Genomic DNA, 57,671 nt, shown 5'->3' with positions numbered 1-57,671 from the left:
CGCCCTTGCGTGCTTTCCACAGCAATGGGGTGACCACGGTTTCGGTCGGGCCGTAGCCGTTGAACAGATAGGTCGGCTTGAGTGCGCGCCAGGCCAGGTCGTAGCTGGCCTGGGCCACGGCATCGCCACCGAAGCAGTACACACGAACCTTGGGCGGATTACCGTCACGCTCGGCATGCTCGGCCAACTGTTGCAGGTACACCGGCGGGAACACCGCCATGGTCACGCTGTGGCGGTGCATTTGCTGGTAGGTGTATTCCGGCAGCCACAGGCTGTCATCGCGGATCAACACACTGGCGCCGTTGATCAGCGGGTGCATCCAGCCTTCGTGGGAGCCGTCGAAGGCGAACGACATGAAGTGCAGTTCGCAATCGGCGGGCGAGGTTTCATAACGCTCGCCGGTAGCGATGATATGAGCCACCAACGGACCGTGGGACACCGCCACGCCCTTGGGCAGGCCGGTGGAGCCGGAGGTGTAGATCACGTAGGCCAGGTTGTCGCCGTCCAGCTGCACCTGAGGGTCAGTGTCGCTGAACCCTGCCCACTCCTCGGTGCGATCAATCGCCAGGCTGTCCAGGCCATCTGGAATCGGCAGTTGCTGCAAGGCACGGGTGTGAGTCAACAACAACTGGGCACGGCTGTCCTGCATCATGTACAGCAGGCGGTCACGCGGGTATTCGATATCCAGCGGCACATACACGCCACCGGCCTTCATCACCGCAAGAAACGCCACCATGCTTTCGGCACTGCGCGGCATGGCAATCGCCACCCGCACTTCCGGGCCGATACCACGGGCGATCAGCGCATGGGCCAGGCGGTTGGCCTGGCGGTCCAGTTCACCGTAGGTCAGGGTTTGCGCGTCGAATTTAACGGCGACTGCATCCGGGTTTTCCCGGGCACGGTCGGCCACCAACTGGTGAACCAGGCGCCCGGCCGAGAAGCCGGCATCGGCCTGGTTCCACAGCCGCAGGATGTGTTGTTGTTCATCCTCGCCCAGCAAGTTGAGTTGGCTGATGGGCTGCTGTTGATCGGCAACCATCGCCTGTAGCAGGTTCTGCCAATGTCGCGCCATGCGCTCGATGGTGGAGGCATTGAACAGATCGGTGGCATAACCCAGGGTGGCCCAGATACCGTCAGTGCCTTCATGCACGTCCAGGTCCAGGTCGAAGTGCGCGGTCTGGCTTGTCCATTCCATGCCTTCGACACGCAAGGTGGACAGTTGATGCTCGGTTGCGCCCAGGCGTGCTTCGGTTTGATGGTTGAACATCACCTGGAACAGCGGGTTGAGGCTCAGGCTGCGCTCGGGTTGCAGTGCCTCCACCAGTTGCTCGAACGGCAGGTCCTGATGGTCCTGGGCTTCCAGCGCACGGCGGCGGGCCTGCTGCAACAGTTGCAGCACTGAGGTCTGCTCGTCGATATCAGCCTTGAGCACCTGGGTATTGACGAAAAAGCCCAGCAACCGCTCGGTTTCGACTCGGTTGCGGTTGGCGATAGGCACGCCCACGCGCACGTCTTCCTGGCCGCTGTAGCGATGCATCAACGCCTGGAACGAGGCCAGCAACAGCATGAACATCGTCACGCCTTCACGTTGTGCAAGGCCTTTGAGGTCGGCGACCAGGGCCGGCGGCAGCTCTACAAACAGGCGCGCACCGCGATGGCTTTGCTCAGCCGGGCGCTGGTGGTCGAACGGCAGTTCGAGCACCGGTTGCTCGCCACCGAGCAACGCCTGCCAGTAGCCCAGTTGCCGGTCCTTCTCGCCGGCGTCCATCCACTCGCGCTGCCAACGGGCGTAATCAGCGTACTGGATCGGCAAGGCCGGCAACTGCACCTCCTGGCCCTGACTATAGGCGCTGTACAGTTGCACCAGCTCATCGACCATGATCTGCATCGACCAACCGTCCGAGACGATATGGTGCTGGACCAGCACCAACACATGCTCGTCGTCGCTCAGGCGCAACAGCGTAGCCCGCAGCAACGGCCCCGCTTGCAGGTCGAACGGCCGGGCGATCTCGGCTTCGACCTGCGCCTTGACCTGCGCTTCATCGCTCTGACGCAATGCAATCTCGACACGCGCCTGCGGCAGGATCACCTGCACGGTCTGCTCATCGCCCTGATGCAGATGGGTGCGCAGGCTTTCATGGCGCGCCACCAACGCATCGAAACTGCGCTGCAGCGCGTTCAGGTCCAAACGGCCCTTGAGGCGCAAAGCGCTGGGCACGTGGTAGGCGGTGCTTTCGGGGTCGAGCAACCAGAGGAACCACTGGCGTTCCTGGGCGTAGGACAACACCAACGGCAGCTCGCGAGACGCGGGAACTAACGCCGGCGCCGTCGAACCGCCGCGCTTGCCCTCGGTGTGCAGCGCGGCCACAAATCCCTGCAGGCGCGGTTGTTCGAACAGCACACGCAAGGGCAGCTCGATCCCCAGGTTATGCCGCAGGCGTGAAGCCACTTGCATGGCCAGCAACGAATGCCCGCCGAGTTCAAAGAAATGGTCGTTCAAACCGATACGCTCGGCGCCGAGAGTCTCCGACCAGATCGCCGCGACCTGCTGCTCCAGCGCACTGATGGGGGCCACCCAGTCCTCTGTCGCCTGAGCCGCTTCCGGGCGTGGCAGGGCATGCCGGTCCAGCTTGCCGTTGGGGCTCAGCGGCAGGCGCTCCAGGAACATGAAATGCGCCGGCACCATGTAGTCCGGTAGCTCATCGCGCAACACAGCACGAATACGCTCACGCAAGCCAGGCTGCTCGGCTTCGGGCAGTGGGCTGACGAGGTAGGCGATCAGTTGCTGGTCGGCAGCGATCACCAACGCTTCGCGCACGTCGTCCTGTGCCAGCAGGCGCGATTCGATCTCGCCCAGCTCGATACGGAAGCCACGTACCTTGACCTGGTGGTCGATGCGGCCGATGTACTCGATCACGCCATCGGCGCGGTAACGGGCCAGGTCGCCGGTACGGTACAAACGCCCTCCCCCGAGCGGGTCGAAGGGGTCGGGGATAAACCGTTCGGCGGTCAGCGCGGCGCGGTTGAAGTAACCCCGTGCCAGCAGCGGCCCGCCGATCACCAATTCACCCGCCACGCCCACGGGCACCGGGTTCAGGCCGGCATCCAGCAGGTAAATCGCACGCCCGTCCAGCACGCGACCAATCGGCATCATTTGCGTAACGGTCTCGCGGCCATCCACGTATCCGGCGCAATCCTGAGCGGTTACCGTGACGGTCGCTTCGGTGGGGCCATAGGTGTTGAGCAGGCGCACGTGGCCCAGCCCGGCATCACGCCAGGAGGCCAGCCCTTCCGGTGGCATCGCCTCACCACCGGCATGCACCTGGCGCAGGCGGCCGTAATCACGCACACCGCGCTCGGCAAAGTCACGGGCGATCAAGTGCCAATAGGCGGTGGTCAGGTCAACCACCGAAATGTCATGTTCGATGAGTTGCGCATAGAAGGTGTCGCTGTCCCACAACTCACCGCCGCGCACCACCACGGCAGCACCGCAGCACAGCGCCGGATACAGCTGTTCGACAAACCCGTCGAAGTTGAACGTACCGAACTGCAACACACGGTCAGCCGCAGTCAGTTCGAACAGCTCGATAAACACCTCGACATGCCGTGCCAGTGAGGCCTGATCGATACCGACGCCCTTGGGCCGCCCGGTGGAGCCGGAGGTGAACATCAGGTAAGCCAGGTTCGCAGGGAACGCCCGTACCTCGGGATTGCTGCCCGGGTACTCAGCCAGCCAATCCGCACCCTCTTCCAGGCAAATCAACGCCAGGCCCGGGCTGATCGGCAAGCGTTCCAGCAGCGGCTGCTGGGTCAGCAACAGTTGCAGGCCGCTGTCTTCGATCATGCATTGCAAGCGGTCCTGGGGGTACTGCGGGTCCAACGGGACATAGGCGCCACCGGCCTTGAGCACCGCCAGCAGCGCAACGATCATCTCCAGCGAACGGTCCACGGCCACGCCCACCAAACTGTCGGCGCCCACGCCCTGCTCGATCAGTGCATGGGCCAGGCGGTTGGCGCGCAGGTTGAGGTCGGCATAGGTCATGCGCCGCTGATCCATGATCAAGGCGATGGCCTGGGGCTGGCTGGCCACCTGTTGTTCGAACTTCTGCAGCACGCTGCCGTGGGCGGCACGCGACGGTTGCGGCGGGTTCCACGCGTACAGCATCTGCGCTTGTTCATCGCTGCCCAGGATCGGCAAGTCGGCGACATATTGCTGGGCATTGCCCGCCACACGCTTGAGCAAGTTCTGCCAATGGGCGGCGAAGCGCTGCAGGGTGCTCGCGTCGAACAGTGCGGTGGCGTAAGTCAGCGAAGCCAGCAGCCCTTCACCAGACTCTTCGGTGTCCAGGCTCAGGTCGAAATGCGCCGTGTGACTGTCCCACGTCAACCCTTCCACACGCAGGCCAGGCAGTTGCTGGCCATCGCGATGAGCTTGCGCAGCCGACTGGTGGTTGAACATCACCTGGAACAATGGGTTATGGCTCAGGCTGCGCTCAGGTTGCAGGGCCTCGACCAACTGCTCGAAGGGCAGATCCTGGTGGGCCTGCGCGCCTAGTGCCTGTTCCTTGACCTGTTGCAGCAGTTGGGCAAAGGTCATATGCCCGTCAATCTCGGCCTTGAGCACCTGGGTATTGACGAAAAAGCCGATCAACTGCTCGGTTTCCAGACGGTTGCGGTTGGCGATCGGCACGCCAACGCGGATATCCGACTGGCCGGTGTAGCGGTACAACAGTGCCTGGAAGGACGCGAGCAAAACCATGAACATGGTCACACCTTCGCGCTGCGCCAAGGCGCGCAAGCTCTCGACCACCGAAGGTTGCAGCATCAAGTCCAGGCGTGCGCCTTGATAGCTCTGCATGGCCGGGCGCGGACGATCCAGCGGCAGCTCCAGCACAGGCTGCACATCACCCAGACGGTCGCGCCAGTAAGCCAGCTGGCGCTCCTTTTCACCCGCCTCCATCCAGCCACGCTGCCATTGGGCATAGTCGGCGTACTGAATCGGCAACGGTGCAAGGGCGGGCTCAAGGCCCTGGCTGTAGCCGGCATACAAGCTCACTAGCTCATCGACCATCACTTGCATCGACCACGCATCCGAGACGATATGGTGCTGCACCATGACCAACACATGCTCGCGTTCGCTCAGTTGCAGCAGCTTGATGCGCAGCAATGGCCCGGACTGCAGGTCGAATGGCCTGGCGATTTCGTCTTCTACCATCGCCTGCAACCGGGCCGGCTCAGTCGAGCCAAGCACTTGATAGTCGATGACCGGCGCGGCTTGCTCGATCACACGCTGGACAGTCTGGTGCGTGTCGGCAAAAAACACCGTACGCAGCGTTTCATGGCGCTGCACCAGAGTATCGAAGGCCCTTTGCAGGGCGTTGCGATCTAGCGCACCCACCAGGCGCAACGCGGCCGGAATGTGATAAGCCGCACTGTCCGGCTCAAGCTGCCAGAGGAACCACTGGCGCTCTTGAGCATAGGAAAGCAGCAAGGGTTGTTCGCGGTCAGCCAAGCTAATGTGCGCAACATCGGCGCCCTTTTCACCCAGCGCCTGTACAAACGCCCCCAACACCGGTTGTTCAAACAGGCTCTTGAGCGCTACGTCGATCGCCAATGCCTGGCGTACCCGCGACACGACACGTGTCGCCAGCAAGGAGTGACCGCCCAGCTCGAAGAAATGATCTTCAAGGCCAACCTGTGGCACCCCCAACACTTCGGCCCAGATCGCGGCCACTTGTTGCGCCTTCTCGCCGACCGGTGCCACATAGCGTTTTTGCAGCAGGCTGGCGTCCGGCTTCGGCAGCGCCTTGCGGTCCAGCTTGCCGTTGGGCGTCAACGGCAGGCGCGCCAGGAACAGCATATACGCCGGCACCATATAGTCCGGCAACACCGCGCGCAGCGCGGTCTTGAACGTCTCGCGCAGGGTGCCCTGGTCGGTTTCCGATGCCACGGCGTGCGTCACCAGATACGCCAGGAGCTGGTCATTCTCGGCCACCACCACCGCTTCACGGACAGCGCTCTGCTCACGCAGGCACGCCTCAATTTCCCCCAACTCGATACGGAACCCGCGCACCTTGACCTGATGGTCGACGCGGCCGATGTACTCGACCACGCCATCCACGCGATAACGCGCCAGGTCGCCGGTGCGGTACAGCCGCTCACCGTTGCGTACAAAGGGGTTGGGTACGAAGCGCTCGGCGGTGAGCGCCGCCCGACCGTGATAACCCCGGGCCAGGCCGACACCGCCGATCAGCAGTTCGCCGCTGACGCCGACCGGGGTCGGAGCGAGTTCGGCATTGAGGATAAACAGCGATGTGTTGGCAATTGGGCGACCGACAAACGGCAACGGTTCAGCCAGTGGGTGGGCCGCCGACCAGATGGTGGTTTCCGTCGGGCCGTACAGGTTCCACACCGTGCCCTGCTGGGCCAGCATGCGCTCGGCCAGGTCGGCCGGCAGCGCTTCGCCGCCGCACAGGCACTTGATCCCGTGCAGCACGGCGCGGCGCTCGCTGTCGAGCAGCATGCGCCAAGTCGAGGGCGTGGCTTGCACGACCGTGATCGCCTGTTCATGCAGCAGGCTCAGGATGGCTTCGGGGTCCTGGGTAACAGGCTTGTCCGCCACCACGACCGTGCCGCCCACCGCCAGGGGGACATACAGTTCAAGGGCGAAAATATCGAAGGAGAAGGTGGTCAACGACAGCAACCGCGCCTTGGCGTCGATGCTCAACGTGTCGGCCATGCCCTGGGTAAAGCTGCTCAGGGCGCCATGGCGCACCATCACACCCTTGGGCTTGCCGGTGGAACCGGAGGTGTAGATCACATACGCCAGGTGCTCATCGGTCAGCGCGACCTGCGGGTTGTCACTGCTGTAACGGGCGTCCTCCTCTTCACTGACGAACAGCACCTGTTGATCGGCTGCCAGCGGCAGGCGCTCGTGCAGGTCGCCGGCGGTCAACAGCACACGTGCGCGGCTGTCTTCGAGCATGAACGCCAGCCGGTCGGCCGGAAACTGGGGGTCGAGCGGCACATAGGCGCCGCCCGCCTTGAGGGTCGCCAGCAACGCCAGCACCATGTCCACCGAACGCTCCAGCGCCAAGGCCACCAGCACATCCATCCCGACACCGGCCGCCCGCAGGCGATGGGCCAGGCGGTTGGCGCGCAGGTTCAGTTCTGCGTAGCTCAGTGACTGGCCATTGCAGACCAGCGCTGTCGCATCCGGACGAGCCTGTGCCTGGGCTTCCAGCAGGCGGTGCACCCCGACATCCCGGGGGAACGCCTGGTGTGTGTGGTTCCAGGTGTGCACCAGTTGCTGCCACTGCGCATCGTCCAGCAACGGCAGTTCGCCGACGCGGACGTTGCAATCCTGCACTACCTGTTGCAACAAACGGTGCCAATGCGCGAGGAAACGCTCCAGCCCCGGCGCATCAAACAGATCGGTAGCGTAAGTCAACGACGCCTGGATGCCCTCGGCCGATTCCTGGGTGTCAAGGTTGAGGTCGAACTGCGAGGTCTTGCTTTCCCATTCCAGCCCCTGCACGTGCAGGCCAGTGACGCTGCCGCCGCTGCGCTGAGTGTCGGTCTGGTGATTGAACATCACCTGGAACAACGGGTTGTAGCTCAGGCTGCGTTCCGGCTGCAGCGCTTCCACCAGTTGCTCGAAGGGCAAGTCTTGGTGCGCCTGGGCTTCTACCGCGCGCTGGCGGGTTTGTTGCAGCAGTTCGCGGAAAGTCATTTGGCCGTCGATATCGGCCTTGAGAATCTGCGTATTGACGAAAAAGCCGATCAGGCCCTCGGTTTCCACCCGGTTACGATTGGCCACCGGCACCCCGATGCGGATGTCACCCTGGCCGCTGTAGCGATGCAACACGGCCTGGAACGACGCCAGCAGCAACATGAACACCGTCACGCCTTCGCGCTGCGCCAGGCCCTTGAGGCCCGCCACCAGCGACGCTTCGAGCGTCAGGTCGAGCCGCGCACCCCGGTAGCTCTGCACCGCCGGTCGCGGTCGGTCCATCGGCATTTCCAGTACCGGTTGCTCACCCCCGAGCATGCCGGTCCAGTAACCCAATTGGCGCTCGCGCTCCCCCGCCTCCATCCAGCTGCGTTGCCACAGCGCATAGTCGGCGTATTGAATCGGCAAGGCCGGCAATTGCAGGTCCTGGCCCTGCACATGGGCCGCGTAGAGCTGGACCAGTTCGTCGACCATCACCTGCATCGACCAGCCATCAGACACGATGTGATGCTGGACCAGCACCAGCACATGTTCCTCAGGCGCCAGGCGCAGCAGCTTGACTCGCAACAGCGGGCCTTGCTGCAAGTCAAACGGCTGGGCAATCTCCGCTTCCACCAGGTCCTTGAGCTGCGACTCCCGGGCGTCGACCACGGCGATCTGCACCCGCGCCTGCTCGGCAATCACCTGCAAGGCACTGTCGCCGTCCTCCTGCAAATGCGTGCGCAGGCTTTCATGGCGCATCACCAGCGCATCAAAGCTGCGCTGCAATGCGGCCACGTCCAAGGGACCGCTCAGGCGTAGCGCCCTGGGCACGTGATAAGCGGTGCTCTGCGGCTCCAGTTGCCACAGAAACCACTGCCGCTCCTGGGCATAAGAGAGTCGAAGAGGCTCACCGTCCTGACGCTTGAAAACCGGGGCAATCTCAAACAGGTTGATGCCTTGCTGCTTGAGCATTACCGCCAACGCTTTCTTTTGTTGCGCCGAAAGTGACCCTACCGACTCGATTAATGCTTGCACGCCACGCCCCTCAGGAAATCAATTTATCCAAATCTTCTGCTGATAGACGTTTGAGGGCCTCCAAGGATTTAGCCAATGCGTCCTGCACCGGTGAATTATTTGTCTGTTGGGCCGCCACATAGGCACTGAAGTCGGCCAGGGTCGGGGTGGTGAAGATCGATTTGACGTCGAATTCGGCGTGCAATTGCTCGCGCAGGCGCACCACCACCTGGGTCGCCAGCAGGGAATGCCCGCCCAGTTCGAAGAAGTTGTCGTTTAGCCCCACCCGCTCAACGTCCAGCACCTCGGCCCAGATCGCGGCGATCTGTTGCTCCAGTTCGCTGTGCGGGGCCCGGTATTCGCGGGCTTGCAGGTGAGCGTCGACCTTCGGCAGGGCCTTGCGGTCCAGCTTGCCGTTGGGGCTCAAGGGCATCTGCTCCAGCAACATCCACTGGGCCGGGACCATGTAGTCCGGCAACTGTTGCGCCAGATGGGCGCTCAGCACATCGCGCCAGTCATCGCCGGCGCCTTGCAGGACCAGGTAGCCCACCAGGTATTTACCTTCCACCGCCAGCACGGCGGTTTCGCGGACCCAGTCGTGTTCCAGCAGGCGCGCTTCGATTTCACCCAGCTCGATGCGCAGGCCGCGCAGTTTGACCTGATGGTCGATGCGCCCGGCGTATTCGATCACGCCGTCAGGGCGATAACGGGCCAGGTCACCGGTGCGGTACAGGCGCTCGCCCTTGATGAAGGGATGAGCGACAAAACGTTCGGCGGTCAGCGCCGGGCGGCGGTGGTAACCACGCGCAAGACCGACGCCGCCCAGGTACAGCTCGCCCAACACACCCACCGGCACCGGCTCGAAGTTGCTGTCGAGGAGGTAGCATCCGAGGTTGGCAATCGGGCGTCCAATCGGCACGGCATCGCGGCCTTCATCGGCGCAGGTCCAGTGGGTCACGTCGATAGCCGCTTCGGTCGGGCCGTACAGGTTATAGAGTCCGGCCTGCGGCAGCTTGGCGAAGACTTGCTGCTGGGCATCCACCGGCAGCGCCTCGCCGCTGCAAACGATGCGTTGCAGGCTTTGGCAGGTGGACACATCAGGATCCTGAAGGAACGCCTGCAACATCGACGGCACAAAATGCAGCGTGGTGATCTGTTGCTGATTGATCAGGCTGATCAACTTGGCTGGATCCCGATGATCACCCGGCGCTGCCACCACCAGGCGCGCGCCGGTCATCAGCGGCCAGAAGAACTCCCACACCGATACGTCGAAGCTGAACGGGGTCTTTTGCAGCACCGTGTCGCTGACCTCCAGCCCATAGGCTTCCTGCATCCAGTGCAGACGGTTGGCCAGGGCTGAATGCCGGTTACCGGCGCCTTTGGGTTGGCCGGTGGAACCCGAGGTGTAGATCACGTAGGCGAGGTTTTCGCCATCCAGCGCGATGCCTGGGTTGGCGTCGCTGTAGGCTTCAAAGGTCGACTCACCCAGCACCAGGGTTTCCAGCCCCTGAGGGATCGGCAACTGTTCACGCAAGTGCGCCTGAGTCAGCAGCAGTTTCACGCCACTGTCGTCCAGCATGTAGGCCAGGCGCTCACGCGGGTATTCCGGGTCGAGCGGCACATAGGCGCCACCGGCCTTGAGCACCGCCAGCAGGCCCACCACCATTTCAATGGAGCGCTCCACGGCCAGGCCCACCAGCACGTCCGGGCCTACCCCGGCTTCCATCAGGCGATGGGCCAGGCGGTTGGCGCGACGGTTCAGTTCGATATAGCTCAAGCGCTGCCCGGCAAACACCAGCGCCGCGGCATGCGGCGTGCGCGCCACCTGTTCTTCGATCAACTGATGCACGCCCTGCTGCAACGTGTAGTCCCGCGCCGTGGCGTTCCAATCCTGAAGCACCTGCTGACGTTCAGCCGTATCGAGCATCGCCAGGTCGCCCAGACGTTGCTGGCCACCCTCAAGCATGGCGTGCAGCAGATTGACCAGGTGACGTCCATAGGTGTGTACCGTGCTTGCATCGAAATGCGCACGCGCAAAGCTGAACTGCACCGACAACGTATCGCCGACGTCCACCAGCACCGTCAGCGGGAAGTTGGTCTGTTCGCGGGATTCCGGCAGGCCAAAACGGATACCGCTGCCACCGCTTTGTTCCAGGGCCTTGGACACCGGGTAGTTCTCGAACACCAGGATATTGTCGAACAGGGCTTCACCGCCCTGCCCGGCCCAGCGCTGAATGTCGTACAGCCCGGTGTGTTCATGCTCGCGCAGGGCCAGGTTGCGGTCCTGTAACGCTTGCAACCAGACCGCCACGCTCTGCTGGTCATCTACGGCGCTGATCACTGGCAAGGTATTGATGAACAGCCCGATCTGCTGCTCCACCCCCACAAGCTCCGCCGGGCGCCCGGCCACCGTGGCGCCGAAGGCCACCACCGACTGCCCGCTATGGCGCTGCAACAGGATCAGCCATGCGGCCTGGATAAGCGTGTTGAGCGTCACTTTGTTGTGGCGTGCAAAGGCCTCGAGACGTTCAGTCTGAGCGCGATCCAGGCTCAGTGGGTGCTCGCCGTGCCCGTCTGCCGCCAGCGGCTGGCTGTTGCCCAGGCGAGTGGGTGCTTGCAGCGTGCCCAACTGTTCGCGCCAGAAGGTTTCGGTGGCAGCGGCATCACGCTGCTGCAACCAGCCGATGTAGTCGCGATAGCGCCCCGCCGCTGGCGGCACCGCCACGCCAGCGTAGCGTTGCAGCACTTCGCCGAACAGGCGCGAGTTGCTCCAGCCGTCCATCAGGATGTGATGGTTCGTGTAGATCAGCTCGTGGCGTTGCTCGTCGGTGCGCACCAGTACCAGGCGCACCAGCGGCGCCTTGGCCAGGTCAAAGCCCTGGCGGCGCTGGGCTTGCTGCAGGTTGTGCAATTCCAGTTCGCGCTCCGGCATGGCGCGCCAGTCGAGGTGTTCAATCGGCAGTCGGGCATCGCGGTACACCACCTGGCATGGCCATTCCAGCTGGCCTTCCCAGAAGAAGCCGCTGCGCAACACGTCATGGGCTTGCACCGTGGCGTCCCAGGCCTGCTGGAACCGCGCCACGTCCAGGCCCTCGGCGGTCACGCGGATCTGGTTGATGTAGTCGCCGGCTGCTTGCTCGTAGAGCGTGTGGAACAGCATGCCCTGCTGCATGGGCGACAGGGTGTAGAGGTCTTCGATGGCATCGGCGGCCAGCGGCAGGGATTCCAGCTGCGCCTGGGTGAGGCGCGACAACGGGAAGTCAGAGACGGTCACGCCGTGGTTGCCAGGCGTGCAGCAATGCTCGACCAATGCGGTCAGTTCACGGGTAAACGCCTGGCTCAAGGCTTCGATCTGCGCAGGCTCGAACATCAGCGGGCTGAAGGTCCAGCCCATGTGCAGCTCGCCGCCGTACACCTGGCCGTTCAAGGTCAACCAGTTACCCAGCGGTGCCTCGGGGCTCTGCTCGGCGCCGGCGCTTTCCGCCGCTGGTACGAACAAAGCGTCCGGCTGGTCAAAACTGCCGTCGATCTGGCCCAGGTAGTTGAAGGTAATGCGTGGCACCGGCAACTGGCTGAACGCCCGGCGCGTGGCGTCGTCGCCCAGGTAGCGCAGCGCACCGAAGCCCAGCCCCTTGTCCGGTACGGCGCGCAGTTGTTCCTTGATCTGCTTGATCGAGGTGACCAGGGATTCGGCCGGGGTCAGGCGCACCGGGAACAGGCTGGTGAACCAGCCCAGGGTGCGGGTCAGGTCGATGTCGTCGAACAGGTCTTCGCGGCCATGGCCTTCCAGTTGGATAAGGCTGGAGTCCTGCCCGGTCCACTGGCAAATGACACGTGCCAGGGCCGTCAGCAGCAGGTCATTGATTTGGGTGCGGTAGGCCGTGGGCGCCTGTTGCAGCAGTTGCCGGGTGCGCTCAGCATCCAGTTGGCTGACCACGGTCTGGGCCAGGCGCCCGGGACGTGCGCCCTGGGGATCGCGACAGGGCAAGTCGGTCGACACGCCCTGAAGCTGTTGTAGCCAAAACACTTTTTCCGGCTCGACCGCTTCGCTGCGGGCATGGGCCTGCAAACGCTCGACCCAGGCTTTGAACGACGAAGTCTTGGCCGGCAAGCGCTGTTGCCGATACAGGCGTTGCAGGTCTTCGAGGAACACGCGCCAGGACACACCGTCCACCACCAAATGGTGCATGACCAGCAATAGACGCTGGGAACCGTCGGCCATCTCGGCAAGCACCGCACGCAGCAACTGGCCTTGTTGCAGGTCGAGGCTGCGCTGGGCGCGTTCGCACAGGGCATGCAGTTCGGCCGCGTCCTGCACGCTGGCCTGCCAAAGCAGCGTGGCAGCTGGCGCGTCGTGGCGTGCGGTCCAGCCTTCGGCCTGCGGGGTGAAGCTCAGGCGCAGCACATCGTGGTGCTGGGTGAGTGCCTGCAACGCCGTCTCCAGTGGCTCGGCACGCAGCGGCTGGCGCGGCGTCAGCAGCAAGGACTGGTTCCAGTGATGGCGGTCCGGCAAGTCCATCTCGAAGAACAGTTGCTGGAACGGCAGCAACGGCGTCGCGCCCTGCACCGGGCCCTGGTCGATCAGCTGCGCGGTCTGCAATTGCGCCACGCGAGCCAGGCTGCGCACCGTCTGGTGCTGGAACAGCGCCTTGGCGGTGAAATGGATACCGGCGGCACGGGCGCGGCTGACCACTTGGATGGAAATGATCGAGTCACCGCCGCGCTCGAAGAAATTGTCGTTCAAGCCGACTTGCTCGACGCCGAGCACCTCGGCCCAGATGGCAGCGATCTGCTGCTCCAGCGCACTCTGCGGCGCTTCGTAGTGCTGGGCGGCGACGGGCTTGGGCAGGGCCTTGCGGTCCAGCTTGCCGTTGGGGCTCAGCGGCAGCTGTTCCAGCAGCACCCATTGGGCCGGGACCATGTAGTCCGGCAGGTGCTGACCCAAGTGGGCGGCCAGTACATCGCGCCAGTCTTCGCCGGCGTGTTGCAGCACCAGGTAGCCCACCAGGTATTTACCGTCCACCGCCAGCACGGCGGTTTCGCGGACCCGGTCGTGTTCCAGCAGGCGCGCTTCGATTTCACCCAATTCGATACGCAGACCGCGCAGTTTGACCTGGTGGTCGATGCGCCCGGCGTACTCGATCACGCCATTTTCGCGGTAGCGCGCCAGGTCGCCGGTGCGGTACAGGCGTTCACCTTTGATGAAGGGATGGGCGACAAAACGTTCGGCGGTGAGTGCCGGACGGCGGTGGTAACCACGCGCCAGGCCTATGCCGCCCAGGTACAACTCGCCGAGCACACCCACCGGCACCGGTTCGAAGTTGCTGTCGAGGATGTAGCAACCCAGGTTGGCAATCGGGCGACCAATCGGCACGGCATCGCGGCCTTCATCCACGCAAGTCCAGTGAGTGACGTCGATGGCGGCTTCGGTCGGGCCGTACAGGTTAAAGAGCCCGGCTTGTGGCAGCTTGGCGAAGACTTGCTGCTGGGCATCTATCGGCAAGGCTTCGCCGCTGCACACGATGCGGTGCAGGCTTTGGCAGCTCGACACCTTCGGGTCCTGCAAAAACGCCTGCAACATCGACGGTACAAAGTGCAACGTGGTGACCTGTTCCTGGTTGATCAGGTTGATCAGCCTGGCCGGATCTCGGTGATCCCCCGGCGCTGCCACCACCAGGCGCGAGCCGGTCATCAGCGGCCAGAAAAACTCCCACACCGATACGTCGAAGCTGAACGGCGTCTTTTGCAGCACGGTATCGCTGACCTCCAGCCCATAGGCTTCCTGCATCCATTGCAGGCGGTTGAGCAACGCCGAATGACGGTTACCCGCCCCTTTGGGTTGGCCGGTGGAGCCCGAGGTGTAGATCACGTAGGCGAGGTTTTCGCCGTCCAGCGTGATGCCTGGGTTGGTGTCGCTATAGTTCTCACAGGCAGACTCACCCAGCACCAGGGTTTCCAGCCCTTGGGGAATCGGCAACTGTTCACGCAAATGCGCCTGGGTCAGCAGCAGCTTCACGCCACTGTCGTCCAGCATGTAGGCCAGGCGCTCACGCGGGTATTCCGGGTCCAGCGGCACATAGGCGCCACCGGCCTTGAGCACCGCCAGCAGGCCCACCACCATTTCAATGGAACGCTCTAGCGCCAAGCCCACCAACACGTCTGGGCCGACCCCCGCTTCGATCAGGCGATGGGCCAGGCGGTTGGCACGGCGGTTGAGTTCGGCATAACTCAGGGTGATGTCGTTGAAGCGCAACGCCGGCGCCTCCGGCTGCGCCAGCGCCTGGGCTTCGATCAACTGATGCACCCACTGCCCTTGCGGGTAGTCGCGCTCGGTGGCGTTCCACTCAACGAGAATCTGTTCGCGCTCCCGGCTGTCGAGGGTCGCCAGGTCCTGCAACGGCAACGCGGTGTCTGCCACGGCGGCACGCAGCAGGCTCAGCCAGTGCTCGGCCATACGCGCTACGGTGGCGGCACTGAACAGGTCAGTGGCGTAGGTCAGGGACGCCCAGATCCCGTCGCCGCTCTCCTGGGTATCCAGGCTCAGGTCGAACTGGGCACTGTGGCTGTCCCAGTCCAGGTTGGCCACGCGCAATCCCGGCAACTGCTGTGCTGCGGCAGATGAATGGGCCTGGTGGTTGAACATCACCTGGAACAGCGGGTTATGGCTCAGGCTGCGTTCCGGTTGCAGCGCTTCTACCAACTGTTCGAAGGGCAAGTCCTGGTGCGCCTGGGCTTCCAGCGCGCGGCGCTTGGTGTGTTGCAGCAATTGGGCAAAGCTCATCTGCCCATCCAGGTCGGCCTTGAGCACCTGGGTGTTGACGAAGAAGCCGATCAGCGATTCGGTCTCGACGCGGTTGCGGTTGGCGATCGGCACACCGACACGAATATCCGACTGGCCGCTGTAGCGGAACAAAAAGGCCTGGAACGAGGCCAGCAGCAGCATGAACATCGTCACGCCTTCACGCTGGGCCAGCGCCTTCAACCCGGCGACCAGTGCCGGTTCCAGCGTGATGTCCCGGCGCGCCCCGCGGAAGCTCTGTTGCGCCGGGCGCGGCTGGTCGAGCGGCAATTCCAGTACCGGTTGCGTGCCGCTGAGCAATTCGCGCCAATATTCCAGTTGCCGGGCCTTCTCCCCCGCTTCCATCCAACTGCGCTGCCACAGTGCATAGTCGGCGTACTGGATCGGCAACGGCGCCAACACGCAATCCTGGCCCTGGCTGTAGGCAGCATAGAGCTGCATCAACTCCTGCACCATCACGCCCATCGACCAGCCATCGGAGACGATATGGTGCTGCACCAGCACCAGCACGTGCTCCTCTTCATTCACGGCGAGCAAGCTGACCCGCAGCAACGGGCCGTGCTGCAGGTCGAACGGACGGGCAATCTCGGCTTCGACCCATGCCTTGAGCTGTGTTTCGTCGACGGCATGCTCGGCGATCTCGATCACCCCATGCTCCAGCACTTCCTGGGCACGCTGCTCACCGTCCAGGTGCAGGCGCGTGCGCAGGCTTGCGTGGCGCGCCACCAGCGTGTCGAAACTGCGTTGCAGGGCAGCCTTGTCCAGTTGGCCGCTCAGGCGCAGGGCGCCGGGGACGTGGTAGGCGTCGCTGTCCGGGTCCAACTGCCAGAGAAACCACTGGCGTTCCTGGGCGTAGGACAGCGGCAGGTGCTGGCCATCTTCGCGGATCGAAGCAATCGGCAGTTGAGCGAAGCTCATGCCCCGGCTTTGCAAGCGCTGGTAAAACTGCTGGCGCTGTTCCAGAGGCAGGCGAAGAAAGCGCGAAACCAGATCGGTATTTGGGTTGGAAAGCATGGGTCAAATCGCCTCTAGTTCGCTCAAAAAGTCACGAAGATCATCAAAGTCTTCCGCGCTACCGGCGCGGAAGGTGGCGGCGGCCTGCACATAGGCACGCAGCGTTTCGGTCTGGAACACTTCCACCAGCGGCACTTCCAGGCCCAGTTCGGCCTGGACCCGCGAGGTGATCTGGATTGCCAGCAGGGAATGGCCGCCCACTTCAAAGAAGTTGTCGTTCAGGCCCACTTGCGGCAGACGCAGCACGTCGGCCCAGATTGCGGCGATCTGTTGTTCCAGCTCACTGCGCGGTGCCACATAAGTCTGTTGCATCTGGCTCGCGTCCGGCTGCGGCAGCCCTTTGCGATCAAGCTTGCCGTTGGGCGTCAGCGGCATCTGTGCCAGGAACATGAAATGCGTCGGCACCATGTAGTCCGGCAGGCGGGTTTTCAGGGCGCGGCGCAGGGTGTCGCGCAACTCGGTTTCGTTGATCAGGCTGCCGTCTGCGGGCACTACGTAAGCCACCAACTGCTTGCCGGTCGGACCTTCCTGGGCGACCACAACGGTTTCACCGACGTTGTCCTGTTCGCGCAGACGCGCTTCGATTTCGCCCAGCTCGATACGGAAACCACGGATCTTCACCTGATGGTCGACACGCCCCAGGTAATCCACCACGCCATCCGGGCGGCCACGGGTCAGGTCGCCGCTGCGATACACGCGGCTGCCCGGCTTGCCGAATGGGTCCGGCACGAAGCGTTCGGCAGTCAGTGCCGGGCGCTCCAGGTAACCCCGCGCCACACCCTCCCCGCCCAGGTACAACTCGCCGGCTACGCCGATGGGTTGCAGGTTGAGTTGCGCATCCAGCACGTAGCCGCTGCGGTTGCCCAACAGTGTGCCGATGGGGGCGTAGACCGCGCCGCATGGATCGCCCTTGCGTGCTTTCCACAGCAATGGGGTGACCACGGTTTCGGTCGGGCCGTAGCCGTTGAACAGATAGGTCGGCTTCAGTGCGTGCCAGGCCAGGTCGTAACTGGCTTGGGCCACGGCATCGCCACCGAAGCAGTACACACGAACCTTGGGCGGGTTGCCGTCACGCTCTGCATGCTCGGCCAACTGTTGCAGGTACACCGGCGGGAACACCGCCATGGTCACGTTGTGGCGGTGCATTTGCTGGTAGGTGTATTCCGGCAGCCACAGGCTGTCATCGCGGATCAACACACTGGCGCCGTTGATCAGCGGGTGCATCCAGCCTTCGTGGGAGCCGTCGAAGGCGAACGACATGAAGTGCAGTTCGCAATCGGCGGGCGAGGTTTCATAACGCTCGCCGGTGGCGATGATATGCGCCACCAACGGACCGTGGGACACCGCCACGCCCTTGGGCAGGCCGGTGGAGCCGGAGGTGTAGATCACGTACGCGAGGTTGTCGCCGTCCAGCTTCACTTGAGGGTCAGTGTCGCTGAACCCTGCCCACTCCTCGGTGCGATCAATCGCCAGGCTGTCCAGGCCATCTGGAATCGGCAGTTGCTGCAAGGCACGGGTGTGAGTCAACAACAACTGGGCACGGCTGTCCTGCATCATGTACAGCAGGCGATCACGCGGGTATTCGATATCCAGCGGCACATACACGCCACCGGCCTTCATCACCGCAAGAAACGCCACCATGCTTTCGGCACTGCGCGGCATGGCAATCGCCACCCGCACTTCCGGGCCGATACCACGGGCGATCAGCGCATGGGCCAGGCGGTTGGCCTGGCGGTCCAGTTCACCGTAGGTCAGGGTTTGCGCGTCGAATTTAACGGCGACTGCATCCGGGTTTTCCCGGGCACGGTCGGCCACCAACTGGTGAACCAGGCGCCCGGCCGAGAAGCCGGCATCGGCCTGGTTCCACAGCCGCAGGATGTGTTGTTGTTCATCCTCGCCCAGCAAGTTGAGTTGGCTGATGGGCTGCTGTTGATCGGCAACCATCGCCTGCAACAGGTTCTGCCAGTGGCCGGCCATGCGTTCGATGGTCGAGGCTTCGAACAGGTCGGTGGCATAACTGAACGATGCGCCCAATAGGTTCTGGGACTCCTCGATGTCCAGGACGAGGTCGAAATGCGCGGACGTTTCATCCCAGCTCACCGGGTTCATGTCCAGCTGTGCCAGGCGCTGCAAATGCTGGCCGGACAGGCTGATGTGGTGGTTGAACGCAACCTGGAACAACGGGCTCAAGCTCAGGCTGCGCTCAGGTTGCAGGGCCTCCACCAGTTGCTCGAACGGCAGGTCTTGATGGGCCTGGGCCTCCAGCGCGCGCTGTTTGACCTGGACCAGGAGTTGGCTGACGGTGGTCTGCCCGTCGATCTCGGCCTTGAGCACCTGGGTATTGACGAAAAAGCCGATGAGTCGCTCGGTCTCAACGCGGTTGCGGTTGGCTATCGGCACGCCCACACGGATGTCCTGCTGACCGCTATAGCGATGCAACAACGCCTGGTACGACGCCAGCAGCAGCATGAACAATGTCACACCTTCGCGCTTGGCCACGGCCTTGAGGCTGTCGATGAGCGGGGACGGCAGCGCAATATTCAGGCGCGCGCCACGATGGGTCGGCACTGCCGGGCGCTGATGGTCAAATGGCAACTCCAGTACCGGTTGCTCACCACCCAGCACTTCACGCCAGTAGTCGAGTTGACGGGCCTTCTCCCCTGCCGCCATCCACGCCCGCTGCCACTGGGCATAATCGGCATACTGGATCGGCATGTCCGGTAATTGCAGGAACTGACCCTGGCTATTGGCGGCGTAAAGCTGCACCAATTCGTCGACCATGACTTGCATCGACCAGCCATCGGAAATGATGTGGTGCTGCACGATCACCAGCACATGCTCATCCTCAGCCAGGCGCAGCAGGCTGACCCGCATCAATGGGCCCTGACGCAAGTCGAATGGTTGAGCAATGCAGGTTTCGACGTGACCTTTAAGCGTCGCTTCGTCGCTATCGGCCAACACCAACTGGACGCGGGCGTGAGGGACTATCACCTGCACAGTGCGTTCGGCGTCCTGGAGCATGTGGGTGCGCAGGCTTTCGTGACGGGCGACCAACGCATCAAAGGCGCGCTGCAACGCCGCCTTGTCCAACGGACCCTTGAGGCGCAGCGCGCTCGGCACATGGTAGGCCGCGCTGGCCGGGTCCAGTTGCCAGAGGAACCATTGGCGTTCCTGGGCGAACGACAGTGCCAGCGGCTGGTCGCGCGTCACTGCCACCAGCGGTAGCGCAGTGCTCGCCTGCAACCCTGCGCAAACGCCTGCAAAGGCCTCCAATGTCGGTTGTTCGAACAATGCCCTCAGCGGTACTTCCAGTTGCAGGTCATGGCGCACCCGGGAGATCACCTGGGTCGCCAGCAACGAGTGGCCGCCACGTTCGAAGAAGTGGTCATTGAGCCCCACTTGCTCGACCTGCAACACCGCTTGCCAGATGGCGGCCAAGCGCGTTTGCAGCGGGGTTTGCGGCGCCAGGTAGGCCTGGCGTGCGTGATTCAAGTCCGGTACCGGCAGTGCGCGACGGTCAAGCTTGCCATTGTTGTTCAACGGCAAGGCGTCGAGGACGACCCAGTGCCCCGGCACCATGTAATCCGGCAGGGACTGGCGTAGCGTGGCCGCCAATGCCAGGGAGTCCACGCTTTGCCCGTTGGCGGCGACTACATACGCCACCAATTGCGTGCCCGTCGGGCTCGATTGCGCGATGACGGCCGCTTCACGCAGCTGCGGCAAAGCTTGCAGGCTGGCTTCGATCTCACCCATTTCCACGCGGAACCCGCGGATCTTCACTTGATGATCGATGCGCCCGACATACTCCAACGCACCTGTCTGGTTATAGCGCGCCAGGTCGCCACTGCGGTAGAGCCGCACGCCGGGCACGGCGGAGAACGGGTCCGGCAGGAAGCGCTCGGCGGTCAGCGCCGGACGGTCAAAATAGCGTTGAGCCAGACCATGTTCGGCGCCGATGCACAACTCGCCCACACCCTCGGTGGCAAGCAATTCGAAACCACTGTCCAGCACATACAAGGAGCGACCGTCGATGGCCCGGCCGATCGGCACGCCAAACGCATCACTGGCGTCCGCCAACTGGCAGGTGTGCACGCTGGACACCACTGTCGCTTCAGTTGGCCCGTAGGTGTTGACCAAACGCACGTCACCCAATCCGGCGGCGTACCAAGCGCGCAGCCCTTCCACCGACATCGCCTCGCCGCCGACATGCACCTGACGCAGGTTGCCCAGGGTGCGCTGGTCGACGGCACATTCCTTGGCGAGCAAATACCAGTAGGCGGCCGGCAGATCCGCCAGGGTCACGCCCTGCTCGACGATTTCCCGCGCCAATTGCCCGGCATCCCATAGCTCATCGCCGCGCATGACCAACGCTGCGCCCACACACAGCGGCGGGTAGCATTGCTCGACAAAGCCATCGAAGCTGAACGTGGCAAATTGCAGCACCCGGTCTGCCGCGCTCAAGCCGCTGTAGACCTCGGCGCTGTCGCAGAACTGGCCGAGGGCGGCATGGTCGATGGCCACGCCCTTGGGCAGCCCGGTGGAGCCCGAGGTGTAGATCACATAGGCCAGGTCGGCAGCGGCGGCATGGTTGGTTGGATTGGTCGACGGGTAGCCTGCCAGTTCTTCGCCGGACGCGGTGAAACTCTCGCGCGCCAGCCCTTGAGGCAACGGCAGGTCGGCCAACAGCCCGGTTTCGCTGAGCAGCAGGTCGAGCCGGCTGTCTGTCAGCATGTAGGCCAGGCGTTCGGCGGGGTAGTTCGGGTCCAGCGGCACATAGGCGGCGCCACTTTTGAGCACTGCCAGCAGGCTGACGATCAACTGCGGGCCACGTCGTGCCGCCAGGCCGACGCGCTGGCCTGGGCCAACGCCCAGTTCCAGCAGGCGATGGGCAAGCCGGTTGGCGCGAGCATTGAGCTGGGCGTAGCTCAGGCGTGCGTCGCCCGCCTGCACGGCCATCGCGTCGGGTGTGGCGCTGGCCTGGGCGGCAATGCGTTCGTGCACGCGCAGGTGACACTGGGCCGGGCTGGGCGACTGGCTGAGGGCAAGCATGTCGCGCCGTGCGACTGGGTCGAGCAGAAGCAGGTTGCCAATGGGCGCCTGGGCATCCGCGAGCATCTGCACCAGCAGGTTGTGCAGGTTGCGGCTTAATTGAGCGACCTGCCGAGCACTGAAGCACGCCTGGTCATAACCAAACTCCAGGCGCAGGCAACTGCCCAGCTCAATGCCCAGGGTCAGTGGGTAATGGGTCTGCTCATGATTATGCAGGCGGCCGAACGTCAGGCCGGCAGGTGCGCCCTGCTTCAAGGCCTCGGCCACCGGGAAGTTTTCGAACACCAGCAAGGTATCGAACAGCGCGCTGCCCTGCTGTCCTGCCCATCCCTGGATGTCATAGAGCGGTACATGTTCATGGTCGCGCAGGCTCAGGTTGAGGGCTTGCAGCTCACTCAGCCAGTCGGCCACCGGTTGGGCCGGCGACGCCGCATTGATGATCGGCAGCGTGTTGATGAACAGGCCCAACTGCTGTTCGATCCCCGGCAAGGGTGCCGAGCGTCCTGCGACGGTGGCACCGAAGGCCACGCAGTCCTGCCCGGTATAGCGTTGCAGCAACACGCTCCATGCGCCTTGGAGCACGGTGTTGAGGGTGACTTTATGGCGGCGGGCAAACTCACTCAGGGCACACGTGAAGTCGTCACCCAGCACCACCTGATGGTCAGCCATGCCCTTGCCTTCGGTCGGCACACGCAACGCTTGCGCGAGCAAAGTCGGTGCTTGCAACGGTGCCAGGCTGGCTTTCCAGAACGCCTCGCCCGAGGCCTGGTGTTGCAGCCAGCCCAGGTAATCGCGGAACTGCCCCAGCGGCGCCGGCACGCTGTGCCCGGCGTAATGAGCGATGACCTCGCCGAGCAACTGGGCGTTACTCCAGCCGTCCATAAGGATGTGGTGGCTGGTGAAGATCAGGTGCCAGGCACGGCCGGCACCGCGCACCAGCATCAGGCGGAACAGCGGCGCCGCATTCAACGCAAACCCCTTCTCGCGTTCGGCAGCGGCGAGCGCATCAACATTGGCGGCAACGTCTTCGATCACCTGTAACTGCACATCCACCTGGCGCTGGATCACTTGATGGGCACTGTCCAGGCCCAGCCAGTGGAAGCTGCTGCGCAAGATGTCATGACGGTCCAGCGCTGCCTGCCAGGCACGGCCGAATGCCAGCAAATCCAGACCTTCGATGTCCAGGCGCAACTGGTTGATATATGCCTCAGCCTCGGGCGCATACAGGGTATGGAACAACATACCCTGCTGCATCGGCGACAACGGGTAGAGGTCGGCAATCGCCGGCCCGGCGATGGGCAAGGCGTCCAGCTGCTGCTGGGTCAGGCGCGCAAGGGGGAAGTCCGAAGGCGTGACCTGCCCCGCCGGCGTGGCGCAGCAATGTTCGATCAGGGCCTGGAGTTCAGCGGCATAGTCATCCGCCAGGCGTTGGACGGTCGCCACCTCGAACATCTCACGACTGAACCCCCACCGCAGGGCCAGCTCGCCGCCGTACACCTGGCCTTCCACCGTCAACCAGTTGGCCAGCGGTGCTTGCGGGTCCTGGGCCTGACCGCTGCCCTGGGTCGCCGGACCGAACAGCGCCGCCTCGCTGAACTGGCGATCGAACTGGCCCAGGTAGTTGAAGGTGATGCGCGGCGCTGCCTGTTTTGACAAGGCCTCGCGTGCGCCAGGCGTGCCGAGGTACCGCAGCAGGCCATAGCCGATACCTTTGTGCGGCACGGCACGCAGTTGTTCCTTCACCGACTTGATCGCCGCCGACAGCTCGCCCCCGGCCTGCAGGCGCACCGGGAACAGGCTGGTAAACCAACCCACGGTGCGGCTCAGGTCGAGCGTGTCGAACAGGTCTTCGCGACCATGGCCCTCCAGTTGGATCAGCGCGGCGGGCTGTTCGCTCCAGCGGCTGATGACGCGCGCCAAGGCGGTCAGCAGCAGGTCATTGACCTGGGTGCGGTAGGCCGCCGGGGCGTCTTGCAGCAGTTGGCGGGTGTGTCCGGCGCTGAGGCGAATTTCGAGAGTGCTGCCCAGGCGGTTTTGCAGGCCGCCCTGGGGGTTGTCGCACGGCAGGTCGGCGCTTGCGGTCTGTGCCTGCCAGTACGGCAGTTGCGCGTCCAGCGTCTGCGCGTGGGCCTGCAACTGCTGCGCCCACTGTTGGTAGGCGCTGGTCTTGGCCGGCAACGCGGCGTTGCCGTAGGCCTGTTGCAGGTCTTCGAGCAGGATGCGCCACGATACGCCGTCCACTGCCAGGTGATGCACCACCAGCAACAGGCGTTGGGTGCCGTCGGCCATCATTACCAGGACCGCACGCAGCAGCGGGCCCTGTTCAAGATCGAGGCTGCGTTGAGCCTCATCGCACAGTGCGGCCAACTCAGCCTCGCCGGCGACCTGGGACTGCCACAACGAAACGGTTGCAACCGGCTCGGCGTGAGCCTGGCGCCAGCCATCCGCCTGCTGCACAAAACGCAGGCGCAGGGCATCGTGGTGGTTGATCAAGCGGGTCAAGGCGGCCTCAAGGCGCATGGGCTCCAGCGCCTCACGCGGAGTCAGCAGCAACGACTGGTTCCAGTGCTGGCGCGCCGGGATCGCCTGCTCGAAAAAGCTGTGTTGCACTGGCGTGAGGAGCACCTCGCCGGTGACCGGTCCCTGGTCGATGAGGATCGCCTGCTCGAAGGTCGCCACCCGCGCCAGGCTGCGCACGCTCTGGTACTGGAACAGGTCCCGCGGGCTCAGGCGAATGCCCACCCGGCGCGCACGGCTGACTACCTGGATGGAGATGATCGAATCACCGCCCAGCTCGAAAAAGTTGTCTTCCAGACCGACTTGCTCCACGCCGAGCACATTGCTCCAGATCGCTGCCAGGGCTTTTTGCAGGTCGCTTTCCGGGGCGACATACGCCTGCTGACGCGCAGCATCCGGCAACGGCAAGGCCTTGCGGTCGAGCTTGCCGTTGGCGGTCACCGGCAGCCTGGCCAGGTGCACCATATGGGTCGGCACCATGTATTCCGGCAGGCTGTCGAGCAGCCAGGCCTTGAGGTCGGCCGGCGCCTGGTCTTCCAGCACCAGATAGGCCACCAGTTGCTTGCCGCCCTGCACCAGCACCACCGCTTCACGTACCGAGGGGTGTTGCATCAGGCGCGTCTCGATTTCGCCCAGCTCGATACGCAGGCCGCGCAGCTTGACCTGATGGTCGAGGCGACCGAGGTATTCGATCACCCCATTGGCACGCTGGCGCACGCGGTCGCCGGTGCGGTACAGGCGCGCACCGTCACCGAACGGGCTCGGCACAAAACGTTCGGCAGTCAGGGCCGGGCGCCGGTGGTAACTGCGTGCCAGGCCGGCGCCGCCCAGGTACAGCTCGCCGCTGACGCCCGCAGGCACCGGGTTGAGCTGGGCATCGAGCACGTACGTAGCGAGGTTGGCGATGGGTCGACCGATGGGCACGCTGTCGGCGCCTTCGTCGACGCAGGTCCAGTGGGTCACGTCGATAGCGGCTTCGGTCGGGCCGTAGAGGTTGAACAGACCGGCCTGTGGCAACTTGGCGAACACCTGCAACTGCGCATCCTGCGGCAAGGCTTCACCGCTGCAGACGATGCGTCGCAGGCCGTTGCAGGCTTGCACGCCCGGCTCATGGATAAACGCCTGGAGCATCGACGGCACGAAGTGCAAGGTGGTGATGCGGTGCTGCCCGATGGTCTCGATCAAACGCGCCGGTTCGCGGTGTTCGCCGGGCGCAGCGACAACCAGGCGGGCGCCGGTCATCAGTGGCCAGAAGAACTCCCACACCGAGACGTCGAAACTGAATGGGGTTTTCTGCAGCACCGCATCGCTGGCGTCCAGACCGTAGGCCTGTTGCATCCAGCACAGGCGATTGACCAGCGCACGGTGGCTGTTGCCGGCGCCCTTGGGCTTGCCGGTGGAGCCTGAGGTGTAGATTACGTAGGCCAGGTTAAGCGCCTGCAGGTCAACGCTTGGCGACTGGCGGCTATAACCGTCGAGCCAGCTCGCGGGCTGGTCCAGGGCAATCACCTGGATGCCCTCGGTCGGCAGCAGTGGCAACAGGGCGCGCTGGCTGAGCAACAACTGGATGCCGCTGTCTTCGATCATGTAGGCCAGGCGTTCCCGAGGGTACTCAGGGTCCAGCGGGACATAGGCGCCGCCGGCCTTGAGAATCGCGAGCAGGCCGACCACCATCTCGATGGAGCGCTCGACGCAGATCCCCACCAGCGCGTCAGGGCCGACGCCCTGCTCGCGCAAGGCGTGGGCCAGTTGGTTGGCACGCGCGTCGAGCTGGGTGTAGGTCAGCGTGGTCGCACCGAACACCAGCGCCGGCGCATCCGGCGTGGCCTGCGCCTGGTCTTCGATCAGGTGATGAATACCGCGCTCGGTCGGGTACGCCTCGGCGGTCTGGTTCCACCCGTGGACCAGCACCTGTTGCTCATCCGCAGCCAACATCGGCAGCTCGCCGATGCGCTGTTCACCGTCGACCACCATGGCCTGCAACAGGCTGAGCCAATGCCCGGCCATGCGCTCGATGGTTGGCGCGTCGAACAGGTCGTTGGCGTAGGTCAACGCGGCATGCAGGGTGCCGGATTTTTCATAGGTGTCGAGGGTCAGGTCGAACTGGGTGGTGCGGCCTTGCCACTCCACCAATGCCAGTTCCAGGCCGGAGGCGGTGCTGACGCTGGTAATGTCGGCCACCACCGGCTGGTGGTTGTACATCACCTGGAACAGCGGCGTGTGGCTCAGGCTGCGTTCTACCTTGAGGGCTTCCACCAGGCGCTCGAACGGCAACTCCTGATGGGCCTGGGCGCCCAGTGCGTGCTCCTTGATGCTGTGCAGCAGCTCATTGATGCGGGTTTGCCCGGTCAGCTCGGTACGCAAGACCTGGGTGTTGACGAAGAAGCCGATCAACCCTTCGACTTCAGTGCGGTTGCGGTTGGCGATCGGCACGCCGACGCGGATATCGCCCTGCCCGGTGTAGCGATGCAGCAACACGTTGAAAGCACCGAGCAACAGCATGAACAGGGTGACGTTGTGTTTTTGCGCGCAACTACGCAATTGTATGGCCAGCCCAGGTTCAATCACGAAGTTGTGGCGCGTGCCCTGGTAGCTCGGCATGGCCGGGCGCGGGCGGTCGCTGGGCAGTTCCAGCACCGGGTGCTCATCACCCAGGCGCGCTTGCCAGTAATCCAGTTGGCGCGTCTGCTCCCCCGCTTCCAGCCAACGGCGCTGCCACAGCGCGTAGTCGCTGTACTGGATCGGTAAGGCCGGCAGTTGCGGGGTTTCGTTGCGTTCGTGGGCGTCGTAGCAGCGGATGAACTCGTCGATCAGCACGTTCATCGACCAGCCATCGGAGACGATGTGGTGCAGGGTCAACAGCAGCACGTGTTCCTGCGCGTCGAGCTTGAGCAATTGCACGCGCAGCAGCGGACCGTTTTCCAGGTCGAACGGCAGCAGCGATTGACGGGTCGCGGCCTCGTTGACGGCCTGTTCGCGCGCGGCGGCGGCCAGGTGACTCAGGTCCAGGTGCTCGACGGTCAACGACGTGTCTGCCGGCACCTGCATCAGGCGCTCGTCCGCCTGGCGCTGGAACACTGTGCGCAGGGTTTCGTGGCGCGCGACCAGGCTGGCAAAGGCCTGCTCCAACGCGCCGAGGCTCAACGCCCCCTTGAGCCGCACCGCTCCCGGCAGGTTATAGGCGCCGCTGGCCGGGTCCAACTGCCAAAGAAACCACATGCGTTGCTGCGCGTAGGACAACGCCTGGCGATCCTCCACTTCCACCCCCGCCGGAATGGGAAACCGGGAAAAATCCACGTCTTCTTTCTGCAGGGCCTGCAGGAACAATTGGCGTTTTTCCAGGGGCAACCCGATAAACCGGCGAGCAAGTTTCAAGGAGTCTTCAGCATTCATTTCTTGGAGTCCGGAGCAGTAGGCAGGAAGCACAAAGGCACGTCGTCCCTATAAAACGAACCGGAGAGGGAAAAATTAGCGGGGGATGGGAGGCGCGGCGCACAGTGTCATCAAGGGTTACATCAATCTCGGGAAGACCACCCGAACAGCAGCTAGCATTGACGAACACCACTTTTTGCAACTACATTTAGTTACACGCAGGGAACGCCGTGTCCAAAAATGAAAAGCTGCTGACCAAACTGCTCAACGAGCAAATGACATTTACCTGGCCCGAGCTCGTCACGCTGCTGCGACGGCTGGGCTACACGCAGATTGAAGGGGCTGGAAGCCGCGTCAAGTTCGACATCGGCGACCCCAGTGCAATGATCACCTTGCACAAGCCTCACCCTGGCAACGAACTGAAACACTACATTCGGCGCCAGATCATCGAACAATTGAAATCAGGAGAGCTGATTCAGTGAACAACCAACTGAAACACAACGGCTACATCGGCTCCATCGAAGCCAGCCTCGAAGACAACTGCCTGTTCGGCAAGGTTTTGTTCATCAAGGCGCTGGTGAGCTATGAAGGGAAAACCGTCGCCGAACTGGACACGGCTTTTCGTGAGGCGGTGGATGATTACCTCGCCACCTGCCAGACCTTGGGGCAGACACCAGAGAAACCTTGCAAAGGCTCCTTCAATGTCCGGGTCGGCCATGATCTGCACCTGGCGGCGGCGCTGGCGGCAACCCGTAAAAAGGTGACGCTCAATGACCTGATCCGCCAAGCGTTGAGCGAGTTTCTGCAGCATCACAGCGCAGACGCTTGCCCTGCGATCAACTGATCATCCCAGCCGCCGATACCCCAACACCGCTGCCCCCAACACGACCGCCCCCGCCGCCAGCGCCACCCAGAACCCGCTGGTGGCGCCAAAGTGATCGATCATCCACCCGGAACTGGCCGCGCCGATGGCCACGCCGATGCTAAGGCCGGTGATCAGCCAGGTCATGCCCTCGGTCAATCGGCTGGCGGGCACGACCTGTTCCACCAGGGCCATGGACACAATCAGGGTGGGGGCAAAGAACAGCCCGGAGACAAAGACCGCCACCGCCAGCCCTGCGATGTTGGTCACCAGCAGCAAAGGCAAGGTGGTCAACGCCGTAGCGATGCCGCACAACAGAAACTGCCGGGGCAGCGGCGCCTTGAGCTTGAGGGTGCCGAACGCCAGCCCCGCCAGGCACGAACCGATGGCGTACACCGACAGTACGATACTCGCAGCAGCCGGCTGGCCCTGATGCTGGGCAAAGGCGACGCTGACCACATCCACCACGCCGACGATCACGCCCATGGCCAGCAGCAGGATCATCAGGATCAGCACCGAGGGCGAGGCGATCAGCCAGCGACCGTGATGCCCGTGATGCGCGTGCACCGGTGGCTCGGTCTCGCGCTGCAACACAAAGGTGGTGACGCCCACCGCCAGCAACAACGCGGCCACCAGCGGCCCGGCTTCCGGGAACAGCACCACGCACAAACCCACCGAGATCGGCGGGCCGATGATGAAGCACACCTCATCCAGCACCGACTCCAGGGCAAATGCGGTCTGTAACTTGGGCTGGCCCCGGTACAACTCGGTCCAGCGCGCGCGCACCATGGCCGACATGTTGGGCATGCAACCGGCCAAGGCGGCGAACAGGAACAGCGTCCAGTTCGGTGCCTGCAAGCGAGTGCACAGCAACAACATCAACAACGCCCCACCACCGACCAATGCGGCAATCGGCAACACCCGCCCTTGGCTGTAGCGGTCCACCAGCCTGGATACCTGCGGCGCGCAAAACGCCGTGGCCAGGGCAAATACCGCCGCCACCGAGCCCGCCAGTCCGTAACCGCCGTGCACCTGCGAGAGCATGGTGATCAAGCCGATCCCCGTCATCGAGACCGGCATGCGCGCCAGCATTCCCGCCAGTACAAAAGCCCGGGCGCCAGGGACCTGGAACAATTCGGCGTAAGGGTTTGCCATCCTGCGTGACCTCTTTCTGAAAGCCCCGGAACTTGCTATCTGCACTGTTCGAGGCAAAATACATACGGTGCGTATGTGACAAATCATGCGTAACATACGCAGCGTATGTCAATCTATCACTTGCCCATTGCGAGCCCTACCCATGAGCCGAGCCCGTGCTGAAATGATCGAAGACACCCGCGCCAGGCTGATCGCCAGCGCCCGCGAAGCCTTCGCAGCCCAAGGGTACGCCAATACCTCAATGGACGATTTCACCGCCCGCGCCGGTCTGACCCGGGGGGCGTTGTACCACCACTTTGGTGACAAGAAGGGCTTGTTGGCGGCCGTGGTGGCCCAGCTCGACAGTGAGATGGATGCTCGCCTGCAGCGCATAACCGCTGAGGCCACCGACCCCTGGGTCGGTTTTTGCGAACGTTGCCGCACCTACTTGCGCATGGCTCAAGACAGTGAGATCCAGCGCATTGTGTTGCAGGACGCGCCAGCCGTTCTGGGCGACACCGGCTCTCAGCAACACTGTGTCGAATCGCTGCGCGAACGCCTGGAGGCGTTGATGCAAACCGGTGTTATCCGCCCGGCCCCGAGCGATGCACTGGCGCAGTTGATCAATGGAGGCCTGGTCAACACTGCCCTGTGGATCGCCAGGGACCAACACTCGGACGAACGGCTGGAACAAGGCTTGCAAAGCCTGGAACTGTTGCTGCGCGGCCTGAGCCTCACACCAACCGCTTGATCTGCTTGTGTCGCCACACCAGCCGGTAATACGCAGTCTGCAACGCCAGCATGGCCAGGTAGGTCACCGGGAACGCCATCCACACCCCTTCCAGGCCGAAGTGGGCGTTGAGCAGGTACGCCATCGGCAGTTCCACGCAGAGCACGCAGAAGATCGAGATCGCCACCGGCATCAACACCACGCCGCTGGCGCGCATGATCCCACCCACCACCGCCTGGAAACCAAACACCAGGATGCTCCACAACATAATGTGCAGCAGGTGCTCGGCCCTGACCCGCGCCGCGTCGTCGGTGATGAACAAACCGAGCAGCCAGTGGGACAACAGGTAGCCCAGCACGATCAGCCCACCGGTGAGGCAGGTGTTGATCAGCAGCCCGGTGCGCAGGATCGGCCCGATGCGCTCCAGGCGCCCGGCACCAATCGCCTGGGCGCCGAGGATCGATGCGGTGATGGCAATCGACAGCGCCGGGAATTGCACATAGTTGACGATCTGCGTGACCGCGCCATAGGCCGCAGTAGCCTGGGAACCATGACCGTTGACCAGGGCGAGGATAACCAGCTCCGACAGCGACAACACCACCATCTGCAAGCCCGTGGGCAAGCCGATGCGCAGGACCTTGCCAAGAATCACCCGATCCAGGCGCAGGGCCGCCAGCAGCTCGCGATCCGGGGCCATCACATGATGCTTGTGGCGCAGGCGCAGGATCAGAAACAGCATCGCAGCCGCGTTACCCACCAACCCGGCGTAGACCGCGCTCTGGATACCCAAGGACGGCAGGCCGATCCAGCCGCGGATCAGCGCCGGTGTCAGCAGCAGGCCGGCCAGGGTCGAGACCATCAGCGCGAGCAACGGCGAGATCGTGTCGCTGACGCCCCGCAACAATTGGGTATAGAGGATAAAGACCAGTAGCAGCGGCATGATCAACATCATCATCTGCGCATAGCCCACCGCATCGTCGAGCACATCCACCGGCGTGCCGAGCGCCTGCAACGCCGGGCGCGCAAACAGGCTGCCGAGCACCGCAGCGATCACCCCCACCAACGCCCCCAATGTCAGGGTGGCGCCGGTGATCATCTTGACCAGCGCGGTTTCCTGCGCGCCCCAGGCCTGGCCGATCAATACCGAGGCGCCCGCCCCCAGGCCGATCACAAGGGCGATAAAAAAGAACACGATGGGAAACATCCCCGACACCGCCGCCAGCGCCTGGGTGCCGAGCATCTGCCCGACATAGATGCCGTTGAGGGTGCCGGAAAAACTTTGCAAGAAGTTGGACAGCACCATCGGTGCCAGAAAGATCAGGTAGATCTGCCACAACGGCCGTTGCTGGGTGACGTCCATGAGGGTTCGGATCCAGGAGTTGTTATCAGACAGGGAACGCGTCGCGCGACAGCCAGGCCAGGTAGGTCTGCACGTCTACCGGCCAGTGCGCGATCTTGCGGGAAAAGTCCGCCGCATCAAAGGCAAATAACGCGCGCGAGGCGTCTTCAAAACCGGGCAGGTCACCGCCGACGGCACTCATGAACCGATAGCCGGCTTCCTTGGCCTGGCGTATCCGGTCACGGGAAGCATGGGCAGTGCGCGCTTCATCCACCAGCCGCCGCAACGCCGCCGAAGCACCGCCGCGTTGCTGGCCCAGCCATTCCCAATGACGCGGCAACAGCGTGACTTCCCGCGCGACCACCCCCAGCTTCGGGCGCCCGACCGAGGGGGGAGCGGGAGGTTCGTCAGTCACGTCGACCTGGGCAGGCGGTTCGGGCGCATAGCCCGCAGGCCAGGGAAAATCGACCTGGTTACCGGTGGCATCGTCGAAGACCAGGAAGCTGCCCGTGGGCTGGTCAAGCCTGGCGAGCATCGTGGCGACGTCGGCATAGGAACCTGCCGCCACACGCTGGTGGCGGACAAAGGCAGTGCAAGCAGGAAGCGTGTGCGTAGGCATATTTATTACCCGGGTGATATATGTTTTACCCGGATCATATTAGCCAAAGTTTTACCAGATGCAAGGTCAATGTCGTATGGGTCAGAGCTTGTCGCGCTTCATCTGCATGGTCAGGGTGAAACGGTCCGCTGGATAGACCGTTTCCGACACCGCAATCAGCCCGCCATTCTCATCACGGTACTGGCGGATGATATTCAGCCCCAGCGCCCCGCCCTGTGCCTTGAGGCTGGCCGCCAGTTCGGTCGACAACTGCACCGGCCGCACCTGCTGGTCCACCACATCGATATGCCGTGAGAACGCTTTGCCGATCAGCGCGGCGATCAGTTCGTCCGGGTGCTTGCGCGCTTCGGGGATGACTTCTGCAAAGGCCTGTTCGGCGTATACGTCGGTCCAACACAGCGGCGCATTGCCAGCACCGGCATCGACCTTGATGCTCGACACGCAGAAGTAATGCCCACCCGGCTCCAGCCCCAGGCGCCGGGCCTGGGCGATGTCGACGACAAACTCGCGCACGGCCTGGATATCACGGATATGGGTTCCGGCGACCTGCACCAGGTCGGCCACAGAGGCCATCGCCTGGGAATACCCGCCCTGGGGCGACGCGGCTTCGACCCGCGTGCCCACACGCTTGCGCCGCGAGACCATGCCCTGCCCCTGCAACTGGTCGATGGCCGCGCGCACGGTGTGCCGGCTCACCGCGTACAGCGAACAGAGTTCGAACTCAGTCGGCAGCAACGACCCCACCGGGTAACGGCCGCTGCCAATCTGATCGATCAAGTCCTTGGCCACCGCCGCATAACGCCTCTGGCTCACGCTTTCCATTTTTACCCTCGTTGTCGAGTTGACAGTGTATCAGCACAGGCGTAATCATATTGTACGGACATATTTAATATGTATGGTTTAAAAATAACAATTAGGAATTGCCCATGTCGACTACCGTTTTTGATTCCGCCCTGTTCCGCGACATGTTCGGCACCGCCGAAATGCGCGGCGTGTTCTCTGATAAAGCACTGATCGAGCGCTACATCGAAGTGGAAGTGGCCCTGGCCCGCGCCGAAGCGCGCTGCGGCGTGATCCCAGGAGATGCCGCCGAGCAGATCGCCGCGCTGTCGCGGTATGAAGCCCTGGACCTGGCGCTGATGCAGCACGAGACCGAGATTGTCGGTTACCCGATCCTGCCGCTGGTGGAGCAACTGTCGAACATCTGCGGTGAAGCCGGCCGCTACGTGCACTGGGGCGCCACTACCCAGGACATCATGGACACTGCCGTGGTCCTGCAAATACGTGCTGCGCTGGCCATCGTCGAGCGTGATATCCAGACCGTACGCAGCCTGCTCGCCGGCCTCGCCGCGCGCTATCGCGACACGCCGATGGCGGGTCGCACCCACTTGCAGCACGCACTGCCGATCACCTTCGGCTACAAGTGCGCGGTGTGGCTGAGCATGTTCGATCGCCATGCCGAGCGCCTGGTGGAGCTGCGTCCACGGGTCGAAATCGGCCAGTTTGCCGGCGCGGCAGGTACCCTTGCCTCCCTGGGCGACAAGGGGCTGCAGGTGCAGGAAGCCTTGATGGCCGAACTCGGCCTGGGCGTGCCGCAAGCCACCTGGCATGTGGCCCGTGATGGGCTGGCCGAAACCTTGAACTTCCTCGGCCTGGTTACCGGCTCCCTGGGCAAGATCGCCCTGGACATCATGATGATGATGACCAGCGAACTGGGCGAAGTGTACGAGCCCTTCGTCAAGGGCCGTGGCGCCAGCAGCACCATGCCGCAGAAGCGCAACCCGATTTCCTGCGAGCTCATGTATGCCGCCGCCAAGGGCGTGCGCCAACACGCCGGGCTGATGCTCGACGCGATGATCCAGGACTTCGAACGCTCCACCGGCCCGTGGCAGGCGGAGTGGATCGCCATCCCGGAGGCCTTCGCCCTCAGCGCCGCGTCCCTCGGCCAGGCGACCTTCATGCTCGCCGGCCTGGAAGTGCGCCCCGAGCGCATGCGCAGGAACCTCGACATGACCCAGGGCCTGATCGTCGCCGAAGCGGTGATGATGGGCCTCGCGCCGGCTCTCGGCCGCCAGGTCGCCCACGATGTGGTCTACGCCGCGTGCCGCATGGCCAATGACCAGGGCACCAGCCTGCTCGACGCCCTGCTCGCCCAGGGCGAAGCCACTGCGCAATTGGATGTGGCCGAACTGCAACGCCTGACCGACCCCGCCAACTATCTGGGGTTGGCGCCGCAGATGGTGGATATCGCGCTGGCGCGCCAGGGCGCGGTCCCCCGCTGACCTGAAAACCAGTGGAGGTCCAACTGTGGAGGGAGGCTTGCTCCCGATAGCGGCGTATCCGGGAAAAATCAGGTGGCTGACACCCTGCTATCGGGGGCAAGCCCCCTCCCGCAGAGCGTCATCCGAACCATAACAACAATGAGATCACAGACATGTCATCCACCCCCGCCAAAAAACCGCTGTACAAGGACCTGACGTTCCAGGTCGTCGCTGCCATGTTCCTCGGCATTGCCTTCGGCTTTCTCGCTCCGGAGCTGGCCGCCAGTTTCAAGATCCTCGGCGATATCTTCCTCAAGCTGATCAAGACCGCCGTCGCGCCGCTGGTGTTTTTCACCGTGGTCCACGGCATTGCCTCGGCCGGTGATATCAAGCGGGTCGGCAAGGTCGGCCTGCGCGCGCTGATTTACTTCGAAGTGGTGTCGACCATCGCCCTTGCCATCGGCCTGTTGTGGGGCAACCTGCTGCAGATCGGCTCCGGCATGCATGACGCCCACCCGAGCAGCGCCGCTGCCGCCGCCGCGAGTGCCGCGGTGGCCAAGGGGCATGCACCCGCCTCGACCATGGACTTTATCTACGGCATCTTTCCGGACAATTTCGTCGGTGCCTTCGCCGGTGGCCAGTTGCTGCAAGTGCTGGTGATCTCGGTGCTGTTCGGCTTCGCCCTGCTGGCCCTGAAGCCCGAGCGCCGGGAAGTGATCGAGGACGGCCTGAACCGTATCTCTGAATGCTTCTTCGAGTTCATCAACCTGATCATGAAATTCGCGCCCCTGGGTGCCTTCGGCTCGGTGGCATACGCGGTGGGCAGCAATGGCACAGCGGTGCTGATGTCCCTGGCCAACCTGGTGTTGATGTTCTACGTCGGCATCGCCTTCTTCATCTTTGTGGTGCTGGGCGCGGTGTGCCGGTTGAGCGGCTTCAGCCTGTGGCGCTTCCTCACCTATATCAAGGATGAAATCTTCATCGTGCTCGGCACCGCCTCGTCGGAAAGCGCCTTGCCGCGCCTGCTGCAAAAGCTCGAGAAATTCGGCTGTTCCAAACAGAGCGTCGGCCTGGTGCTGCCTACCGGCTATGCGTTCAACCTCGACGGCACATCGATCTACATGTCGCTGTGCGTGCTGTTCATCGCCAACGCCTACGGCGTGCCGCTGAGCTGGGAACAACAACTGGGCATCATCGCGATCATGCTGGTGACCTCCAAGGGCGCGGCGGCGGTGTCGGGTGGCAGCTTTGTGGTGTTTGCCGCGACCGTGACCGCCATCGGCGTACTGCCGGCCGAAGGCCTGGCGCTGCTGTTCGGCGTGTACCGCTTCATGTCCATGGCGATTGCCACCTGCAACACCATCGGCAACAGCGTCGCCACGGTGGTGGTGTCGAAATGGTCCGGCGAGTTCTCCCAGCAGACCGCCCAGGGTGAATATCAACGCGTGCTCGGCCGTGCCGCCGGCGCTGCGCTTTAACGGGGCCCCTTGATGACTACTCAGCGAATCGAACACGACGCGTTCGGCCCGGTGTCCATACCGGCCGACCGCTACTGGGGCGCACAGACCCAGCGAGCGCTGGAGGTGTTCGGCGACAAACAGCCGTTCCCCGCCAGCCTGATCCGCGCCTTCGGCCACCAGAAACGCGCGTGTGCCCGTGCCAACGCACGGCTTGGCGCACTGGCGCCGGCCCTGGCGCAGGCAATCGAACAGGCCGCGGAGGAACTGGCCAACGGCGAGCTCGACCTGCACTTTCCACTGTCGATCTGGCAAACCGGCTCTGGCACCCAGACCAACATGAACGCCAACGAAGTGATTGCCAACCGCGCCAACCTCGCGCTCGGCGGTGACCTGGGCAGCAAGTCGCCGGTGCACCCCAACGACCACGTGAACCGTTCACAGTCATCCAACGACAGCTTCCCCACGGTGATGCACCTGACTACCGTGCTGGAACTGCGAGGCCGGCTGCTGCCTGTACTGAGCCATCTGCGTAATGAACTTAGCGCCAAAGCCGACGCCTGGCAGGACGTGCTTAAAATTGGCCGCACCCACCTGATGGATGCGGTGCCCATGAGCCAGGGCCAGGCATTTGGCGCGTTTGCCCAGCAGATCCAGCACGGTATCGCGCGCATCGAAGCGTGCATGCCGCGCCTGTGCCTGCTGCCCCAAGGCGGCACGGCGGTGGGCACAGGGTTGAATACACCTGTCGGTTTTGACGTGGCGTTCTGCGAGGAAATCAGCCGGCTCACCGGCGAACCCTTCGAAACCAACCCGTGCAAATTCGAAGGCATGGGCACCCACGATGCCCTGGTCGAAGCCTCTGGCGCGCTGAATGTGCTGGCCGTGTCATTGACCAAGATCGCCAATGACATCCGCCTGCTCGGTTCGGGTCCGCGCTGCGGCCTGGGTGAATTGATCGTGCCGGACGACGGCCTGACCTCCTCGATCATGCCCGGCAAACGCAACCCCACCATCGCCGAAGTACTGGTGCAGGCGGCGATGCAGGTGATGGGCAACCACGCCACCATCACCCTGGCGGGCGCTGCCAGCACCTTCGAGCTGAACGTGGCCAAGCCGGTGCTGATCCACAACTTGCTGCACTCGATCGAAGTACTCACCGACTGCGTCAGTCTGTTCACCCACAAGCTGCTAAGCGGCCTGGAGGTAAATCGCCCGCAACTGGCGCGCAACGTAGAGCACTCGTTATTGATGGCGACGGTGCTGAATCCGCTGCTGGGATATGACCGCGTGGCGCAGATTACCCGAAAGGCGGCGGATGAAGGGTTGTCACCCAAGGAGGCGGCGGTGCAGTTGGGACTGATCACCGCCCAAGAGTATGAACAGCGGGTGCGAGCAGAAAGAATGATCAGCCCCGGCTGATCCAGTCAGGAAAAAGTGTCGCAACCAGCGATGTAAGGCTGACGACGCAGCCCAGGGCATGGGCTGCATCTTAACTGGCACGCTCAACCAAGCAACTGGCTCGCCTGCTTCTCTTTAATGACGTGGTCGACATTGAGCCTATCAAACCTTTCATCTTCTGCGCCCCTGCCACCTTTACCGTCAGTGCCAACATCAACCTCTTTCAATAAACCAGGACGTCGGAGAAATTCAGCCGCCAGTCGAGATTTATCAGTGGGCGGAGACGCCGCTGCCGCCTCTTTTAAACTATCGAAGCTGATGTAGTCATCTTTGCTCCAATACTGTTTGAATTTATCTTTAAGCGCCTGAAGCAACTCCACGTCACTCAGAGTTGCATAATCCGGTTCAGCAGACTGGCGGGACACCCGGTCGATAGTATCGCGCCCAATTAAGCCGTCAGGCTTGTCAGCATCATGGTCGGAATCCAGTTTTCTATTGAGCGCCGGCCGACTGATGATTTCCTTGGCCAACAGGGACATTCGGTCATCCACAGGGTTACCCGTCAAAGGACGATTTGCAACTTCACGCAGCGATTGCTGAGTTATCTTGCCATCCTGGTTGGGCTTGAAGTAATCAACGTTATTACCCAACTCCGTCGCTATATCCGAGTCTTTGGCATATTTGAAATTATTCGCGACCTCAGCATTCTGCGGGCTCATGCCACTCCCTGCCGGATGATAATTGCGTGCCCCATTGTCGCCATATCCACTTTCAAAACCACTGCGCTGCATGCCACCGGAATACCTCCCTGACGGGTTCTGCATATCGCCGTAATAATTCCCTGCCGGCCCACCTCGCATGCCACCGTGATACCCCACTGGCCCACCCTGCATGTACGCTGCCTCCTGGGCTTCGTACTCACAGACCGCCTCCTGCGCATCACCCAGGCTGATCAGACCATCTTCATGACCGCCATGGTTGATACCATCGAGCAAATTACTCATTCCTGGACGGCTAAGAACCTCCCTCGCCAGCATGCTCATTTGATCGTGAAACGGATCACCGCTCAGCGGACGATTGGCAGCATGCTCAAGCGTTTCCCTCGTGACGAAACCAGATTCTCCCTGGAAATAAGGGAAGGCGTCGACAAAGTCCCGTGCAACTAAGGAATCGGCAACCGGCCGAGAGAGCTCTAGTGAGTTACTCATTGCAGGCTGATTACCACACCTGGCGCCACCGTCAGACGGATAAGAATGTGGGTAATACGTTTGTGTGGGCTGACCGTAAGGAGTATTTATCATTGCCATACCTCAGATAGTTGATGCGAATAAGCTGACCAACGCCCCAGCCAGCATTGAGTCAACGTCCATCTGTGGCAGCATGTAAAAGGACAGTTCCATTAAACATGAACAAAAAAACTTACCTGCTGGATAACTAATTCGCACCCATGTGTACGTGCAGTACGGCAGCCAGGTCGATAGTATTGGCCGCCATCTGAACTACCCACCAAAGGTTTGTGAAGGCCTGCGTAACGTCGGATCAAACGGATTGATCCGCGGCCCGATCGCCGCTGCTTCGCGCTTGAGCAACTCCACCACCATCGGTAACCGGCTCGGCCCCAGGCGATCGCTGATGGTCGCCACACTGAGCGCCGCCACCGCGTGCCCATCCCGATTAAGGATGGGCACCGCCAACCCCGCCATGCCTTCCAGCACCCCGGTATTGCGCGCCGCATACCCCAGGTTGCGCACGTTCTCCACTTCCGAGCGCAACAGCACTTCGTCATACAGGTGGAAGTCCTTGAGCCGTGGCAAGTTGTAGCGGATCACGGTTTCGCGCTCTTCCTCCGGCAGAAAAGCCAGGATCGCCAGGCTGCCCTGCCCCACACCCAATGCCACGCGCCCGCCGATATCGCCGGTGAAGGTGCGGATCGGATACGGGCCTTCGCTGCGGTCCAGGCAGATCGCATCGAAGCCGCTGCGCGCCAGCAGGAACAGCGAGTCGCCCAATGATGCACTCAGGCGCAGCATGCTCGGGCGCACCAGGTCGCGCAGGTTGCCGGTCTTGCCCGCGTTCGCCGCCAGGGCGAAGAACTCCAGGCTCAGGCGATAACGTTTGCTGCGGGCGTCCTGCTCGACCATGCCTTCGTCCAGCAGGCTGCGCAGCAGGCGATGTGTGGTGGGCTGTGACAGACCCACCCGTTGCGCGAGCTGGGTGACGCGTTCGCCGCCCTCCGGCACCTGACCCAGGGTGCGTAGCAGGGCGAACAGACGAGACACCCCGCCCGCCCCGACCTCTTTGCTGCTTTTATTTCGATCAGTGGAATCCATAACACTCAATCTCTTGTTAAATTCCGGTGAGTGAATAAATCTGAAAATAATAGTTCGTTCAGTGAAATTCCATCTTCCGCCCATCCTAGTCTTCGTCCTAATCTGCGTCCACAGGGGCGAAATGAACAACAACCGGCAGCCGACTCAAGATCGAGCGCCAACGCACCGGCAACAGCTCATTCGCATCTGCCCAAAACAAAAAAGCGCGTTTCGACGCGACTCAAAAAAGGTGGAACGCAGACATGGCATTTCTCCAACTCAACGCCTTGAGCAAACGCTACGGCGCCGTCGACGCGGTGGTCGCCACCGACCTTGCGGTGGAAAAAGGCGAGTTCGTTTCCCTGCTCGGCCCCTCGGGCTGCGGCAAGACCACCACCCTGCAAATGATCGCCGGCTTCGTTGACGTGAGCGGCGGGCAGATCCTGCTCGACGGACGTGACATCACCCACGCCAAGCCCGCCAGCCGTGGCCTGGGCGTCGTGTTCCAGAGCTACGCGCTGTTCCCCCACATGAGCGTGCGCGACAACGTCGCCTTTGGCCTGAAGATGCGCAAGGTGCCGGCCGCCGAGATCGCCAGCAAGGTGAAAACTGTGCTGGAACTGGTGCGCCTCGCCCCCCACGCCGACCGCTACCCACGGGAATTGTCCGGTGGCCAGCGCCAGCGCGTGGCCCTGGCCCGTGCGTTGGTGATCGAGCCGCCGGTGTTGCTGCTCGATGAGCCGCTGTCCAACCTCGACGCCAATTTGCGCGAAGAGATGCAGTTCGAGATCCGCCGCATCCAGTGCGCCGTGGGCATCACCACCTTGATGGTCACCCATGACCAGGCCGAAGCGCTCTCTATCAGCGATCGCGTAGTGGTGATGCAGGCCGGGCGCGTCACTCAGATCGACGCGCCGTACACGCTCTACGAACACCCACGCACGCGCTTCATCTCGGACTTCGTCGGCAAGGCCAACCTGCTGGCCGGCGATTACGATCAGCTGGGAACGCCACAAGTGCGGCATCAAAGCGGCGACGGCGAATTAGTCCTGAGCCTGCGCCCGGAAAAGATCACGCTGGTGGACGCGGGTGCCGGCCGCCTGCAAGGCAAGGTGCTCGATCGTTACTTCTTCGGCAGCCAATGGCTTTACCGCATCCACACCGACCTCGGCGAGATCACCGTGGTGCGCAGCAACGATGGCAGCGCACCGCTGGGCTGCGGCGCGGCGGTGGGCCTGGACTGGCATGCGGACTTGCTGCGCGTACTGGCAGCCGACGAGGTGCACGCATGAGTCGCGGTTACCTGCTGTCGCTGCCGGCGCTAGTGCTGTTTGCCGGGCTGCTGATTTTGCCGCTGGGCCTGACCCTGGTGCTGTCGTTCAACGTGTTCGACTACCAGGTGGGCGTGAAGGCCGATGAATGGACCTTGGCCCATTACCTGTCATTGTTCAGCGACTCGTACTTCTACGAGATCTTCTGGCGCACCTTCTGGATCAGCGCGCTGGTGACCCTGCTGTGTGTGGTGATCGGTGTGCCCGAGGCCTACATCCTCAGCCGCATGGGCACGCCGTGGCGCTCGATCTTCCTGATCCTGATCCTCACGCCGCTGCTGATTTCGGTGGTGGTGCGCGCCTTCGGCTGGAGCCTGCTATTGGGCGCCGACGGCCTGGTGAACCAACTGATCCAACTGCTCGGCGGGCGCCCGGTGAAGCTGCTGTACACGCCCTTCGCGGTGATCATCGCGCTGGTGCACGTGATGCTGCCGTTCATGATCATCCCGGTGTGGACCTCCCTGCAAAAGCTCGACCCGTCGGCTGAGCAGGCCGCATTGTCGCTGGGCGCCAGCCAGGCCATGGTGATGCGCAAGATCGTGCTGCCGCAGGTCATGCCCGGGGTGCTGTCCGGCACGCTGATCGTGTTCGGCCTGGCCGCCAGCTCCTTTGCGATCCCCGGCCTGCTTGGCGGGCGCCGCCTGAAAATGGTCGCCACCGTGGTGTACGACCAGTACCTCTCGGAACTCAACTGGCCCATGGGCGCGACCATCGCGGTGGTGCTGCTGTTGGTCAATCTGCTGATCATGCTGAGCTGGAACCGCATGGTCGAAGGCCGCTATAAAAAGTCCCTGGGGGTTTAAGCGCATGTCCAGAAACGGTCCTTTGGCCCTCGGTTTCCACGGCTTGGTGGTGCTGTTCATGATGGCGCCGCTGGTGGTGGTGTGCCTGGTGGCCTTCACCCCGGAAAACACCTTGAGCCTGCCTACCTCGGGCTTCTCACTGCGCTGGTTTCGCGCGGTGTTCGAGCGGGCTGACTTTATCCAGGCGTTCTATAACAGCCTGGTCCTGGCCTTCACTGCGGCCAGCCTGGCCACGTTGATTGCGGTGCCGGCGGCGTTGGCGATCAGCCGGTATTCGTTTCCGGGGCGTAATTTTTTCAGTGCGTTGTTTTTGTCGCCGATCATCATCCCGCACCTGGTGCTGGGGGTGGCGATGCTGCGGTTGTTCGCGCTGATGGGGGTCAACGGCAGCTTTACCTGGCTGATGCTGGCCCACGTGGTGATCATCACGCCGTATGTGCTGCGCCTGGTGCTGGCGGCCGCCATCGGTATTGACCGCAGTGCCGAACAGGCGGCCGAATCCCTCGGCGCCGGTCGCTTCACGCTGTTTCGCCTGATCACCCTGCCGATGATTTTGCCCGGCGTCGCCGGCGGCTGGTTGCTGGCGTTCATCAACAGTTTCGATGAGGTGACACTGTCGATCTTCGTCAGCTCGCCGGCCACACAAACCCTGCCGGTGCGTATGTATGTGTACGCCACCGAGTCCATCGACCCGATGATGGCGGCGGTGTCGGCGCTGGTGATTGCGCTGACGGCGGCCACCATGATTCTGCTGGACCGGGTCTACGGCCTGGACCGCGTGCTGGTGGGGAAACACTGATGGCCTTGTTCAAACGTGTGGCCGAGACCGGCCGCCCTGCCCTGTCCTTTACCCTGGACGGTCAACCGGCCAGCGGCTTGCTCGGCGATACCTTGCTCACCGCCGTGCTGACCTGCGCCGAACACCTGCGCGGCAGTGACTTCAGCGCCGAGCGCCGCGCCGGTTTCTGCCTGATGGGCGCCTGCCAGGACTGCTGGGTGCGGCTTGCGGACGGTCGCCGCGTGCGCGCCTGCTCGACGCTGCTGGAAGAAGGCCAGGCGATCAGCCGCGACCCGGGGCGCCAGCCATGAAGCCGGTGGTGATTGTGGGCGCAGGCCCGGCGGGAATCAGTGCAGCGCGCACCCTGCTCGATCATGGCATCACACCGTGCCTGATCGATGAAAACCTGCGCGGCGGCGGGCAGATCTATCGGCGTCAACCTCAGGGCTTCCAGCGCACCGCCAGGCAAATCTATGGCTTTGAAGCGAGCAAGGCCCAAGCCGTACACCGCACGATGGATGAACTGGCGCCGCTGATCGACTATCGACCGCAAACCCTGGTGTGGAATGCCGAGGACGGTCGCCTGGACATGCTCAAGAACGGAAGGGCCGAGAGCGTCGAATACGCCAGGATCATTGTCGCGACCGGCGCCACCGACCGTATCTTGCCGGTGCCGGGCTGGACCTTGCCCGGGGTGTACAGCCTGGGCGCGGCGCAGATCGCCTTGAAATACCAGGGCTGCGCCATCGGTGAGCGCGTGGCGTTCTGTGGCAGCGGGCCGTTGCTGTATCTGGTCGCCTACCAATACGCCAAGGCCGGGGCCAAGGTGGTGGCGGTACTCGACAGCGCGCCGTTCAGTGCGCAGTGCCGTGCGTTGCCGGCGCTGCTCGGGCAACCACTGACCTTGGCCAAGGGCCTGTATTACCGCGCCTGGCTGAGTGCCCATGGGATTCCCGTGCATCAGGGCGCCACGCTGCAGAAAATCGACGGAGAACAGCGGGTCAGCGGCATTCGTTGGGGGGAACACCGTCTGGACTGCGACGCCGTGGCTTTCGCCCACGCGTTGCGCAGCGAGACGCAACTGGCGGACTTGCTTGGCTGCGAGTTCGCCTGGAACACCTTGAACCGCGCCTGGTTGCCGCAACGGGACAACGCCGGGCGCAGCAGCGTGAAAGGGGTTTACCTGGCTGGCGACGGCGCAGGGATCATGGGTGCGGACGCCGCACAGATGGCCGGTGAACGTGCCGCGTTGGCAGTGCTGGAAGATTCGGGCGTGGCGATTGATCAGCGCCGCCCCGCCGAATTGGAGCAGCAACTGGCAGGCATCCAGCGTTTTCGTCATGGGCTGGAAACCGCGTTCCCCTTCCCCGAGCAGTGGGCGGCCCAGGCGCCGGACGCATTGATGGTGTGCCGCTGCGAAGAAGTCAGCGCCGGCGAGATACGCGCGGTGGTGGATGAGGGCCACTGGGAGCTCAATCGGGTCAAGGCCCACTGTCGCGTTGGCATGGGCCGCTGCCAGGGCCGGATGTGTGGGCTGGCGGCGGCGGAGATTGTCGCCGAACGCAGCGGTCGCGCAATTGAACACGTGGGCCGCCTGCGCGGCCAGGCACCGATCAAGCCACTGCCGTTTGGCGTGGAGGTGCAGCCATGATCGACGTGATCGTCCTCGGCGGCGGCATCGTCGGTGCCTCGGCGGCCTTGATGCTGGCGCAGAAAGGCCGGCGCGTGGCCCTGGTGGAGCGGGATTTTTGCGGCTCGCATTCCAGTGGCGTCAACTACGGTGGCGTGCGGCGCCAGGGTCGGCCCTTGCATCAATTGCCGCTGTCCCAGCGCGCCCATCAACTGTGGGCCGACTTGCCGGGGTTGATCGGCATCGACGGCGAATACGTGCGTTCCGGGCATTTGAAGCTGGCGCGCAGTCATGCCGATTTCGCCGCATTGCAGGCGTATGCCGAGCAGACCCGCGGCTTTGGCCTGGGCCTGCAGTTGCTGAACTACACCGAGCTGCGCGCACGCTTCCCCTGGGTCGGCGATATTGCGGTGGGCGCCTCGCTGTGCCCGGAAGACGGCCATGCCAACCCGCGTCTGGTGTCGCCTGCCTTTGCCCGTGCCGCGCAGCGTCGTGGCGCCGTTGTTTACGAACAAGCGGAAGTGATCCGCATCGAACATGACAGCCGCCAGTTCCAGGTGCATTGCGCCAGTGGCCTGCACCTGCAGGCACCGTGGCTGCTCAACTGCGCCGGCGCGTGGTCCGGAAGCGTCGCCGAGCAGTTTGGCGAAGCGGTGCCGATTACCTCGGCGCATCCGGCGATGCTGGTTACCGAGCCGTTGCCAGTGGTGATGAACGTCAGCACCGGCGTTGAGGGCGGCGGGATTTATGCGCGCCAGGTCGCCCGTGGCAATTGCATCCTCGGCGGCGGTCGCGGCTTTGCCCTCGGCCCGCTGACCGCGCGTCCAGGGCAGGCGGCGGTGCTGGAGATCCTGCGCAACGCTGGCGAACTCTACCCCTTTCTCAAGGGCGCCCAGGCCATCCGCACCTGGAGCGGCACCGAAGGTTACCTTCCCGATCACGAACCGGTGATCGGCCCCAGCAGCACCCAACCCGGCTTGCTCCACGGTTTCGGCTTTGCCGGCGCCGGGTTCCAGCTCGGACCCGCGGTCGGTGAAGCCCTGGCAGAGATCGTCTGCACCGGGGCCAGCCGCCACCCCATCGAAGCGTTTTCCATCCGTCGTTTCCAAGCCTGAGAGGAAAAACATCCATGAACCCACGTATCGCGCTGTCCTGCTTGTCTCTTGCCCTGCTCGCCTCAACGGCGCACGCCGCGCCCACGCTGTACCTGGGCATGAACGGCGGCACCATGGAACGGGTGTACGCCGACAAGGTGCTGCCCGCGTTCGAGAAGGCCAATAACGTCAAGGTGGTGATCGTGCCCGGCACCTCGTCGGACATCCTCGCCAAGGTCCAGGCCAACAAAGACAACCCACAGATGCACGTGATGTTCCTCGACGACGGCATCATGTACCGCGCCATCTCCATGGGCCTGTGCGACAAGCTGGCGCCGAGCCCGCCCCTGGAGCAGATCCCGGCCAAGGCGAAGATCAAGGACGAAGCCGTGGCCGTGACCCTCGGCGTGACCGGCCTGGGCTACAACGCCAAGATGTTCAAGGAAAAAGGCTGGGCCGCGCCCACCTCGTGGATGGACCTGGCCGACCCGCGCTTCAAGGAGAAGGTGGTGTTCCAGTCCCTGGCGTCGTCCACCTTCGGCCTGCACGGCTTCTTGATGTTCAACCGCATCCAGGGCGGCGACGAAACCAACGTGGAGCCCGGCTTCAAGGCCTGGCCAAAGACCGTCGGCCCCAATGTGCTGGAATACATCGCCAGCTCGGCAAAAATCTCCGAGATGGTGCAGACCGACGAAGCCGCGATCTTCCCCCTCACCCCGACCCAGGTCGCCACTCAGAAACTGCTCGGCGTGCCCATGGAATACGCACAGCCCAAGGAAGGCGCGGTGGTGCTGAACGTGGCCGAATGCGTGATCGCGCGCAATGACCAGCCGGAACTGGCGCAGAAACTTGCAGCCTTCCTGCTGACCGCCGAAGCCCAGGCCCCGGCGCTGGAGGAAGGCGACCAGATCCCCTCGAACCCGACCACGCCGACCACCGACAAGACCCGTGCGCGGGTGGAAGCGATGCAGGGTTACTTGCAGACGGCAATTTCGATCGATTGGGACCAGGTGAACCAGGCGCGGCCGGAGTGGAATGCGCGGTGGAGTCGGTCGATCGAGCGTTAATCAAAGGGGCGCAATCGGCAGCGCGCGCTTGTGTGCTGTCTTGCTGTACGCGCCCTCGACAATCGTCCTCACCCGCTCGCTCACCGGTTCGCCCATCAGGTAGGCGTCGATCTCTGCATACGTGCAACCGTAGGCGTGCTCGTCCAGCTTGCCCGGTACCAGCTCTTCCAGGTCGGCCGTCGGGTGTTTGTGCACCAGGTTGTCCGGTGCGCCGAGGGCCGTGGCGAGCAGGCGCACTTGGGTTTTGGTCAGGCCGGACAGCGGGGCCAGGTCGCAGGCGCCGTCGCCGAACTTGGTGAAAAAACCCATCAACGCTTCGGCGCCGTGGTCGGTGCCCACCACCAGGCCATTGTGCAGGTTGGCCACGGCGTATTGCGCGATCATGCGCGTGCGGGCCTTGACGTTGCCCTTGATGAAATCGACATGCTCGGCGCTGGCTTCGGCGGCGGCCAGGCTGGCCATCAGGCCGTCGACGCTGGCGGCGATGTTGAGGGTGTCGATGTGGTCCGGGGTGATGAAGTCCAGGGAGGCCTGGGCGTCATTTTCATCAGCCTGGGTCTTGTAGGGCAGGCGCATGGCGATAAAGCGTGCGGCGTAGCCCTCGCTGCGCAGTTGCTCCGCTGCCAATTGGCACAGGCGGCCGGCGGTGAGGGAGTCGACGCCGCCGCTGATGCCCAGTACCAGGGCCTTGCAGCCTGAGTGGCGCAAGGTGGTCTTGATGAAGTCGATGCGCCGTTGGATTTCCTCGGGTTCGCCACCTTGGGTCAACGCGCGATTGATGTTCAGTTCCCGTGCGATACGTTCTTGCATGTCACACCTCCACACTGCCAACGTTGAACACTTGTGCTGCGTACTGCAAAAACGAGGCGTCTTCGCAGACGTTCTTGATCGGGTCATCGGAGAATTTCACCACTGGCTCGCCGTGCACCCGCACCAGTTTCATCACGATGCTCAGCGGCTCAACGCCGTCCACATCGCAGGCCAGGCTGGTGCCCATGCCGAAACCGAACTTGGCCTTGCCGCGCACGTGACGCAGGATCGGCAGGCATTTTTCGAAGTTCAGGCCGTCGGAGAACATCAGGTCCTTGGTCATCGGGTCGATACCCAGTTGCTTGTAGCGGCCCAGCACCTTGTCGGCCCAGGCGATGGGGTCGCCGGAGTCCTGGCGCAGGCCGTCGTAGAGTTTGGCGAAGTACAGGTCGAAGTCCTTGAGGAAAAAGTCGGTGCTGATGCAGTCGGTCAGGGCGATCCCCAGGCGGCCACGGTACTCGCGCACCCAGTTTTCCAGGGCGGCGTTCTGGCTCTCGCGCAGCCGGCCCAGTTGCTGGTGCACCATCAGCCATTGGTGGGCCATGGTGCCGATCAGCGGCAGGTCGAACTCGTAGGCCAGGTGCGCGTTGCTGGTGCCGACGAACTGGCCGGGGAAGTCGCGGCGCATGATGTCCACCACTTCGCGCTGGGCCTTGAACGACAGGCGCCGACGGGTGGAGAAGTCCGACACACGCAGGTCAGCCAGTTCATCGCGGCTGAGGTTTTTCTCGAGCCAGTCGAACTTCTGGTAGAGCTTGCGGGTGACGTCTTCCAGGGTCAAGTCGGGGTATTTGTCACGGTTGCGCAGTTCGCTGACCAACGCCAGCACCGGTTGCTCGAACATGATGCAGTGCAGCATCGGACCGACCACGCGGATATTGAGTTGGCCGTCGACTTCACTGACGTGGATGTAGCGCAGGTTGAATCGGAACAGGCCGAGGAAGCGCTCGTAATCCGGGGTGAGGTATTCACGAAAACGTGGGTTGAACAGGAAGCGCAACTCGCCTTCGCGCATCCGCAGGCTGGCAAGGTTCTCCAACTCGGCACGGATTTCAGGAATCAGGTGGCCGAGCTTTTCCCTGGAGCGGACGATGAAGTTGTACTCCACATCGACGTTCGGGTACTGGTGCAGCACCGCCTGCATCATGGTGAAGGTGTAGTAGTCGGTGTCGAGCAAACCCTGGATCACCGGGGATTCGTAGTCGTATGCACTTTCCATGGTGTCTCTCCTTAACGCGTGGCCATCGCGGCCAGTTCTTCGCGGGTGCGGCTGATCGCAGCACCGGCCTTGAGCAACTCATTGACAGCCTGTATACCGCCCTCCTCGCTGATGCCTCGGCACGCCGGCAGGTGCAGCACCACTTCCAGGCCGGCCTTGAGCAACTGCAGCGCGGTGGTCTTGACGCAGTAATCCAGGGCCAGGCCGCCGACGATCACGCGAACCACGCCTTGGGCTTTCAAATACTCGATGACGCCGGTGGACAGCTTGTCGTGCAGGTCGTGGTAGCAGGCGCCGTAGGGGTGCAGGTCGGGTTCGACGCCTTTCCAGATGAAGTAGTCGTAGTCATAAGGCGTGGGCAACTCATCCAGCAGGGTGAAGCCCTCGGTGCCGGGTACACAGTGGCTGACCCAAGTGACATCGGCATGGGCCAGGCCGGTGGGTTGCAACATGTCGCTGTGCTGCGACACCACCCAGGGCGCGTGCGGGGTGTGGGCATCCTTGCTACCGACACGATGGCCGGCGAGGCTGGCCATATAGTTGAGCTCGGCGCCGATCCGGTCACCGCCGGCCACCGGCAACTCGTTGGGGCACAGCGGCGTGAAGCTCTTCTGGGCGTCGACGTCGAATGAGGCAATGGCAGTTGTCGCGAGGGTCATGGTGGTTCTCCTGTGGCCTGGAAACAAAAGTACACGTCATGTACTTTCATTGCAAGAAACATTTGTTTATCTATCCTTGAGTCAGTACATGACATATCTGTTCGATCCGTTAGACTGTGCCGCACTGCTGTTTAGAAGGACATCTCATGCCCCGTAGCGCCTACCTCCATACCGTCGACCTGTGCGTGCTGTTTTACTGCCGTGCCTCTGGCGAACTGAAACTGCTGCTGAACCAGCGCGACGCCGACCCCTTCGCCGGGCACTGGGCGCTGCCTGGCGTGGTGGTGAATGGCGGCGTGCAAGATCTGAGCCTCGAGGATGCGGTGGAGCGCCTGCGGGCGAGTGACAAGGTCGGGCTGGACCTGGCCTGGAGCGAACAGGTGGGGACGGTGGGGGATGCGTTTCGCGATCCACGCTGCTGGTCGTCGTCCACCTTTTACTTGGCGATCGTGAACGAGGACGTGACGCTGGGTGAGTATCAGGGCTGGTTTTCACTGACGGCGGTGGCCAGTGGCGGCATCAAGTTGCCGTTCGATCACAACAGCATCGTGGCAGCGGTGCAGGAACGTTTGTTTTCCAAATCGTTGTACAGCAGCTTGCCACTGATGTTCCTGGGCAATGAATTCAGCGCGCCGGAGGCGACCACGATCTTTTCCCTGGTGCTGGCGCGGCCGGTGTTAAAGACCAGTATTCGCCAGCGGTTGTTGAAGCTGACGGAGGCTGGGTACTTGCGTGAGACCGGGCGCAAGAAACAGGGTGAAGGCGGCAGGCCCCAGGCGACGGTGGCGAACCTGAAGCCCGGCGAGATTTACTTCTTCGACCGCAGTTTTGCGGATTAGCCCCGAGTCAACGAACAAAGAGGCTCAACTGTGGGAGGGGGCTTGCCCCCGATAGCAGTGGGTCAGATTGCACAATCTGTGACTGCCCAACCGCTATCGGGGGCAAGCCCCCTCCCACATTGGGTCCTAGTTCAGCCAGTTGCCGCCATCGACGTTGTAGGTCTGCGCCACCACGTAGTCGGCCTCCTTTGACGCCAGGAAAATCGCCATTCCAGTCAAGTCCTGCGCCGTGCCCATCCGCCCAAACGGCACCTCGGCCCCTACCCGCTTCTTCTTCTCGCCAGGTGCCAATCCTTCATGCTTGGCAAACAACGCATCCACGCCATCCCAATGTTCCCCATCCACTACCCCAGGAGCAATAGCGTTAACGTTGATGCCCTGCTTGATCAGGTTCAACCCCGCCGATTGCGTCAGGCTGATCACCGCCGCCTTGGTAGCGCAGTAGATTGCCACCAGCGGTTCGCCGCGCCGTCCGGCCTGGCTGGCCATGTTGATGATCTTGCCGCCATGGCCCTGGCGGATCATCTGCCGGGCCGCAGCCTGCAGCGTGAACAGCGTGCCGGCAACGTTGATCGAGAACAGTCGCTCGTAGCTGTCGCGGGTGATGTCGACGATGGGTGCCAAGTCGAACAGCGCAGCGTTGTTGACCAGGATATCCAGCTTGCCAGCCTGGGCCACCACGGCGGCAATCGCGCCGTCGATGGAGGCCTGGTCGGTGACGTCCATGGCCACGGCGTATGCCTGCGGGCCCAGCTCGGCAGCCGTGGCCTGGGCCCGTTGCAGGTTGATATCGGCGATGGCGACTGTAGCGCCCTCTTCGATGTAGGCCTGGGCGAAGGCGCGGCCGATACCGCGCGCCGATCCGGTGATCAGCGCGCTTTTACCTTCCAGTCGTTTCATGGGTAGGTCCCGTCAAAAGTTACTTCGGATAGCCGGCGCGTTTCATCTCGCGCTCGGTGGTGGACTGCGCTTGCAGCAAGGCCTGGTCAACCGACATGCCGCCCGTCAGCGCCGCCGAGAACAGCTTGCCGACCGAGGTGCCGATGGCCTGGAACTCGGGGATGGTCACGTACTGGATGCCCACGTACGGCACCGGCTTGGCGGACGGGTGTGCAGGGTCGGCGTGTTTCATCATCTCCAGGGTCACCTGGGCAAACGGGGCAGCTTTTAGATACGCCTCGTTGTAAGTGGACTGGCGGGTGCCTGGCGGGACGTTGGTGATGCCTTCTTTGTCGGCCACCAGTTGGATGTAGTCCTTGGACGTCGCCCAACTGATAAAGGCCTTGGCGGCATCCTTGTGCTTGGAGGTGGCCGGGATCGCCAGGGACCAGGCGTAGAGCCATGACGAGCCTTTATCGGTGACCTCGGTGGGCGCGGCGGCAAAACCTACGCTGTCGGCCACTTTGCTCTGGCTTTTATCGGTGGTGAAGGAGCCAGCCACGCTGGCATCGACCCAGATCGCACACTTGCCGCTGTTGAACAGCGCCAGGGTTTCGTTGAAGCCGTTGCTGGACACGCCCGGCGGCCCGTATTGCTTGAGGGTGTTGACGTAGAAGTTGGCGGCCGCGGTCCACTCGGGGCTGGTCAGCTCGGGTTTCCACTGCTCGTCGAACCAGCGCGCGCCAAAGGCATTGGCCATGGTGCTGAGCAAGGCGATGTTCTCGCCCCAGCCGGCCTTGCCGCGCAGGCACATGCCGTATTGGCCCTTGTCCTTGGCGGTGAGCTTGGACGCGAACTCACCGAGCTGGGTCCAGGTGGGGTGCGCCGGCATGCTCAGGCCCGCCTGCTGGAACAGGTCGGTACGGTAGTAGGTCACGGTACTTTCACCATAGAACGGCAAGGCATAGAGAGTGTCGTTGACCGACAGGCCCTGGCGCACCGAGGGGAAGATATCGTCGGCATCGTAATCGGCCGGCAGCTGGGTCAAGGGTTCCAGCCAGTGCTTGGCGCCCCATAGCGGGGTTTCGTAGGTGCCGATGGTCAGCACATCGAATTGCCCGCCCTGGGTGGCGATGTCGGTGGTGAGGCGCTGGCGCAGCACGTTTTCTTCCAGTACCACCCAGTTGAGCTTGATGTCCGGGTGCTGGGCTTCGAACACCTTGGACAGGCGCTGCATGCGGATCATGTCGCTGTTGTTGACGGTGGCGATGGTGACGGTGTCGGCGGCGTGGCTGGGCATGGCCAGCGCCAGGCCGGACAGCAGGAACAACACTTGCGGGAGCTTGAACATGGCGGTTTCCACCGGTTGTTTTTGTTGTTGAGCGCCGATTACAGCAGCTTGGCCAGGCCCTCACAAACCCGTGGCGGATGCCCGGCTGGTACTTTTTTAACCCGGACGTGCGAGTTAAAAAAGTATCAGTGCCGCACGCAAGCGGGGGTAGCGCCTGCCCGCCCGAGGCGCGTATTTTGAAACGATTACAAGAACCCGAAGAAGCCCGCTCATGCCCATCAGCCGTGCCACGCTGTTCGAGCACCGCCCCGCCGAACTGGAAGTGATCCTGCCCGAACCGGACCACTGCTTCCGCTGGTTCGAACACGACTACCCCTACGACCTGGCGCGTTGGAACCACCACCCTGAATTCGAAATCCACTTGATCCGCCAAGGCAGCGGCAAACTCGTAGCGGGCGACTACATCGGTGCCTTCAGCGCGGGGCATGTCGCACTGATCGGCCCCGACCTGCCCCACGACTGGATCGGCGAACTGGCCCCTGGCGAATACCTGAGCGGCCGCGACGTGGTGCTGCAATTCGACGGCGCCGCCCTCCTCGCCTTGCGCAACACCCTGCCGGAGCTCGGCGACCTGCAGCCGTTGTTCGAACAGGCCCGCCGTGGCCTGGAGTTCACCGGCGACACGGCGCTGCAGGCCGCCCATCTGATGGAAGCCATCGGCAACGCTCAGGGCCTGCAACGCTTGATCCTGTTCCTGCAGTTGCTCGACACCCTGAAAAACGCCCCGCCCCAGCAGGCCAAGGCCCTGGCCAGCCCCTGCTATGCGCCGACCCTGGATGCGCGCAGTGCCGAACGCATCAACAAGGCATTCGACTATTTGATGCGCGAGCTGACCGGCGATGTGCGCCTGTCGGTGATCGCACAACAGTTGGAGATGAGCGAACCGGGCTTTTCGCGCTTCTTCAAGCGCAACACCGGCCACGGCTTTATCGACCTGATGCGCAAGTTCCGGGTGCAGCGCGCCTGTCGGCTGTTGCTGCAAAGCGATATGTCGGTGGCGGACATCTGCTTTGAAGTGGGCTACGCCAACCTGTCGAATTTCAACCGGCACTTTCGCATCGAGATGAACCAGACGCCGAGTGACTATCGACGGGAAACCGCGACGCACCTGTTTCACCGCATCGAAAAATGACACCCGGTCAATTCTGACCAAAAGGTCGACTAATCCTGTTTTTTTCCAAGCTGATCAATCGATTGAGCAAAGTTGGTACAGCCTGTGCAAACGTTTGCGGTACGAACTTGGCGACCAAGTTCACCTCTACCCGAAGAATCGGGTTCAAACCGCGTACGAATAGGGATTTTCAATGCATTTCACCTCAAGGCGTCCTACCGGCTTTGGTGTTTCCTTGCTACTGGCTGCCGTTACGGGACTACTCAGCGCACCCGTTTTGGCGCAGGAAAAACCTGTCGATGACTCAGCACAGGGCGAAACCCTCAGCCCTGAAGCCAGCCCGGCGAAAAAAGGCGTGTACCTGTCGGACTGGTTCAATCAGGACCTGACGTTGATCGGCAGCAAAGACATCAGCTTCGGCCCCAAGCCGCAGGATGACGTGTACCTGGAGTACGAGTACTTTGGTCGCAAGGGGCCTTTCGAGTTGTACGGCTATATCGACGTGCCGAAGATCCTCACCATCGGTAACAGTAATGACAAGGGCGTGTGGGACCATGGCTCGCCGGTGTTCATGGAGCATGAGCCGCGTATTTCCATCGACTACCTGGCGGGCCGCAGCCTGGCCATCGGGCCGTTCAAGGAATGGTACGTGGCCTTCGACTGGATCTACGACCACGGCAGCAACAAGGCCAACCGCGCCAATACGCTGTACAGCGGCCTGGGCACCGATATCGACACCCACTCGCGGGTCAACCTGTCGGCCAACTTCTACGGGCGCTACCAGTGGGAAAACTATGGCGCCAGCAATGAATATTCCTGGGACGGCTACCGTGCGCAAATGAAGTACATCGTGCCCATCGGCAAATTCGATAACGGCGCCTCGCTGACCTACATCGGCTTTACCAACTACGATTTTGGCTCGGACCTGCACAAGGACAACCCGGCACGCACCGCCAATTCCCTGGTGGCCACCAACGTGCTGCTGTATTCGTTCACCCACCTGCGTTTCACCCTGGTCGGCCGTTACTTTCATAACGGCGGCAACTGGGAAGATGGCAGCGAGTTGAATTTCGGCGAAGGCAATTTCCGCGCGCGCTCGGACGGCTGGGGTTACTACGCCGGCGTGGGCTATCAATTCTGATCGAGGAGCTTTAGATGAACGCGTTTACCCGTCTCTCAATGGCTGTTGGCCTGGCCGTTCTGCCCCAACTGGTGCTGGCCGATGCACCCGCACCGATCAAGCCCAAGGTGATGCTGATCACCATGTTCGCCCCCGAGGCGCAAACCTGGATCGACCGCCTGGAACTCAAGCAGGAAGTGCGCGTACCGGGCTTGTCTGCCGAGTATCCGGTGATCCGCTGCAATACCCAGGATGTGTGCCTGCTGGTCACCGGCATGGGCCAGACCAACGCAGCGGCCTCCACCCTTGCACTGGCGCTGTCGCCCAAGTTCGACCTGCGCCAAAGCTACTTCCTGATCGCCGGGATCGCCGGCATCAGCCCCAAGCACGGCACGATCGGCACCGCCGCGTGGGCGCATTACCTGGTGGAATTTGGCACCCAGTGGGAGTTGGATTCGCGGGATGCGCCGAAGGATTGGCCGACCGGCTATCTCGGCATCAACACCAAAGGCCCCAACGAAAAGCCACCGCTGGACTACAAGACCGAAGTGTTTGAACTAAACCCCAAGTTGCAGGCCAAGGCGTTTGCCCTGTCGCAGAAGGTCGAGCTGACGGAAAGCAAGGAATCCAGCGCCTGGCGCAAACACTACCCCGCCGCCCCGGCCAACCAGCCGCCGCAAGTCACCCGCTGCGACACCCTGGCGGGCAATACCTGGTTTTCCGGCACACGCTTGAGTGAGCGCGCCGAGGTGTGGACCAAGCTGCTGACCGACAACAAAGGCGAATACTGCACCACCCAGCAGGAAGACAACTCCACCTATGAGGCCCTGTTGCGCGCCAGCCGTGAAGGCTTGGTGGACATCCAGCGCCTGGCGGTGGTGCGCGCCGGTTCGGATTTCGACCGGCCGTACCCGGGCTACAGCGAAGTGGATAACCTGTTGAAGTACGCGGACCAGGGCGGTTTTGTCCCGGCGCTGGAGAACCTGTACCGCACGGGCAACCCGTTGGTACAGGCGATCCTCAACAACTGGTCAGCCTGGGAGAAAGGTGTTCCCGAAGCTTGATGGAGATCGACAGGTGGGGGCTTGCTCCCGATGGAGGTGTATCAGGTATAGATTCACTGACTGACACACTGCCATCGGGAGCAAGCCCCCTCCCACATTTTCACCGTGTCAGGGCAGGAAAATGATCTTGTCTGCACTGCCTTGGTTCACCTCTTCGAAGCACTGCACCCCATCGCTCAGCGCCACTTCACGCAGGCCGGTGGGCAGCGGCAACAAGCCTTCGTCAAAGAACCGCCCGAACTGCTCCAGCATCACGGCGCACTGCTCGCAGTTGTAGAGCAACGAATTGATGCCTACCACCGAACCACCCTTGCGGTACAACGCCAGGGCCGGCAGTTGTACATGACCGTCGACCGGCGCGGCGATAATAGCGATGCGACCGAACGGTGCCAGGCCTGCCACGGCGGCCGGCAGCCAGAAACCGGTGGTGTCGAAGATCACATCCGCACCGCCCTTGAACACGGCGTTGACCTGTGCGCCCAAGTCTTCCGGCTTGCCCAGGGCAATCGCGTCGAAGCCCTGGCCCTGCAAGACTTCAACCTGTTCCGGGCGACGCACGGCGGCCAGCACCTGGGCGCCACGGATCTTCGCCAGGGCCAGGGTCGCGCTGCCCACCGCGCCATTGGCGCCGATCACCAGCAGGCGTGAGCCTTGGGTGACGCTGATGCGCTCCAGTGCATCCCAGGCGGTGGTGTACGGCACGCCAAGGCTCGCGGCCTGGGCGAAACTCAGGTGGGTAGGCTTACGTGCCACGCCCTTGGCCGACACAGTGAGGTACTGAGCATGGGAACCGTCGGCAAAAAAACCCAGGTCACGGCCGGTGCCCCATACCTCCTGGCCCACCAGTGCCTGCGGGCCTTCAACCACAACCCCGGCGAAATCACGGCCGGGGATGCGCGGCAAGGTGGTATAGGGGAAGCGACCGAGCACGTTTTTGACGTCGCTGGGGTTGAGGCCCGCGGCCTTGATCTGTACCAGCACTTCCCCCGCGGCCGGCACCGGGGTGGCGACGTCGACAAAGCGCAGGGTGTTGAGGTCGCCGGTGGCAGTAAATTGCAGTGCTTTCATGGCCAATATCCATCGAATAAAAAGAGATCAGGAGAACCAGGTGCCCACCAGTTGCCGCCCCATGGGCCAGAGCTTTTCGCCCAGCAGCATGCCCATCAGGCCGATCAGGGCGATGGCCGGCGGCGCGGGCGAGCGGAAGTCGAGTGCGCCGTAGATCACGCCGACAAACAGGCCGATGGCAAGGGAAATGAGGTAGTTCATGGGGCAGCGCCTTGTGGGTGGATGCGCTCAGTGTAGAGAGCGCATGCCTGAAGCATCGGCCAAGTGCTTCAGGCTATCGGCCAACCCCTCAGCCCAGGTATTGCGATGGCGCCACACCGAGTTCACGCCGGAACATGTCGCTGAAACTGCTGGGCGAATACCCCAGGGAACGCGCGATGGCGCTGACCGACTGGCCCTGGATCAACTCCGCCACCGCGGTGGCCAGTTGCACCTGGCGGCGCCATTCGGCAAAGCCCATGCCCAGGTGGTTCTGGAACAGCCGCGCCAGGGTGCGCACGCTGGCACCGGCGGTTTCGGCATGCTGCTCGAAAGGGATCTCCAGGGACGGCGCCGCCATGACCGCCTGGCAGGCGTTGATCAAGCGGCGGTCGGCCTCCACCGGCATGGCGATGCGAATTAGCGAGCGGCGCGCCCGTTGCAGCTCCAGCAAGGCAAGGCTGACCAGCGCGTCGTAGTACGCGACCTCACCGTTGTCGCCCTCGTCCACCAACGTGACGATCAACTCGCGCAACAACCCACCGACTTCGATCACCTGCACCTGGCTGTCCAGCGTTGCGGCCAGGGCCGGACGCAGGTAGATATTGCGCATCTGCAAGTCCGAGACCACACGGATGCCATGCTCCACTCCGGGCGGCAGCCACACCGCACGCTGTGGGGGCACCACCAGCGCTTCCCGCGGGGTCTCGACCCACATCACGCCGCTCATGGCATAGAGCAACTGGCCCCAGTCGTGGCTGTGGGGCTCAACGTAGAGCCCGCGCGGATAGGTGCGCGCCAGGGGTTGCACGGGAACGGCAGGATCACTGAGGTCAGGCGGCGCGGCCAGGGCCATGGGGTGCACATCATTCGAAGGAGAGTGGCTATGGTAATCACCGCCGCACGACAATCCGAGTGATTTTTGCGGCCCGTAAACCGCGTGGGAGCACGCATGCTCCCACCGCTTCAAACACCGCTAGCCTTTGGCAGACTTGGCACATTCACACCCCGTCGCAGCCGCACACGGCTCACCATGGGCATGGTGCTCGGCACAGCCCT

The 57,671-nt window shown here is 63.1% G+C and carries 35 protein-coding genes (2 of these 35 running past the window's edge); 17 read left to right on the top strand and 18 right to left on the bottom strand.

Annotated elements, in window-relative coordinates; all coding sequences use genetic code 11:
* The 3 genes in view from ACZ445_RS11990 to ACZ445_RS11980 are tightly spaced (at most 10 nt apart) and all read right to left on the bottom strand, a layout consistent with a single transcriptional unit that may run on beyond the window.
* Positions 1-8,749, bottom strand: partial view of a non-ribosomal peptide synthase/polyketide synthase gene (locus tag ACZ445_RS11990; RefSeq protein WP_464708361.1) — the 5' portion only. It extends 5,426 nt beyond the left edge of the window; the window shows 8,749 of its 14,175 coding nt (coding positions 1-8,749); the start codon lies at positions 8,747-8,749; its stop codon lies beyond the left edge, outside the window.
* 10 nt (positions 8,750-8,759) lie between these two features.
* Entirely contained in the window at positions 8,760-16,541 is a 7,782-nt protein-coding gene (locus ACZ445_RS11985; RefSeq protein WP_464708360.1) for an amino acid adenylation domain-containing protein, read from the bottom strand.
* Between the two features lie 3 nt (positions 16,542-16,544).
* Positions 16,545-27,500, bottom strand: coding sequence for an amino acid adenylation domain-containing protein (locus tag ACZ445_RS11980; RefSeq protein ID WP_464708359.1), 10,956 nt, complete (start codon positions 27,498-27,500; stop codon positions 16,545-16,547).
* A 209-nt stretch (positions 27,501-27,709) separates the two neighbouring features.
* Between ACZ445_RS11980 and ACZ445_RS11975 the strand changes: the two genes are divergently transcribed.
* Both ACZ445_RS11975 and ACZ445_RS11970 read left to right on the top strand, forming a co-directional pair.
* Positions 27,710-27,961 (top strand): type II toxin-antitoxin system HicA family toxin, encoded by a 252-nt coding sequence (locus ACZ445_RS11975; RefSeq protein ID WP_058424734.1) that lies wholly within the window; start codon positions 27,710-27,712, stop codon positions 27,959-27,961.
* Entirely contained in the window at positions 27,958-28,323 is a 366-nt protein-coding gene (locus tag ACZ445_RS11970; protein WP_464708358.1) for a type II toxin-antitoxin system HicB family antitoxin, read from the top strand. Before ACZ445_RS11975 ends, ACZ445_RS11970 begins: the two co-directional genes overlap by 4 nt.
* On the opposite strand, the gene ACZ445_RS11965 is transcribed toward ACZ445_RS11970, so the two are convergent.
* Positions 28,324-29,496, bottom strand: a complete 1,173-nt coding sequence (locus tag ACZ445_RS11965) for an MFS transporter (RefSeq protein WP_058424732.1) — start codon at positions 29,494-29,496, stop codon at positions 28,324-28,326. It lies immediately after the preceding gene.
* A gap of 142 nt (positions 29,497-29,638) precedes the next feature.
* Between ACZ445_RS11965 and ACZ445_RS11960 the strand changes: the two genes are divergently transcribed.
* Positions 29,639-30,226 (top strand): TetR/AcrR family transcriptional regulator, encoded by a 588-nt coding sequence (locus ACZ445_RS11960; protein ID WP_310863946.1) that lies wholly within the window; start codon positions 29,639-29,641, stop codon positions 30,224-30,226.
* On the opposite strand, the gene ACZ445_RS11955 is transcribed toward ACZ445_RS11960, so the two are convergent.
* The 3 genes from ACZ445_RS11955 to ACZ445_RS11945 form a co-directional block, all read right to left on the bottom strand.
* Positions 30,210-31,565 (bottom strand): MATE family efflux transporter, encoded by a 1,356-nt coding sequence (locus ACZ445_RS11955; protein ID WP_464708356.1) that lies wholly within the window; start codon positions 31,563-31,565, stop codon positions 30,210-30,212. The genes ACZ445_RS11960 and ACZ445_RS11955 overlap by 17 nt on opposite strands.
* 25 nt (positions 31,566-31,590) lie before the next feature.
* Positions 31,591-32,163, bottom strand: a complete 573-nt coding sequence (locus tag ACZ445_RS11950; RefSeq protein WP_058424729.1) for a DUF2239 family protein — start codon at positions 32,161-32,163, stop codon at positions 31,591-31,593.
* An 81-nt stretch (positions 32,164-32,244) separates the two neighbouring features.
* Positions 32,245-32,976 carry a GntR family transcriptional regulator gene (locus ACZ445_RS11945; protein ID WP_464708607.1) on the bottom strand — a complete coding sequence of 244 codons (732 nt, stop codon included), beginning with the start codon at positions 32,974-32,976 and terminating at the stop codon, positions 32,245-32,247.
* A gap of 113 nt (positions 32,977-33,089) precedes the next feature.
* On the opposite strand from ACZ445_RS11945, the gene ACZ445_RS11940 reads away from it, so the two are divergent.
* From ACZ445_RS11940 to ACZ445_RS11930, 3 genes are all read left to right on the top strand, one after another.
* The gene (locus tag ACZ445_RS11940; RefSeq protein WP_058424727.1) at positions 33,090-34,445 is read left to right on the top strand and encodes a class-II fumarase/aspartase family protein; all 1,356 of its coding nucleotides are present in this window, start codon (positions 33,090-33,092) and stop codon (positions 34,443-34,445) included.
* 152 nt (positions 34,446-34,597) lie between these two features.
* Positions 34,598-35,902, top strand: a complete 1,305-nt coding sequence (locus ACZ445_RS11935; protein WP_058424726.1) for a cation:dicarboxylate symporter family transporter — start codon at positions 34,598-34,600, stop codon at positions 35,900-35,902.
* A 12-nt stretch (positions 35,903-35,914) separates the two neighbouring features.
* Entirely contained in the window at positions 35,915-37,303 is a 1,389-nt protein-coding gene (locus ACZ445_RS11930; protein ID WP_179029945.1) for a class II fumarate hydratase, read from the top strand.
* A gap of 83 nt (positions 37,304-37,386) precedes the next feature.
* Here the strand turns inward: ACZ445_RS11930 and ACZ445_RS11925 are convergent, their stop codons facing one another.
* Together ACZ445_RS11925 and ACZ445_RS11920 are read right to left on the bottom strand one after the other, a co-directional pair.
* Positions 37,387-38,490: a hypothetical protein gene (locus ACZ445_RS11925; protein WP_058424724.1), complete on the bottom strand. Its 1,104-nt coding sequence runs from the start codon at positions 38,488-38,490 to the stop codon at positions 37,387-37,389.
* 291 nt (positions 38,491-38,781) lie between these two features.
* The gene (locus ACZ445_RS11920; RefSeq protein WP_464705215.1) at positions 38,782-39,612 is read right to left on the bottom strand and encodes an IclR family transcriptional regulator; all 831 of its coding nucleotides are present in this window, start codon (positions 39,610-39,612) and stop codon (positions 38,782-38,784) included.
* A gap of 242 nt (positions 39,613-39,854) precedes the next feature.
* On the opposite strand from ACZ445_RS11920, the gene ACZ445_RS11915 reads away from it, so the two are divergent.
* The 7 genes from ACZ445_RS11915 to ACZ445_RS11885 are packed head-to-tail and all read left to right on the top strand — an operon-like array spanning position 39,855 to position 46,294.
* Positions 39,855-40,883, top strand: a complete 1,029-nt coding sequence (locus ACZ445_RS11915; RefSeq protein ID WP_058424722.1) for an ABC transporter ATP-binding protein — start codon at positions 39,855-39,857, stop codon at positions 40,881-40,883.
* Positions 40,880-41,725, top strand: coding sequence for an ABC transporter permease (locus ACZ445_RS11910; protein WP_058424721.1), 846 nt, complete (start codon positions 40,880-40,882; stop codon positions 41,723-41,725). The genes ACZ445_RS11915 and ACZ445_RS11910 overlap by 4 nt, the downstream gene beginning before the upstream one ends.
* Positions 41,726-41,729: 4 nt before the next feature.
* Complete coding sequence (locus ACZ445_RS11905; protein ID WP_058424720.1) at positions 41,730-42,524, top strand: ABC transporter permease; 795 nt, start codon at positions 41,730-41,732, stop codon at positions 42,522-42,524.
* Positions 42,524-42,814: a (2Fe-2S)-binding protein gene (locus ACZ445_RS11900; protein WP_058424719.1), complete on the top strand. Its 291-nt coding sequence runs from the start codon at positions 42,524-42,526 to the stop codon at positions 42,812-42,814. The genes ACZ445_RS11905 and ACZ445_RS11900 overlap by 1 nt, the downstream gene beginning before the upstream one ends.
* Positions 42,811-44,154, top strand: a complete 1,344-nt coding sequence (locus ACZ445_RS11895) for an FAD/NAD(P)-dependent oxidoreductase (RefSeq protein WP_058424718.1) — start codon at positions 42,811-42,813, stop codon at positions 44,152-44,154. The genes ACZ445_RS11900 and ACZ445_RS11895 overlap by 4 nt, the downstream gene beginning before the upstream one ends.
* Positions 44,151-45,248, top strand: a complete 1,098-nt coding sequence (locus ACZ445_RS11890) for an NAD(P)/FAD-dependent oxidoreductase (protein ID WP_464708355.1) — start codon at positions 44,151-44,153, stop codon at positions 45,246-45,248. The genes ACZ445_RS11895 and ACZ445_RS11890 overlap by 4 nt, the downstream gene beginning before the upstream one ends.
* A gap of 14 nt (positions 45,249-45,262) precedes the next feature.
* The gene (locus ACZ445_RS11885) at positions 45,263-46,294 is read left to right on the top strand and encodes an ABC transporter substrate-binding protein (protein ID WP_058424716.1); all 1,032 of its coding nucleotides are present in this window, start codon (positions 45,263-45,265) and stop codon (positions 46,292-46,294) included.
* Here the strand turns inward: ACZ445_RS11885 and nadE are convergent, their stop codons facing one another.
* The 3 genes from nadE to ACZ445_RS11870 are packed head-to-tail and all read right to left on the bottom strand — an operon-like array spanning position 46,295 to position 48,982.
* Complete coding sequence (gene nadE / locus ACZ445_RS11880) at positions 46,295-47,104, bottom strand: ammonia-dependent NAD(+) synthetase (protein WP_058424715.1); 810 nt, start codon at positions 47,102-47,104, stop codon at positions 46,295-46,297.
* 1 nt (position 47,105) lies between these two features.
* A complete protein-coding gene (pncB, locus tag ACZ445_RS11875) occupies positions 47,106-48,323 on the bottom strand; it encodes a nicotinate phosphoribosyltransferase (protein ID WP_058424714.1) in 1,218 nt (405 codons plus the stop codon).
* Positions 48,324-48,334: 11 nt separating this feature from the next.
* Positions 48,335-48,982 carry a nicotinamidase gene (locus tag ACZ445_RS11870; RefSeq protein ID WP_058424713.1) on the bottom strand — a complete coding sequence of 216 codons (648 nt, stop codon included), beginning with the start codon at positions 48,980-48,982 and terminating at the stop codon, positions 48,335-48,337.
* Between the two features lie 146 nt (positions 48,983-49,128).
* On the opposite strand from ACZ445_RS11870, the gene ACZ445_RS11865 reads away from it, so the two are divergent.
* On the top strand, positions 49,129-49,821 hold the full coding sequence (locus ACZ445_RS11865) for an NUDIX hydrolase (protein ID WP_179029950.1): 693 nt from the start codon (positions 49,129-49,131) through the stop codon (positions 49,819-49,821).
* A gap of 126 nt (positions 49,822-49,947) precedes the next feature.
* On the opposite strand, the gene ACZ445_RS11860 is transcribed toward ACZ445_RS11865, so the two are convergent.
* Both ACZ445_RS11860 and ACZ445_RS11855 read right to left on the bottom strand, forming a co-directional pair.
* Entirely contained in the window at positions 49,948-50,721 is a 774-nt protein-coding gene (locus ACZ445_RS11860) for an L-iditol 2-dehydrogenase (protein ID WP_179028234.1), read from the bottom strand.
* Between the two features lie 19 nt (positions 50,722-50,740).
* Positions 50,741-52,000, bottom strand: a complete 1,260-nt coding sequence (locus ACZ445_RS11855) for an ABC transporter substrate-binding protein (protein ID WP_371858639.1) — start codon at positions 51,998-52,000, stop codon at positions 50,741-50,743.
* A 262-nt stretch (positions 52,001-52,262) separates the two neighbouring features.
* Here ACZ445_RS11855 and ACZ445_RS11850 point away from each other — a divergent pair, with 262 nt between their 5' ends.
* The 3 genes from ACZ445_RS11850 (at position 52,263) to ACZ445_RS11840 (ending at position 55,346) form a co-directional block, all read left to right on the top strand.
* Positions 52,263-53,183, top strand: coding sequence for an AraC family transcriptional regulator (locus tag ACZ445_RS11850; protein ID WP_058424709.1), 921 nt, complete (start codon positions 52,263-52,265; stop codon positions 53,181-53,183).
* A 172-nt stretch (positions 53,184-53,355) separates the two neighbouring features.
* A complete protein-coding gene (locus ACZ445_RS11845; protein ID WP_058424708.1) occupies positions 53,356-54,303 on the top strand; it encodes a nucleoside-specific channel-forming protein Tsx in 948 nt (315 codons plus the stop codon).
* 14 nt (positions 54,304-54,317) lie between these two features.
* The gene (locus tag ACZ445_RS11840) at positions 54,318-55,346 is read left to right on the top strand and encodes a purine-nucleoside phosphorylase (protein ID WP_179028236.1); all 1,029 of its coding nucleotides are present in this window, start codon (positions 54,318-54,320) and stop codon (positions 55,344-55,346) included.
* Positions 55,347-55,454: 108 nt separating this feature from the next.
* Here ACZ445_RS11840 and ACZ445_RS11835 read toward each other — a convergent pair whose 3' ends face one another.
* The 4 genes from ACZ445_RS11835 to ACZ445_RS11820 all read right to left on the bottom strand — a co-directional run.
* Positions 55,455-56,414: a quinone oxidoreductase family protein gene (locus tag ACZ445_RS11835; RefSeq protein ID WP_464708354.1), complete on the bottom strand. Its 960-nt coding sequence runs from the start codon at positions 56,412-56,414 to the stop codon at positions 55,455-55,457.
* Positions 56,415-56,441: 27 nt separating this feature from the next.
* On the bottom strand, positions 56,442-56,615 hold the full coding sequence (locus ACZ445_RS11830) for a DUF1427 family protein (RefSeq protein WP_076955279.1): 174 nt from the start codon (positions 56,613-56,615) through the stop codon (positions 56,442-56,444).
* 88 nt (positions 56,616-56,703) lie between these two features.
* Positions 56,704-57,468: an AraC family transcriptional regulator gene (locus ACZ445_RS11825; protein ID WP_058424705.1), complete on the bottom strand. Its 765-nt coding sequence runs from the start codon at positions 57,466-57,468 to the stop codon at positions 56,704-56,706.
* A 120-nt stretch (positions 57,469-57,588) separates the two neighbouring features.
* Positions 57,589-57,671: the 3' portion of a metallothionein gene (locus ACZ445_RS11820; RefSeq protein ID WP_081049255.1), read on the bottom strand. It continues 88 nt past the right edge of the window; only the last 83 of its 171 coding nucleotides appear in the window; its start codon lies off the right edge, out of view; its stop codon occupies positions 57,589-57,591.

Source organism: Pseudomonas allii (assembly GCF_055380095.1).
The sequence above is the reverse complement of the archived record's forward strand: the minus strand, read 5'-3'. Positions and strand labels throughout refer to the sequence as shown.

What these genes read in the sequence shown, in the direction of transcription:
- ACZ445_RS11925 (WP_058424724.1), bottom strand. Translation starts at nt 38,490, where the DNA reads ATGAGTAACTCACTAGAGCTCTCTCGGCCGGTTGCCGATTCCTTAGTT.
- ACZ445_RS11950 (WP_058424729.1), bottom strand. Translation starts at nt 32,163, where the DNA reads ATGCCTACGCACACGCTTCCTGCTTGCACTGCCTTTGTCCGCCACCAG.
- ACZ445_RS11895 (WP_058424718.1), top strand. Translation starts at nt 42,811, where the DNA reads ATGAAGCCGGTGGTGATTGTGGGCGCAGGCCCGGCGGGAATCAGTGCA.
- ACZ445_RS11900 (WP_058424719.1), top strand. Translation starts at nt 42,524, where the DNA reads ATGGCCTTGTTCAAACGTGTGGCCGAGACCGGCCGCCCTGCCCTGTCC.
- ACZ445_RS11920 (WP_464705215.1), bottom strand. Translation starts at nt 39,612, where the DNA reads ATGGATTCCACTGATCGAAATAAAAGCAGCAAAGAGGTCGGGGCGGGC.
- ACZ445_RS11930 (WP_179029945.1), top strand. Translation starts at nt 35,915, where the DNA reads ATGACTACTCAGCGAATCGAACACGACGCGTTCGGCCCGGTGTCCATA.
- ACZ445_RS11865 (WP_179029950.1), top strand. Translation starts at nt 49,129, where the DNA reads ATGCCCCGTAGCGCCTACCTCCATACCGTCGACCTGTGCGTGCTGTTT.
- ACZ445_RS11870 (WP_058424713.1), bottom strand. Translation starts at nt 48,982, where the DNA reads ATGACCCTCGCGACAACTGCCATTGCCTCATTCGACGTCGACGCCCAG.
- ACZ445_RS11825 (WP_058424705.1), bottom strand. Translation starts at nt 57,468, where the DNA reads ATGGCCCTGGCCGCGCCGCCTGACCTCAGTGATCCTGCCGTTCCCGTG.
- ACZ445_RS11845 (WP_058424708.1), top strand. Translation starts at nt 53,356, where the DNA reads ATGCATTTCACCTCAAGGCGTCCTACCGGCTTTGGTGTTTCCTTGCTA.
- ACZ445_RS11940 (WP_058424727.1), top strand. Translation starts at nt 33,090, where the DNA reads ATGTCGACTACCGTTTTTGATTCCGCCCTGTTCCGCGACATGTTCGGC.
- ACZ445_RS11850 (WP_058424709.1), top strand. Translation starts at nt 52,263, where the DNA reads ATGCCCATCAGCCGTGCCACGCTGTTCGAGCACCGCCCCGCCGAACTG.
- ACZ445_RS11855 (WP_371858639.1), bottom strand. Translation starts at nt 52,000, where the DNA reads ATGCCCAGCCACGCCGCCGACACCGTCACCATCGCCACCGTCAACAAC.
- ACZ445_RS11985 (WP_464708360.1), bottom strand. Translation starts at nt 16,541, where the DNA reads ATGCTTTCCAACCCAAATACCGATCTGGTTTCGCGCTTTCTTCGCCTG.
- ACZ445_RS11910 (WP_058424721.1), top strand. Translation starts at nt 40,880, where the DNA reads ATGAGTCGCGGTTACCTGCTGTCGCTGCCGGCGCTAGTGCTGTTTGCC.
- ACZ445_RS11980 (WP_464708359.1), bottom strand. Translation starts at nt 27,500, where the DNA reads ATGAATGCTGAAGACTCCTTGAAACTTGCTCGCCGGTTTATCGGGTTG.
- pncB (WP_058424714.1), bottom strand. Translation starts at nt 48,323, where the DNA reads ATGGAAAGTGCATACGACTACGAATCCCCGGTGATCCAGGGTTTGCTC.
- ACZ445_RS11960 (WP_310863946.1), top strand. Translation starts at nt 29,639, where the DNA reads ATGAGCCGAGCCCGTGCTGAAATGATCGAAGACACCCGCGCCAGGCTG.
- ACZ445_RS11835 (WP_464708354.1), bottom strand. Translation starts at nt 56,414, where the DNA reads ATGAAAGCACTGCAATTTACTGCCACCGGCGACCTCAACACCCTGCGC.
- ACZ445_RS11915 (WP_058424722.1), top strand. Translation starts at nt 39,855, where the DNA reads ATGGCATTTCTCCAACTCAACGCCTTGAGCAAACGCTACGGCGCCGTC.
- ACZ445_RS11965 (WP_058424732.1), bottom strand. Translation starts at nt 29,496, where the DNA reads ATGGCAAACCCTTACGCCGAATTGTTCCAGGTCCCTGGCGCCCGGGCT.
- ACZ445_RS11830 (WP_076955279.1), bottom strand. Translation starts at nt 56,615, where the DNA reads ATGAACTACCTCATTTCCCTTGCCATCGGCCTGTTTGTCGGCGTGATC.
- ACZ445_RS11890 (WP_464708355.1), top strand. Translation starts at nt 44,151, where the DNA reads ATGATCGACGTGATCGTCCTCGGCGGCGGCATCGTCGGTGCCTCGGCG.
- ACZ445_RS11935 (WP_058424726.1), top strand. Translation starts at nt 34,598, where the DNA reads ATGTCATCCACCCCCGCCAAAAAACCGCTGTACAAGGACCTGACGTTC.
- ACZ445_RS11840 (WP_179028236.1), top strand. Translation starts at nt 54,318, where the DNA reads ATGAACGCGTTTACCCGTCTCTCAATGGCTGTTGGCCTGGCCGTTCTG.
- ACZ445_RS11860 (WP_179028234.1), bottom strand. Translation starts at nt 50,721, where the DNA reads ATGAAACGACTGGAAGGTAAAAGCGCGCTGATCACCGGATCGGCGCGC.
- ACZ445_RS11905 (WP_058424720.1), top strand. Translation starts at nt 41,730, where the DNA reads ATGTCCAGAAACGGTCCTTTGGCCCTCGGTTTCCACGGCTTGGTGGTG.
- ACZ445_RS11885 (WP_058424716.1), top strand. Translation starts at nt 45,263, where the DNA reads ATGAACCCACGTATCGCGCTGTCCTGCTTGTCTCTTGCCCTGCTCGCC.
- ACZ445_RS11955 (WP_464708356.1), bottom strand. Translation starts at nt 31,565, where the DNA reads ATGGACGTCACCCAGCAACGGCCGTTGTGGCAGATCTACCTGATCTTT.
- nadE (WP_058424715.1), bottom strand. Translation starts at nt 47,104, where the DNA reads ATGCAAGAACGTATCGCACGGGAACTGAACATCAATCGCGCGTTGACC.